Here is a 57671-nt window from a genome sequence, read left to right on the forward strand (position 1 = left end):
GTGGACTGGTTAGTTATATTCAGGTTAGCACCATTTTCAACATTCATACTTGACGCTTGGCCCCAATATCCTATCCACAAACCTAACGCAGAGGCATCGCTGTCGACAATAGCCATATTATTTGCCGGATCATCACCAGTACCATTCCAGGCGCCGTTCATAATGAAAGCATTGTCGCCGTTGGCGGCAGTCGGTACATAACCAAAAGGTGCCCCGGAGCCATTATGGTCCCACCACGCTGTCGTATCATTCCAATTTAGGGAAGCAGGCGTGGTGCCTAATGTACTCTGGGCATCAAAAAACATTGAATTACCTGCAAAAGACATTGACACTAAACTGAATACAATCAAAATCCCTGTTAGAATTGATTTTGACATTCTGATCCCTCCAATTAAAGTTAGCGCGTCTATTATACGCACTATACTACGTAATGTCAATCAGAAATCTTTGAATTTTATCGCCATATTGCTCATTGTTCGCAGTGTCTGCTTTACTCACTCTCTTTTATAGTGACGGACTGGATACCGGTTCCTGGCGGGATTCGTTTTCGGGGAAATGAACTTTTGATGTCGACTTATACAGGATATATCCGGCTACAGCAGCAACCGCAAGAGAAATAAGTAATGATTGCATGTAAATGCATATTGCGTCTCAACACTGTAAAGGTTTTGAATCTATTCGTTGACATCGGTTAGCGGGCGGAAATTTACATTCAATTTCTTCAGCCGCTCTATATGACATTTTAGTCTCGTGCAAAAATCACTGTAGCTCTTTCTATCTGAAGATGTCCAGTCGACTTCAGCTATGGCACAAGCCCGCGGAAATGTCATATACTCAACATGCTGCTGGGTTGGCATATATTCTGTCCAGACCTGTCCTTCAACACCGAGTATGTGCTTCCGTTCTGATGGTGTAAGCACTTTAGGGACCGGTTCATATGAGTACACTTTTTTCAACGATGTAAATCCAGTCGCAATAGGCTCTTTATTGGGATCACCCTGGTATTTGTCCAGGTACACCTCTGTTGACGGGGCCATTACGACATCACAACCTGACTTGATCGCCTTTATCGTAGGTTCTTCACCAAGATATGTTTCCACTATGGCACCCGAGAGATCGTCATTAAGTATTTGTTCCCAGCCTACAAGTGTTCGATTATTTTTTGTCACAAATGAATACATAGTTCTCGTAAACCATGGCTGTATTTCAGATTCGTTTTTCAGTCCAAGTTCTTTCATACGGATCTGAACTTTCTCGCTATTTTTCCATTGCTCCGTGTCCACTTCGTCCCCGCCGATATGAATGTATTGACCTGGAAACAGATCAAATACTTCCGTAAGTATATCCTGGCAGAACTGAATTGTTTCTTCATCGACATTTAAAATATTTTTGCTTACACCCCATGTTGTCCAGACCGGTACAGCCTGGCCAGTATTGCCGAATTGAGGATATGCCGCCAATGCCGCCTGAAAATGACCCGGCATATCGATTTCCGGAACGATTGTAATATATCTCTGTTTGGCATAGGCAACAATTTCACGAATTTCATCCTGAGTGTAATAGCCGCCATGTAATTTCCCGTCATAAACGTGAGGTTCGGTACTCCAATAGCCGACAATAGTTTCTTTGCGCCAAGCACCGACAGACGTAAGCTTCGGATATTTTTTAATTTCTATGCGCCAGCCCTGGTCATCAGTAAGATGCCAGTGGAATATATTCATTTTGTGCATGGCAAGCAGGTCTATGTATTTCTTTATGAACTCTTTGGGCATAAAATGACGGCTGACATCAAGATTCAAACCCCGCCATTTAAATCGCGGCATATCCTCTATTGCGCAGCAAGGCACCTGAAAATTAAGATTCGTCGCGATCCGACCTGCATAAATTTCGGCCGGAAACAATTGTTTCAAAGTCTGCATACCATAAAAAACGCCTTCAATTGCAGACGATTCGATTAAAATATTATTTTCTTTTACCTCTAATCGGTACCCCTCCCGCCCCAAGGCATTCAACCCGGTATTAATTTTGAATTGTATGCAATTTGTTTCTGATTTCGTCGAACCGAGGGCATCTGGGCTAGTTTCAGCCGAAAGAGATAATGCTTTCCCAAAATCATCAGCAATATTTTTAGTTTCCTGATCTGAGAAAATAACAGTACTTGAGCCGACTTGAAAATAACCAGTCTTTTGCTCAATTTTCAAAGGTGCTGGAATGATGGAAATTACATTTTGACAATAACAAACTGATCCCAGCGATAGCAATGAATACAATACAGCCATTCTGATCATTTTTAGCTCCTTTGAAATCAGGCCCGTTTTAGATGCCCAATAAATTATTTGTAAGCCCATAAATTATAGAATTTGAGACGCTTATGCGATTAACTCCTATTTCGGGAAATACATATTTTGTTTTCAAATATTTACCGTACACGCTGTAAATAGCGGCGGACCCCATTGTCTAATGTAAGTAAAACAACCACCGCGAACATGATATTGCAGGAGTTTTGTTTTGTCAATTGATAAATTAGAAAACATAAAAACTGTTAACAACGACACAAACGGCCCAAGAAGGTATATCCCTTCACAGATTTTGTGGTGTGATTGATGGATATAGTGTTCCTCGATAGGTTGCATTCAAATCCCTTCATCCCAAAATCTTCTGGAAATATTTTCCAGTCAGAAGTTTGATATAAATGAACTCTATGTTCGATGACCTTATAAAATTTGTCAGACAACGCTATTAAAGAAAAATTGTGGAAAGTACGTAAAAAAGTTTAAAGCTCCCGCAACATCTTTCCGATAATTCAATGCGAGGTTAATGACCTTTACGGACAATAATACAGATTTGTAAGTAGAAGGTACGGCCAATAAAAATTTTCAGACTTTTTACCGGCTGTATCTTTTTTCACAGACAGAGACAACAATGACTGACATACATAACAATGATACTGGTGAGAATCTTTATACGACAATGTCTATATTTGTCAGCAAAGCGCCCAAATTAATAAGCTCCATCGAGCAGGCGGTTCAGGCAGAAAACATGATAGACCTGGAAGACCACGCAGCACAATTGATTGTGTACAGCAATAACGCCCGGCTGGAAGGATTTACGCAGCGAATCAAAAATCTGATTATCGCCGCAAGAGAAAGTAAAATCCACATCGCAAAAGAGCACACAAACGACATAAAGCAAGCTTTTGAAAAAATGACAACGCCAGCCGAAATCCCCGTTTAAATTTTAATTCTGACTCACTATAAATACTGTACTTTGCCAGAAAAACGGATATAATCTGCTTTTTAACTTATTTTTTTAGGAGCAAAGATGAACACACAGGAAAAGTATAGTAAATTTGCACTCATACGCGAAATGATGCAAACGCCGGATATTTTGCGCAAGTTCAAACTTCAGGGCACAGATGAAGTTGTGAAAGCCATCAAAACAATCGGCAAATTATTTTTTACAGGTGAAGGCTCAAGCAGAATTTTCCCCGCCAAGAACGCTATGTATTGCGCCAGAAGAGCCGGCTCAAAACTTAATCTCGCGACTGACGGTGCATTGCAGTCCTGTTCTTATGATCTTTCAGACTTTGTTATATTTGGCGCATCCAACAGCGGACAAACAAAAGAAGTCATTAGACTTTTCGACCGTTTAAATCAGATTAACCACAAAAATCTTTTCGCTCTCATCGCAAATAAAAACACCAAACTGGAAACACTTGCGAAGCAAACTTTCATTTTAAGCTGCGAAAAAGAACAGGCTGTTGCCGCGACAAAGAGCGTTGCCGAGCAGGCATTATTTTATCAGGCACTGCTTGCCGCAGTTGACGGAAAGAGCTACGACAAAAAACTGCCGCAGCTTGCGGATGCGTTTAATACCGCTTTGACCATGTCCATCGACCCCAAAATTACCGATGCGGTCGCGAACGCCGGCACAATTTATTTCGCAGGCAAAAACGACGGCGTCGCTGAAGAATTGACTTTAAAAACAAACGAAATCACCCGCAAGAAGAGCGATTTCCTTGAAGGCACTTATGCTGTCCACGGCATCGAAGAAGTAATGAACGCAAATGATGTTGTTATTCTTGTTGACCCGTTCAAGAGCGAGTTTGAGAAAATCCAGCAAACGCTGGTCAACGGCGTCGGCTTAAAAGTCTTCGCGATTTGCGATGAAGAAACCCCCTTCCCGACAATTAAAGTGCCTGATATCGGCGAACTTTCAAGTTACATATATCTGGCTGCCGGCTGGAATATACTGGTGGAAACAGGTATAAGCCTGAATATCAATCTCGACAAACCGCAGCGTGCGAGAAAAGTCGGCAACGAATATATGGGCGGTTAATTGACAATAATTTTAAGTCTAAAAAATGATAAATAAAGCACCTGTAACGGGTGCTTTATTTTTTGCTTGTTAGATAAATCGCCTGTTCAGCGAAAATATTCGGAGCGAATTTCACCGGGCTTCTGCGGTTACCGATAAGCGGTATTTTGACTTCAATTTGCGCGCCGATTTCCTCACAGAATTCATCGAAATCCTTCAGCGACATAAAATGTATGTTAGGAGTATCGTACCATCTGAAAGGAAGCTGCTTTGTACGCGGTGCCCTGCCGCTAAAGAACAGTCCCGCTCGGCATTTCCAATACGCAAAATTCGGAAAACTTACAATCACTTTATCAGCGACTCTTAAAAGCTCTTTGAAAACGATGTGCGGATTCTTGAGCGTCTGCAAAGTTTTTGAAAGAATCGCGTAATCAAAACTTTTATCAGGGTAATGTTGAAGGCCGCGTTCGATATCCCTGTGAATTATATTCAAGCCGGTGCCTGCGCATTGATGAATCATCTTTTCGTCAACTTCAATGCCCTCGGCTTCGATATTCTTATCACGCTGAAGACTCAAAAGCAATATTCCATCGCCGCAGCCGACATCGAGAACGCGAGTATCAGACTTTACGAGCGACTCTATCAGCTCATAATCAACACGCACCCTTTTAATCCTTTCGACGCCTTTTATTGCAGATACAGCCGTTCCATCAAATTCAGGTTCTTCAAAAGTTGTCGAAAGAAATCCGCCGATTTGGCAGCCCAGCGATTCAGGCTCAAGCAGAAACGCGTCGTGGCCGTAAGGCGAAAAAATATTGCAGTAGCTGACCGGCTTTCTTTGAGCGACAAGCGCGTTTACCATTTCTTCAGACTGCCCGGGCGTAAAAAGCCAGTCGCTTGTGAAGCTTATAATCAGGAATCTCGATTTGGTTTTCGCAAAGGCGTTTTCAAGTGAATCGTAATCTCTCACAAGGTCGAAATAGTCCATCGCCTTGGTTATATATAGATAACTGTTTGCGTCAAAGCGTTCGACAAAACTCTGTCCCTGATAAGCAAGATATGTTTCAACAGAAAATTCTGAATTAAAATCAAAACTGTATTTATCAGCACTTTTCAGTTCCCTGCCGAACTTTTCTCTCATACTTTCGTTTGAAAGATATGTAATGTGTCCAATCATTCTGGCAGTTGCCAGACCTTTTACCGGAGGCCTGCCTGCATCAATATCCGCAAGAATGGCATTTCTGCCGACCGCGTCAAAAGCGATTGATTGCGGGCTAAGTCGTGAAGTTGATGCGATAACTATCGCCGATTTCACAACATCCGAGTATTCTATCGCCCACTGCAAAACCTGCATTCCGCCCATCGAACCGCCTACAACACTTAACAACTGCTTAATACCGAGTTTGTCCAAAAGCAGTTTCTGAACTTTCACCATATCCGCGATTGTTATCATTGGAAAGTCGAGATTGTATTGTTTGCCGGTTTTAGGATTGATGCTTGACGGCCCGGTGGTGCCGCTGCAGCTTCCGAGGAAATTGGAGCATATAACATAATATTTATTGGTATCGATGGCTTTGCCGGGCCCTATCATTATATCCCACCAGCCGGGCTTTTTATCGTCATCGCTATAGAAACCAGCCGCATGAGCGCTGCCGCTAAGGGCGTGACAAATCAATACCGCATTATCGCCGGCGGAGTTTAAATTCCCATAGGTTTCATAGGCAACGTCAACAGGACTTAACGTTTTGCCGCTAACCAACTCAAGAGAGTCAGACTCTTCGATGACTCTGATTGTATGAGTCTTGACTATGCCAACCGAATTTTTATCAACTTCTGTCATCTTACGCCTTTTCACAACATTAATGTTTATTGTGAAAATTTCACATTAAATAGCAAAACTATAATTATATATTAAGGCTGATAGTATGCAAATTTTCTTTTTTGTCTCAATTAATTTGTTTTTTGATAGACAACAATGAGCAAAAATAATATACTGTCCGCATCGAACATCACGGGGGATAAAAAAAACAGTTGTGAGGTAACAAATGGACAGAAGTCTACAAACAGAAGTGGAACGAATTTGTAAGGCCTGTGGCAGCGACCGCACAAGAATGATGGATATCGTTCGAGCCGTGCAGGAAAAATATAGCCAGGTCAGCGACGATGCCATCAACCTTATCGCCAAATCAGTCAAATGCAATCGTGTCGAGGTGGAAAGCGTGGTAACATTTTACGCATTTCTCTCCAAACAACCCAAAGGCAAAATAGTAATCCGCGTATGCAATGATATCGTGGATAAAATGTCCGGTCTGGACAGAGTCGCGCAGGCGTTCAAACGCGAACTCGGCATTGATTTCGGCCAGACTACGCCAGACGGCATAACGCTCGAATATACGCCCTGCATTGGAATGTGCGACCAGGCACCGGCGGCGATGGTAAACGATGAGGTAATTACATATCTGTCATCGGACAAGGTAAAAGAGCTTATAGACGATTTACGCAAGCATTACGACCCTGCCAAACTAAAACATCGGCTCGGCGACGGTAATAACGCAAATGAACTTGTACATTCCAGCGTTCACAACGGCGTAAGGAAAAAAGGCAGAGTTATATTTGCCGATTACAAACAGGAAGCCGGCTTGAGAAACGCCTTTGCAATAAGCCCTGTTGAGGTAATTAATGAAGTTAAAAACGCAAGACTTCGCGGCCGCGGCGGCGCCGGTTTCCCGACGGGAATGAAATGGCAGTTCACACGAGCAGCCGAAGGCGATAAAAAATACATCCTCTGCAACGCTGACGAAGGCGAACCGGGCACTTTTAAAGACAGGGTTATCCTGACAGAACGGGCGGATATGCTGTTTGAAGGTATGACTATCGGCGGTTACGCCATAGGTGCCGAAACCGGCATTCTATATCTTCGCGGCGAATATGCTTATTTGCAGAAATTACTCGAAAAAATACTGACTGACCGAAGAAGCAAAAATCTGCTTGGCAAAGACATCCTCGGCAAAAAAGGTTTTAATTTCGATATCACAATTAAAATGGGCGCAGGAGCGTATATATGCGGAGAGGAAACATCATTAATAAGTTCCTGTGAAGGCTTGCGAGGCGACCCGAAAACAAGGCCGCCCTTCCCTGCCCAAAAAGGTTACCTTGGACACCCAACTGCGGTTAATAATGTCGAGACGCTTTGCTGCGTAGCGAGAATTATGGAAATGGGTGCCGCGTGGTTTGCCGAGATTGGCTCAAAAGGAAGCCCAAGCACAAAATTGCTTAGTATTTCCGGCGATTGCAGACTGCCGGGCGTTTACGAATTTCCGTTTGGAATAAAGGTAAGCGACCTGCTCAAGGAAGTCGGCGCAGATGATACGCAGGCGGTTCTCGTCGGCGGCCCCAGCGGTCAGATAATCGGCCCGAACGAATTTCACCGCACAATTTGTTATGACGACCTGGCCACAGGCGGAGCGGTGGTTATATTCGGTCAGGAAAGAAATATGGTTGAAATCGCAAGAGACTATATGGAATTTTTCGTCGAGGAAAGCTGCGGCTATTGCACGCCATGTAGAGTAGGAAACGTGCTGCTGAAAAAATATCTCGATAAAATTCTCGACGGCAAGGGCGAACCGCAGGACCTTGATATGCTCAAGAGCTTAGGCGAAAGCATAAAAGTTACAAGCAGATGCGGACTTGGACAGACATCGCCGAATCCTGTTTTGACTACGCTGAAAAATTTCCGCGGCGTTTACGAAAAGAAAGTCAAAAAATACGCTGACGGCCTGCAGCCGACCTTTGACATCAAAAAGGCGCTGGCGGACGCTGAAGCGATTGCGAACAGAAAATCTGAAATCTACGTATAAAGGATTCTGATAATGAGTAACGAGATAACCTTTTCGATTGATGGCACCATAGTAAAAGGCAAACCCGGCCAGACGATTATGCAGGCCGCTGATGAAGCTGGGATTTACATTCCAAGACTTTGTTATCTTCCTGAACTTACGCCGCACGGAAGCTGCCGCGTTTGCACCGTTATCGTCAACGGCAAACCGCAGACCGCCTGCACGCAGCCGATTACCGAGGGTATGATTGTCGAAAACGACACGCCGGAGTTAAAAGAACACAGGCGTAATCTTGTAGATATGATGTTTATCGAAGGTAATCATTTCTGTATGTTCTGCGAAAGAAGCGGAAACTGCGAACTGCAGGCAATGGCGTACAGGCTTGGAATACTCGCTCCTAAATTTCCATTCTTCTTCCCGGACAAGGCTGTGGACTCATCGCACAAGGATATTTTCCTCGACCTTAACAGGTGCATTCTTTGCGGAAGATGCGTCAACGCGTCAAATGACATCGATAAAAAAGGCGCCTTTGGTTTTGTAGGCAGAGGAATCCACAAAAAAATCGCGGTCAATTCGGAAAAGAATCTGAAAGATACGAATATGGCCGTTACTGATAAAGCCGCGAGTGTGTGCCCGGTCGGAACGATAAACAAAAAAGGCACAGCGTTTGCCACGCCTTACGGCCAAAGAATGTATGATGAAAAACCTATCGGTTCAGATATAGAAGCGAAAAATAAATAAAATTTTAGAGTTCATTCGTGTTAATTCGTGGTTAAAGGGAATATAAATGGCAAAACCTAAAATCGCAACAGCATCGCTGGCAGGCTGTTTTGGCTGTCATATGTCGATTCTTGACATTGACGAACGAATCCTTCAGCTTATTGAGATTGTCGATTTCGACAAATCGCCAATCGATGATATAAAGAAATTCACCGGCCAATGCGCCGTTGGTTTAATTGAGGGCGGCTGCGCAAACGAAGAAAACGTCCACGTCCTGCAGGACTTTCGCAGGCATTGTGATATTCTTATTGCAGTTGGTGATTGCGCGATTAACGGCGACATACCCGCATTGAGAAATAATATTCCGCTCAAGGAATGTCTGGACGAAGCATATCTCAACGGCCCAAGCGTTTTTAATCCTGAAAAAATTATACCCAACGACAAGGAATTGCCGTTGTGCCTGGACAGAGTTTATCCGTGCAGTGAAGTTGTGAAAATAGATTATTCTCTGCCGGGCTGTCCGCCCAACGCTGAAATAATCTGGCAGGCGCTTGTGGCGATTTTGAATAACAAACCGCTTGATTTGCCTTATGAAATAATCAAATACGACTAATCAGTTTTGGAGTATAAAAAGTGAGCACAACCAAAAAAGTCATAATAGAACCGGTAACAAGAGTCGAAGGCCACGGTAAGGTTTCCATTCTTCTTGACGAAAACAACAAAGTCTCACAGGCTCGATTCCACATTGTCGAATTTCGCGGTTTTGAGCGGTTCATTCAGGGCAGACCTTACTGGGAGGTTCCAGTTCTCGTGCAGAGGCTCTGCGGTATATGTCCGGTAAGCCATCATTTGGCTGCGGCAAAGGCAATGGACAAAATCGTCGGCGTTGACAAACTCACTCCGACAGCCGAGAAAATGCGAAGACTGATGCACTACGGACAGATGTTCCAGTCGCACGTGCTGCACTTTTTCCACCTTTGTTCGCCGGATTTACTTTTCGGTTTCGACGCTGACCCGATGATTAGAAATATCATAGGCGTAGCGAAAAAATATCCTGAACTTGCCGTTCAGGGCGTTATGATGAGAAAATATGGTCAGGAAATCATCAAAGCCACCGCAGGCAAAAAAATTCACGGTACAGGCGCGATCCCCGGCGGCATAAATAAAAATCTATCGATTGCGGAACGCGATGTCTTCCTCAAAGATCTTAATCAGATGGTGGAATGGTCTCGCGGCGCTCTTAAAATCGCAAAAAACTATACTGTGGAAAACCTCGAAAAAATCAAGCCTTTCGGCTCATTCGACTCGAACCATTTGAGTCTTATCCGACAGGATGGCGCGATGGATTTATATCACGGCAATCTGCGGGCGATTACCGCCACTGGAGAGAAAATTTTCGACCAGGTCGATTACTCTAAATATCTCGATTACATTGTCGAGGGAGTAAAATCGTGGTCGTATATGAAATTTCCGTTTATTAAATCTATCGGCCCTGAAAAAGGCTGGTATCGCGTCGGCCCGCTGGCAAGAATAAACACGTGCGATTTCATAGATACGCCGGAAGCCGAAGCCGCAAGAAAAGAATTTATGGCTGTTACGAACGGCAAGCCGAACAATATTACAATGGCGTATCACTGGGCCAGAATGATTGAATTGCTGCACTCGATTGAGAAAATCAAAGAACTGCTCAACGATAAAGATTTACAGGGAACAGACCTTGTTGTAAAGGGACATCGCAGAGAAGAAGGCGTCGGCCTTATCGAAGCTCCGCGAGGCACACTGTTCCATCATTATAAAGTCAATGAAAACGATCAGGTCGTTATGGCCAATCTGATTGTATCGACAACGCACAATAATGAGCCAATGAACTCGGCGGTGAGGAAAGTCGCGCAGGATCATATCAGCGGCGTGCCGAAGATTACCGAAGGTCTGCTGAATCATATTGAAGTTGCGATTAGAGCTTACGACCCCTGCCTTTCGTGCGCGACTCACGCGATGGGGCAAATGCCTTTGAAGGTTACGCTTTACGACTATCAGGGCGGCGTAATAGATATGAAAATTAAAGAATGACAGCGGAAATAAAAGTCCTGCTGATAGGATATGGCAATCCGGCAAGGGGCGATGACGGCCTCGGCCCGGCTGTTGCGGAAATTATAGAGCAAAAAAAAATACCGGGCGTTACTGTCGATTCCGATTATCAGTTGACCGTAGAAGATTCCGCACAGGTCGCTGAAAATGACGTTGTTATTTTTGTTGACGCCTCGGTGGATTGTGCCGAGCCGTTCAGTTTCGAGCCTTTGATGGCGAAGGAAAGCAGCGGTTTTTCCAGTCATTCGGTCGAACCGGCTGAAGTGGCAGCTCTGGCCGAAAGTCTTTTTAATTCGCCGGCAAAATGTTTTATGCTTGGCATTCGCGGATATATTTTTGAGCAGTTTAAAGAAGATATGACGGAAAAAGCAAAAAACAATCTTCAAAAAGCTGTCGTTTTTCTGGAAAACCTTTTGGAAACGAAAAATTTTGTTGCTTCTGCTTAAAGGAGATACAAATGCAGGGTAGTCAGTATGTTATTATGATAATCGATGATGATCAGGATTTTATCGCGGCAACGAAAACCGTCCTCGAATCTTCCGGCTATATTGTCAAAGAAGCCAAAAGTGCCGAACAGGGCATTCATACATACAAGAGTATAAAACCGGACTTGATTCTCGTTGACCTGATGATGGAGGAAATCGACTCCGGCACTAATTTCGTCAAGGAATTAACATTGCTCGGCAACAACGCCCCTATTTTTCTTTTGAGCGCAGCCGGTGATGAGATGACTGACGTTGTAGATTATTCGCAGCTTGGTTTTTCAGGCGTATTCCAAAAACCGGTTGAGACCAAACGCCTTTTGAACGTCATCCAGGCAAAGTTGAAATAAAATTTGTTTAGCGGTCGCTGGCATTTTAATCCTCGATTCTTCAGGATTTTTCTGCTTTAAAAAGAAAAATCAGAGAGGACGTAGGCCCGACTAATTTCCGACTATTTCAACTCTACATTTTTCCACCGCGGACAGAAATTCTTTGCCGTAGCTTTTCTGGATAATTCTGCTGTCTAAGACAACGATTATTCCCGTATCGTTTTTGCTGCGGATTAGTCTGCCAAATCCCTGCTTGAATTTTATTATCGCCTGCGGAAGCTGATACGAATAAAACGGATTTTGCCCCTGCGATTTTAAATGCTCGATTCGCCCTTCAATAAGCGGATGGCTCGGAACGGCAAAAGGCAGTTTCGTAATAATCACATTACTCAAAGCCTGCCCCGGCACATCAACACCCTGCCAGAAACTGTCCGTGCCAAACAGGATACATTTTTTGTCTAATCTGAATCGCCTTAAAAGTTCTGTTCTGTCGGTTCTGCTGCCGTGAACAAGAAGTTCAAAGCCGTTTTCACTAAACCAATCAGAAAGCATATCCGCGACAGATTCGAGCATTTGAAAACTTGTAAAAAGAACAAACGCCCTGCCCTGCGTCTGCGTAACATATTTTTTAATTTTCTCGGCAGCATCGGACAGAAACGTCGGAGAATCCGGCGGCGGCATTTCCGATTCGATAAACATTGTTACGTGGTTTTCATAATCGAACGGCGAGCCGAGTTTCAACTGTTCGTATTTTTCAAGCCCTACCCTGCTCGCGAAATAGCCAAATCCGCTTTTTGCCGAATCGCCTCCGCAGCACAAAGTCGCGCTTGTAAGAATTACGGACTCGAATTTGTCAAACATACATCTTTTAATATCAACGCCTGGATTTATCGGTGCGCTTCGCAGAGTAACAGGATTTCTCGATTTTTTGTCGGACACCTCGACCCAATAAACATCAGAATCCTTCGAACACGAAAGAAAATTCTGCAAATCGTCCTGTAATGCCTTTAACATTCCCGCGAAACGCAAAAACTCAAACTGCTCATCCTCATCGTCAGTCTTTTTCGCAAGTGCCGCGACAGAAATCCGAAGCTTTTTAAGCGATGGAGACAGGCAATCCTCGGCAAAATTCTTTTTAATTCGTCCGTTGCCCCTGTTGGATTCAAACCATTTGCGCACAATCTCAAAAAACTTTTTCGCGTCCTTCTCGCAGACTTTCACAAGTTCAATTTCGTCCCCGCTTGAAGTTCCGGCAAGCAGGCCTTTTTTCGTTGAGGGATTATAAAGACTGCTCAAAATAAAATTAACCCGCCATTGGCTTATATCAATGCCAAAATGTTCCTGCGCGACGTTTTCGATATTATGCGCCTCGTCGATTATCATATACTTGTAATCAGGCAGAAGCGAAACACCTTCATCACGCAGCGCAAGGTCGCTGAACAAAATCGCGTGATTTGCAACAATAATATCCGACGTCGCCAGTCGCCTGCGGTTTTTCCAATAGAAACACTTATCGAAATACGCACATTTTCTGGCCTTGCAGTTCCCGTGCTCACTTTTGACCGCATTGAGTACTGCCGCTGACGGCACGAAATCAAGCTCGCTAAACAGCCCCTCTTTAGTTTGCGATGCCCAGACGTTCAAACGCAAAAGCTCGTCCATTGACGCGTCAAAAAGCCCCTGCTGTTTTCGTCTTGCGAACTCAAGTCTTCTCAAACACAAAAAATTATTTCGTCCGCGGGCAAGCGATGCGCTAAAACATCCGCCAAGCGCCTTTGCCAGAAATGGAATATCCTTATTAACAAGCTGTTCCTGAAGCGTGATTGTATAAGTGCTGATTAGTACCTTGCATTTTTCTCTGATTACAGCGTCAATTGCGCAAACAAGATACGCAAAACTTTTGCCAATCCCCGTGCCCGCTTCTACCGCAAGATGATGCTTATCGCCCAGCGATTTCTGAATCGCCTGTGCCATCTGCAGCTGCTGCGGCCTTTGCTCATAATCGGAAAAATATTCCGCTAAAAGTCCCTGTGTGCCGAAAATATTTTCTATATCGAAATTTTTACTTTTCAATTCTTTTCAATCTCTTGTTTGAGAGCTATCACCGCCTGATTATCCGGCAGTTCTTCGGCGGCTGCATTAATCATCTCCACGGCCTGCTGCTGCCTGTCGAGCTGCCTGTAAATATACGCAAGCAAAAATTTCAATTCAGGAGATTCGTTTCTTTCAATCCATTTGTTAACATCCGCGATTCTGTTTTCGAGTCTGTCGTTATCAGTAATCATAGCGTGCAAATCAACTCTGACCTTGACGTACTGCGGAAACATCCTAATCGCCCGCATCAGATAATAAGAACTGCTCATATATTCACCGCTGCCGAACAGCGCGTGCGCTCTGCCGGCGTAAGCAAGCGGATCTGAAGGATTATAAATACTTGCCAGTGTATAAGCATCCGCGGCGCGATAATATTCGCCTTTGTGCAAATATTCTTCAGCAGTTCTCATATAAAAATTGAATTTTGTCTTGGCCTTGGTTGCGAATGTTTTATAAATTTCCTTAAGCGAGTCGGCAGTTTCAGTGTCAATTTTAGAAAGTTCGCTATGCCTTGAATCAGAATCAGCTTCAGTTTCTTCATCAGATTCTTTCTTAGACTTGTCAGCTTCTTCCGCCTTGGCCTCACGAACTTTTTGCTCACTCTGTTCAAGCATCAGTTCATACAGACTCTTTTCTTTGTTTTGCGTGTAACTTTCTTCAGGAACCTGTCCTCGTTTAGTCGGTTCGGAAGGTTCAAAGGTACGTTTTGTCGGCTCAGCACGTTCCGCCGCAGTCGCCTGCGCGTCTTCAGGATTTGCCTGTTCTTTTACTTTTGCTTCTTGTACTTCTTTGTCATTTTTTAGTTCCGATTTTTCTTTCGCTTTTTCTTCGGCACTTATTCTATCCAAAGCCTTAAAAAGTTCTTCTTGTTCCTGCTGACTTGCCAGACCGCGGTTCACAATTTTTTCCAAATCCGCGGGATTACTGTAAGACAACGGCCTGGAAACACTATATTGATACTGCTGTACCTGAACAGAAACATCCTTACTGATTGGGGCCGGCTTAATTTGTTTTATACTATCAGCTTCAAAATCGCCGGTTCCTCCGGTCTTTCTGACAGACGAGTATGTAATAAGACCAGACGAAGTGCCGCGCGGCCTTAAAGAAGCAGCCGTGCGAGTAGTTATATAATACGGTTGCGGCAGAAAAGACTGTTGATTTCCCATATTCACAGGCGCTGACTGCCGCATAAATCTATTGAACGAATCTGTGGCAACCGTAGTGCCGATCTCGTTTTCAGCCCTGTATGGAACGAAGCCGCGAAATTCTTTTCCGCCGCCGACATTGCCCGTGATAACATCATTACCGTTCAAATTAATTGGACTGGGGGATCTTCTAAGGCCGCTTTGAACGCTGCTGACAGGAGCCCTTGTGCTCCTGACAGGACTTTCAACCGCATAGCACATTCCGCAGACAGCAAGAATAATTAATAGCTTTTTCATCTTTTAGCCCTTCCGGTTACTTGATTATATTTAGGTTTTTGTGCCCAGTTCAATTTCCCCGCCAGCGTATCCCACTGCGTCTGAAGCGGGTTACTAACAACAAGGAATTTGCCTTTATGTTTTTCTATTGTAATCACATCGTCAAGTTCAAGAGAGCATAATATATGTCCGTCGAGAAGCACTGTTGTACCTTTGTTGATTCGCTGCGGATAGATATTAAGTTTCTTCTCGGCGTCGATCACGATTGGCCTGAAACTCAAGGTATGCGGACATATCGGAGTTATTACCAGCGCCGACAAACGTGCGGATAATATAGGCCCGCCCGCTGATAAATTATACGCTGTCGAGCCGGTAGGCGTTGATACTATAACGCCGTCGCCGATGCAGTCTGCAAGGCTCTGTCCCTGTACCATCATTTTCAGCCCGACCATATTGAATTTCTGTCCGGCCGTAATCACTATTTCATTTATCGCTGTGGAAACAATTTTCTCTTTATTTTTTCTGTTTATAGTACATTTGAGGACCATTCTTTTCTCAACCAGCTTTTTATCTGACACCAGTCTGTAGAAAAGTTTCTTCACCTGTTCGAGACTGAACTCCGCCAGAAAACCGAGCCGGCCGACATTGATGCCGACGACCGGAATATTATTTTCGCTAAGCTCGCGTGCGGCCGAAAGAATAGTTCCGTCGCCGCCGAAAACAAAAGCATAATCCGTGTCTTCCAGCACATCCTGAAAACAATCTCCGCAAAAACAGTTGGCCAGTATTTTAGCTTTTCCTTCTGCGAACTTCGCAAATTTCTGGATTGTCTCCGCAACATTTTCGCGTCTTTTATCGCCAAAAATTATGATTTTAGGTTTTCTCATAGTCTTGTCATTCCCGCACAAGCGGAAACCCATTAATTCGTGGTCAAATCTTTAACTGCTCTTATTATGTTTTCAGCACCGATACCAACGCTTTTAATTTGATTTTCTCTTTTATCTATTCCTACGAACTGGTCGCTGATTCCAAGTGTTTTGATTTTGTCAGTTCTCGCACCGGCACTTGCTGCCGCTTCAAGCACTGCCGCTCCGAATCCACAGGCCGTATAATGATCTTCAACTGTTATAATAGTATTATCGGCATTTAATAGCGAAATAATTTTATCATCTAATGGCTTGGCAAACCTCGCATTTATCACCGTAACATCGATATTATCGGCCTTTAATGCATCCGCCGCTTCCAACGCCTCAAAAACAATACTGCCGTAAGCGACAATTGCGATTTTGCTCTTTCCTTCTTTGAGAACAAGACTCTTGCCAAACTCATAGGGCTCTGAAAAAACTTTCGACAAAATATCGTCCTGCACATCCTCTTTCGGATACCTGACAGCCACGGGTTTGTCGCAATCTTTGGCGAATTTCAACGCAAGCTCCATTTCAATTCCATTTGCCGGAGCAATCAGAACCATATTCGGCATCATCCGCAAAAAACCTATATCCATCAGGCCGTGATGAGTAGGTCCGTCAGTTCCTACAAGCCCCGCCCTGTCGATACAGAAAATCACCGGCAGATTCTGCAATGAAACTTCCTGAAATATCTGGTCGAAACTTCTTTGCAGGAAAGTCGAATAAATGCACACAAACGGCTTCAAACCCATTTTTGCCTGCCCTGCGGCGATATCGACTGCAACAGACTCGGCAATGCCTACATCATAATAACGCGATGCAAATTTTTGCCTGAACTTGACAAGTCCTGTGCCGTCCGGCATCGCGGCTGTGATTGCGATTACTCGTTCGTCGTCTTTCGCAAGTTTTACAATAGCGTCAGAAAAAGCACTCGTAAAATTTTCCCCGCCTGACGAAACAATTTCCACTTCGCCGTTAATTTTGAACGGACCTGTCGAATGGAATTTTGTCGGGTTGTCATCGGCGGGAGTAAACCCCTTTCCCTTTTTCGTATAAACGTGCAGAACTGCGGGCCTGTTCAAATGCGACATCGCTTTAAAAAGCTCTATCAGCGAAGCGATATCGTGCCCGTCAACAGGGCCGAAATACGGAACATTTAAACTTTCAAACAGCCTGCTCGGCGTTATCGCCATACGGAGCGTCTGCTTGAACGACTCCAAAGCGCCTTCCATTTTCTTGCCGACCACCGGAAGATGCTCAAGAATCCGGGCTGTTGTGCTTCGCAAATCTTCATATTTATGGCTCAAACGCACCTTAGACAGAAATCTTGCGATAGCGCCCTGCGAAACATCGATAGCCATTGAATTATCGTTAAGAACTACAAGCAATTGCCTTTTCACAAGGCCGAGATTATTAAGAGCTTCAAAATTAGCGCCATTGACAATGCTCGCATCGCCGACAAAAGCAACTATCTTATCGTTAGTTTTAAGTTTCTCACAAGCCAGAGCCAGGCCGAGTGCGGTTGGTATTGATGTGCCCGCATGCCCGACAGAAAACTGGTCGTATTCGCTTTCCGATGGCGATGGAAATCCGCTGATTCCGTCTTTCTGCCGCAGTTTAGCAAACTGGTCTTTTCTGCCGGTCAGAATTTTATGAGCGTAGCATTGATGCCCGACATCCCAGACGAGTTTATCTTTGGTGAAATCGAAAACGTAGTGCATCGCGATTGTCAATTCGATTGCGCCAAGATTGCTGGCAAGATGTCCGCCGCATTTGCTGACGGAATAGGTAATAAAATGACAAATCTCCGAAGCAAGTTTGTTAAGCTGCGGAATAGTCAGAGTCCTCAAGTCTTGAGGATAATTTATTTTATCGAGAAATTCATATTGCATACACTGCATATTTTATTTTGTCCTGTGAATAATTTCGTAAGCAAGCGATTTTAAAGTTTGTGCTTTCTCGCCAAAAGATGATAAATTCTCAATCGCCTGGTTTATAATATTTTCTGCGTGTTTGCGGGATTCTTCCAAACCGAACAAAGCCGGATAAGTAACCTTGCCCTGCTTTGCGTCTTTTCCCGCTGTCTTACCGAGCGTCTTCGTATCTGAAACAACATCGAGAATGTCGTCGGCCACCTGAAACGCCAGCCCCAGATTCAGTCCGAATTGTGAGAGACATTTTTTTTGTTCTTCATCAGCGCTGCCTGCGATTGCGCCAAGACGAGCCGACGCCTGAAACATTTTCGCGGTTTTATTAATATGAATCAGCGATAATTTATCAGCGTTTGGTTTTGAGTTTTCCGCAATGATGTCGTCCATCTGCCCGGCTATCATTCCCGCCGGCCCCGCAGCCTGTGCCAATATTTTTGCCATCTCAACCGCTTTTTGCGATGTGCTGATATCTTCCGCCAGAACTTCAAACGCCATAGTCAAAAGCGAATCGCCTGCCAGAATCGCCGTCGCTTCATCGAACGCCTTATGACAACTGGCTCTGCCTCTGCGAAAATCGTCATCGTCCATCGCCGGCAAATCGTCATGTACCAGCGAATAGGTATGAATCATTTCGATTGCAGCCGCCGCATTTAAAGCGTCGTCATTACATTTACCGCCGACAAGCTCGCAGCACCAAAGCACAATCGCCGCCCTGACCCGTTTGCCAGGCGCAGCAAGTACATATTTTATCGCTTCAGCAAGTCTTGCCGGAATGCCGTTCCATTGGCCAAGTATTGCTTCAATTCTGCCGTTAGCCAAATCAGCTTTTTCAGAAACCGCCTTTTTAATATCTACCTGTAACATCTTTATTTATCGTAATCGTGTCTAAAATATGGCAACTTTTCGCAAACATGTTATTATACCGTATCTTAAGATTTGGATACAGTCAAAATATATGATTAAAATTAAGATACTAATTTTAGGCGTTACCGCCGGCGGCAAAGGAAAATTAGCCTTTGAACTCGCCAAAAAACTCGATGGCGAAATTATCAGCGTCGATTCGATGAAAGTCTATCGCAGAATGGACATCGGCACTGCCAAGCCTCCAAAAGAAAGAGTAACGGAGGTAAAACATCATTTAATAGATGTCGTCGAACCGAGCGAATCGTTCAGCGTTGATACATTTTTAAACCTCACAGAACAGGCGGTAAAAGATATTCAGTCCAGAAACAAACCGGTCATTGCTGTCGGCGGAACGGCAATGTATATCAAGGCGATGCTGTACGGCATTTTCGAAGGCCCCGGCACGGATGAAAACATTAGAAAAAAGCTGAAAGAGCGAATCGCTGCCGTTGGCCTTGAAGAATTGCACAAAAAACTCACCGTCGTTGACACCGAAGCCGCAGGTCGAATACATCAAAACGATGAGAAGAGAATTATCCGTGCGTTGGAAGTTTACGAACTTACCGGCAAGCCTATTTCTTCATTTCAAAATCAATTTTCAGCCGAGCCGAAAAACGATTGGCTGGTAATAGGCCTGCAAAGAGACAAGGACGACGCCTCGCACAGAATTAATACGAGAATAAAAAAGATGGTTGAAATGGGACTCGTCGATGAAGTCAAGTCATTGTTGGCCGAAGAAAAACCGTTAAGTATGCAGGCCAGATGCGCGATTGGTTACGCGGAGATTATAAATTATCTCGAAGGCAAAGAAACTCTCGAAAATTCGATTGAGCAGATAAAAATCAATACCCGCAGATTCGCCAAAGCGCAAAGAACGTGGTTTAAGACATTTCGATTTGCAAATTGGCTCAACCTCGCCCCGGATGATAAAGTCGAGCAAGTTCTCGACCGAGCATTAACTCTTCTAAAATAAACGGAAGGGAGAGGATTCGAACCCCTGGTACGTTGCCGCACTGTGGTTTTCAAGACCACCACCTTAAGCCGCTCGGTCACCCTTCCAAATAACTGTCTAATAAGCACTTATGCTTAATAAACGCCGTATTATCTTTTCAAACAGTACTTAAAATTTGCCGCGACAAAGGATTTAGAACCGCAAAATCCAAGTGCCGGATAGCTTAGGGTGATTTTACACCCCGCAGGTCAGTTTTGCAAGAAAATTTACGGCAGTCTTTGACAGTTATTGCTCGTTCTGTTATAAATTTACGTAACGCCGACTCGACTTTCTCATCCGTAGTTCACTGGTCGAATCATTTCGGGCGTTTTTTTGTTTTTTAAGGCAATATAAAATTCAATGGAATTACTTTACGATTTTATCTATCTGCTTGCGCTAATCGCGTACAGTCCTAAAATTATCTACCGTGCCATAACACAGAATCGGTACAGAACCGGCTGGGACGAAAGACTCGGCAAAGTCCGTCGAAATTCGCCGCAGAAAAAATGCGTCTGGATTCACGCCGTCAGTGTCGGCGAAGTCAACGCGACTAAAACTCTCGTTGCAGAACTCAAAAAGCAGCTTCCCGATTATGAAATAATAATCAGCGTAACAACCGATACCGGTATCGAGCAGGCACGAAAAATTTACGGCAAAGATTTGAGATTATTTTTCTATCCTTTCGATTTTTCGTTTGTTGTTAAGCGTGCGTTTAAAAAATTGAAACCGAATATTTGCCTGCTGATGGAACTTGAGGTTTGGCCTAATTTCACATCGAGAGCGACAAAGCTGAATATCCCTGTTGTCGTCATCAACGGCAGAATCAGCGACAGAAGTTTCCCACGCTACAAACTCGTCAGGCCGATTGTTGCCAATACATTTAAAAAGGTCGCCCTGTTTCTTTCGCAGGATCAAACTTATGCCAAGCGTTTTATCAAACTTGGCGGCAGAAAAGAATCGACAGTTGTTACCAGCAGTTTGAAGTACGACACTGCACAAGTTGTTGACAAAGTCGAAGGCGCTGACAAAATCGCACAGCAAATAAACTTTGCCAATCAAAAGCTCATTGTCGCCGGCGGAACAGGTATCGATGAGGAAAAAATTATAATCGACATTTTCAAAAAATTAAAACAAAACGTAAATTACAGTGATGTTCGTCTGGTAGTCGTACCGCGAAAACCGGAACGCTTTAATGAGGTCGCCGATTTGATTGTCAAGTCGGGTCTTGAACTTACACGATACAGCAAAATAAAATCCGGCGAACAGGCTGCCGAAATAAACACATCTACCGTAATACTCGGCGATACGATGGGGGATTTGCGAAAATTTTATTCGCTGGCTGAATTGGTTTTCGTCGGCCGTTCGCTTGTGCCGATGGGCGGCTCGGATATGATGGAATCGACCGCTATGGGCAAATGCACAATCTTTGGCCCGCATACGTTTAACTTCAAGGGAACTGTAAAATCCCTGCTTAACGCAAAAGGCGCAATTGAAGTAGCGGACGGAAACGAACTTTATAAAACGCTGTGCAAATGCCTTGATGAGCCGCAGTTCGCCAAACAAATCGCGTCAGCAGGCCAAAACGTGATTAAAGAAAATCAGGGTGCAACTCAAAAAACAGTTGCTGCTATCCTTGGGTTACTCAAAAAATAGGTTTCGAAAATTGACTGCGGAACTCTTTCGGACACATTTTTTTGATTTGCCGAAACCGTCTGTTGAAATTTGCTAAGCTCTGAAATCCGGATTTAAAACATATTTCCAATATACTCATATCAGTCTCAATCAGAAGAGCACAGGCACTGTTTATGCGAAGTTCGTTAAGGTAATTGACATAATTTTTACCGGTTGTCCGTTTAAAAAACCGGCTGAAAGCCGAAACGCTCATATGTACAGAATCCGCAACCTCCGTAAGATTTATTTCTTCACCGTAATTTTTACTAAGATACTCAAGAACCTTATCTATTCTGTTGCTCTGTTCTGAATTGATATTTTTCGTGAATATTTTCAGAGATAACACTTCTACTTTCTTGCATCCGCCGAGTTTGTCCAGTATATCAAGCAAAGACAGCATTTTTTTAAAATCCTGCTGCCCGTCCATTTCAAGCATTTGAGCGATTATCTCATCTCTCATTCCGCCGTTAAAACAAATTCCTGCTGCGCTTTTATTTAGCAGCGTCCTGATGATTTTAAACTCCGGCCTTTCCCATATTACATCGCCAAGAAAATTTTTATCGAATTGAATCACACACGCCTTATTGTCCGCCGTCGTATTTGTTTTTTTCGACTGCCACGTATGCGGCACATTGGGCCCGATTAACACAAGGTCGCTTTCGTTATAATTATTTATGCTGTCCCCTACAAATCTTTGGCCCCTGCCCTTAAAAATAGCCGTAAGTTCATATTCATTGTGATGATGCCAATTGAACGAAAATTCACGTTCTTGTCTTACACAATATCTGAAAGACAAATCCGACGACGGCAGAATTTTTTCAAAATTTGGTTTCATATCCAACAACCCATACTTTATTGACCAATATAATGCATATTTTATCAATAACAAGCAAAAAAGTACTAAAAAACGCCAATATCCGCAAAGCTAAATTATCTTTTATTTGTAAAATGGGATTATCTTTTCAAAAGGATATTTATGAGAACACCGGATTTTAATAATATACTGAAAGTGCTCAACAGGACAAAACCTGACCGTCCGACATTGTTTGAATTTTTTCTAAATAAACCTCTATATGAAAAAATTGCCGGAAAAGAAATTGTCGCCGCCAATCCCGATTGGCAGTGGAACACTGTCTGTCCGGTTCTAATACACGCTTTCAAAAACGCCGGCTATGATTACGTAACTGTTCAGGGCAGCGAGTTTACTTTCCCCAACCCGGAGCCGGAGCATAAAAAGACTATTTCTCTGAATGCGGGAAATGCAATTTACGATAGAGATAGTTTTAATGTTTATCCCTGGCTTGACCCACAAAACTTCGATTATTCGCCGTTAAAAAATGCTGACAGGATGCTTCCAGACGGAATGAAATTAATAGTATGTGGTCCTTGTGGGGTTCTGGAAAATGCAATTGCACTTGTTGGCTATGAGCGTCTTTGTATGCTATCGTTTGATAACCCAACTCTCGTCAGTGATATTTTCGGCGCGATAGGCGAAAGACTGGTTAAATATTATCAAATATGTGCTTCATACGATACTGTTGGAGCGTTAATTTCAAATGATGACTGGGGTTTTAAAACTCAAACAATGCTTTCGCCTGCCGATATGCGGAAATATGTTTTGCCGTGGCACAAAAAAATCGTTGATACAATCCATAAAGCAGGCAAGCCTGTAATTCTTCACAGTTGCGGCAAGCTTGACGATGTTATGGATGATATAATTCAAATGGGTTACGATGCGAAGCATTCGTATGAAGACATTATCGAACCTGTCGAAAGTTTCTACGGAAGAATGAGCGGCAAAATCGCGATTGTAGGCGGAATCGACCTTGACTTTATTATTAATTCATCGCAGACAAAAATAAAACAACGCTGCATTGAAATGCTGAAATTGAGCGAAAGGAAAGGCGGTTATGCGTTGGGGACAGGAAACAGTGTCCCTGATTATGTTCCGGATGAAAACTACTTTGCGATGATTGATACGGTTCGATAGTTTGTCCCGCCATATTCAGTTAAACCTGTAATGCTTTTCTCATTTAGGCAGATTAACTTTTTTCATAACAACTTTGGTTTCATAATTAAACTTCTGACCGCCCAGCGACGCGTCAACCATAGCGCCGACATCAGTCATAATAAAGACCGCCATACCGTCTTTGTAATCCGCTTTTGCCGCCGCTCCCCATTTGATTGCCACACCTGTTACCTGCGCAGCGAAAGCGTACTCGCCGGAAATGAATCGTTCAAAATCCTGCTGCTCTCTGAAGAAGATAATTTCACGGTAAAACTCGCCGCCTAATGAAAGCCCGCCGGATGCCTGTTTCATATCACAGTAGCCGACCATCTCGCCATTCTCATAAACTTCGCCTCTGCCGTAGGCAAAGCCGGCGAGAAATGCACCTTTGAAAATCTTCGGCAGCACAGCATAACCATACGATTTATCAAAGAAAGTCTGCAAAGTAGGGTCTTTTTCTTTCATAATCTCAATAGCTTCAGCAGCTTCAGATTGAAGTTTAATCTTTTGATAAGGCTCTTTCGGAGTAACTTCACATCCGCATACGAACATCGCAAAAACAAAAAAGACCGCCAAAGAAACTTGCATCGCTTTCATACTTTACCTCCATGGTAAACCATAAAAAAACATTATTTTGTCAATAAATTCTGTTATTAGTAAATTTTAACATCAAATTACGTCTCGGAAGAGAATACATAATTGTATCCTTTTCCTTGAAAATTTCAATAGCCTGCATAGTCTATTCTTTTACCTGTTTTTCCCATGCCGATTGTGCCTGTTTTTGCAAAAAAATTACATCTTTTTAAGCTCGCCAGACTGAAGAGAAAATTTTAAATTACTTTTCGACTTGCTCGCAGGATTGTTCGAATCAGCAGGTTCGAAGACAACATTATCTACTTTTTTTTCCACAAATTTTCTTGGGCTATACTCAACCATTGTATAATCTACAAACATTGACAGAACGCCATTTTTTGTCGCCGCATAAAATACAATTGGTTCTCCTTCTATTGTTATATTTGTTTTCTTTAATCCATAAAATCCCTGCTTCGACTGATAAGCGAATATAAATTTCACTCTCTGTTCATCAGGATTTTTTGTACTCTCTACCGAAACAAAATGATTATTAGTTATTATGGCGGGCGTAAAGAAAAACCTGTTTATCGCACCTTTCACAGCGCCTTTTGCAATTATATTAATAAGTAAAAAAGGCAAGACAAATCCAACAAGGAAAAGCACCATATACACTATTTTTCTCTTTACCGACATCCATTCCGCTTTCAAAGAAAAATACAGCTTTAATTATACCTGTTATGTTATCTTTGGCAAATCGTTTTTGAGCGTATCCGAAACAACATCCAGCAGTGTTTTTAATGTACCTAAATCAATCGCAACCGGCGGCATAAGCACAATCACATCCGACAACGGCCTCATCATCACGCCTTTTTGCCGCATAGCGGTACAAAGCTTGGCACCAATGAGCTTTTCATAAGCGAAAGACTCTTTTGTCTTTTTGTCTTGCACTATTTCGATACCGCTCATCAAACCGCATTGCCGAACATCGCCGATGTAATCCAGATTTGAAATTTTATTGAAATATTCTTTCATCAACTTAATTTTCGCAGGCAGCGATTCGATAATTTTATTTTTCTCGAACAGTTCCAGCGAAGCAACCGCCGCCGCACATGCCAGCGAGTTGCCCGTGTACGTATGGCCGTGATAAAAGGTTTTGCAGTCTTCAGGCTGACCTAAAAACGCGTCAAAAATCTCCTGCGTAGCAAGCGTCGCAGCCAGCGGCAGATAACCGCCTGTTATGCCTTTGGCGACACACATAATGTCCGGCTCAACATCTTCATTCTCACAGGCAAACATCTTTCCTGTCCTGCCGAAACCTGTCGCGACTTCATCGGCAATCATCAGCACGTTATATTTTTGGGTAAGTTCTCGAACGCCCTTTAAAAATCCCTGCGGATGAACAATCATTCCCGCCGCGCCTTGCACTAATGGTTCGACAATAATCGCACAGGTCTTGCCGGATTCTTTTTTCAAGATTTCTTCGATTTTATCCAGCGTAAATTGTTTACACTGTTCGCTGCTGCCGTCGAACCTGTACGGAAATGGCGAAGGCACAAAATGTGAATCGAAAAGCATCGGCCGAAAGATGGAATGAAACAATTCGATACCGCCGACACTGACCGAGCCGATTGTATCGCCGTGGTAGGATTGACCAAGTGCGATGAATTTATCGCGTTTCTGCCATGTGTTGCGATAATATTGATATGCGATTTTTAACGCGATTTCAACGGAAGTCGCGCCGCTGTCTGAATAAAAAACTTTGCAAAGATTTTTCGGCGCAATACTGACAAGTTTCTCCGCAAGTTCGATTGATTTTGTCTGCGCAAGGCCGAGCAATGTACTGTGTGAAATTTTTTCGAGTTGACTGCGAATCGCATCGTCTATTTTTTTCACACGATGACCGTGAACATTGCACCACAGACTGCTTACGCCGTCGATATAGCGATTGCCTTCGGTATCGATTAAATAAAAACCGTCGCCGGACTCAATCACTACCGGCTCGGTTTCGAGCCAGCCTTTCATTTGCGTAAACGGATGCCAGAGATACTGCTTATCGACGTTGATTAATCGTTGCGTGTTTTCGTTCATACTATTTTACTTTTTCATAAAATTTATCTTTTGGCGACTGATTATAAACGTTGGGGTCATTGCTGTATTTACCGACAAAACCCTGAAGTTCTTTTGTCGAAGCGGTCAAAACAATTCTGTCGTTTACATTTTCATGTTTCACGGCATTCGGGTCGGCCTTTAATATTTTATCAACACCTTCCGGATTCATCGCCAGCAAACTCAATCCATTGTCGTGCATTTCGACTTTCACGAACGTATGAGCGCCAATGAGATGTGCTTTATAATAATCGTTGCCGGGAATATTCATATCTTTAGGATAAAGGTCGAGAAAAGATTCGCTTCCGACTTTGCCCAGCATAGCCTCAAATTTTGCAATTCCCTTTTCGTCGGTGTAAATTACATCATATTTTTTGCCCGCGACAGAACTGAACTGCCAGAAATTGTTCGAATCGGCCTGATGCCATTTGCCGACAAGATTAGCGTCAAACACGATTTCGTTTTCTGTAAACAGCGGATGTAGCGACGGCACACAACCACCCAAAGCAACAGCGAGTAAATAAAAAGCTATTTTTTTGATTTTGGTTTTCATAAATTAATCTCCTTAAAGAATTAATTTGCAAAATTCAGATTAGTTGGACAATATTATATTATGTGGCAGACAAATGAAAAGGATAAACTTGCCCGGCAGAGGCAGGCGATGATTCAAACTCAGCTCAAGGCTCGCGGAATCAGCAACCCTGCTGTTTTGCAGGTAGTGGGCGAAATCCCGCGGGAAATTTTTATTCCCGCCCAGTTGCGTCCGCAGTCCTACGACGACAATCCGCTGCCAATCGGCCACGGCCAGACAATCAGTCAGCCGTACATTGTCGCCCTGATGACACAGGAACTAAAAATAGATAAGCAATGCGACATCCTCGAAATCGGCACCGGCAGCGGCTATCAGACCGCTATACTGGCAGCACTTGGCAAACGCGTTTATACTATCGAGCGAATCGAACAGCATTCAGCCGATGCGGTGGAGCGTTTGAAGAAATTAAACATAACAAATGTGGATTTTGCAATTGGCGACGGAACTTGCGGCTGGTCAGACGACATAAAATTTGATAGAATCATAATCACTGCCGCTGCGCCGAAAATGCCGGAGCCATTGGCCGAACAATTAAAAATCGGCGGATTGGCGATTGTACCAATCGGCGAAGAAATCGTACAGGAATTTGTGCTGCTCGAAAAAACAGCGACAGGTTTTAAATCGAAAAATATTTGCGGCTGCAGATTTGTAAAACTTATAGGAAAACACGGCTTCGCGGAACAATAATGACGGAAAAAGAATTTAATAATTTAAGCCTCGACACTCCGATACAGTATTTGAAAGGAGTCGGGCCTGCGCGGGCGCAAACACTGGCGAAACTGGAAGTCAAAACCGCGACTGATTTGCTCGAGTATTATCCGCGAGAGTGGTCTTTTGCGCCGGAGCCGATAAAAATTGAACATCTCAATCCCGACCATAATGTTACGCTGATAGGTTACGTCGAAAGCACCGACTGGCAGGCGTGGCGAAGGCCACCTTTTTTTGAAGCGTATATCAACGACGACACGGGATTGTGCAGAATCATCTGGTTTAACGGCAGATACCTCAAAGATAAAATCACGCCCGGAATGAAAATCGCCGTCTGGGGCAAGACAGCTCTTTATAAGCATCAGCTCCAGATTGCCAATCCAAAATTTGAAATTATACCAGAAGATGAAAACATCCCGGATAACTTAAGCGGCCCCGTTTATCCGGCAACAGCGAATCTGTCCAGCGCACAGATAAAAAAGATAATTCACAATTCGCTCCTCGGCCTTACAGAGCTAATCCCGGAATTTTACGACTCGGCGTTTTTGAAAAAGTCAAATCTCATCGACAGAAAAAAGGCGTTTCAGTGGATTCACAATCCCATTGACGAAAACCAAATCGCAAAGGCAAAACGTCGGTTGAAATATGATGAGTTGTTTCTGATGCAGACTGCACTCGCCGTTCGCAGATATAAAGTCAGACATTACGAAAAAGCACAGTCCCTTTTGCGGACGGATACGATCGATTCACGAATCCGGAAAAGATTTCCGTTTCTGCTCACCGAAGACCAGGACAAAACAATTGAGGAAATTGTCGCCGATTTGACCAAACAAATCCCGATGAACCGCCTGCTTCAGGGCGATGTCGGAAGCGGAAAAACCGTCGTAGCTCTTTACGCCGCGCTGGTGGCAGTCGCGAATAAAAAACAGGTGGCGATTATGGCGCCGACCGAAATTCTGGCCGCGCAGCACTTCACGAGTATTGAGCGTTACCTGAAAGACAGCAATGTAAATCGGTGTTTAATCACCGGCGGTCTTACCGGCGATAAGCGAAAAGAAATCCTCGCGGACATAAAATCCGGAAAGACAAACATTGTCGTCGGCACTGTCGCTATTTTGCAGGAGGATATCCAGTTCGCAGACCTTGCACTGGTAATAATCGACGAGCAGCACAAATTCGGCGTTCATCAGCGTGCGGGACTGCGAAAAGACACAACACCCCACTGCCTTGTTATGACGGCAACGCCGATTCCAAGGACGCTGGCGATGACGGTATTCGGCGATTTGGATATTTCTATCATCAGACACTGCCCGCCCGGCCGAGGCGATGTCGTTACAAGATACATTCATCCGGAGGATTTGCCAAAGGCCTATGAATTTATCCGTGAAAGGCTCAAAGCGAGAAAACAGGCGTTTTTCGTATATCCAAGAATCGTTGACAGCGAAAACGGCGACGTCAAAGCCGCGATTGCCGAATATGAAAATCTGCGAAAGAAAATCTTCCCTGAATTTAACATCGGTCTGCTGCACGGCCAGATGAAAGGCGATGACAAACAAAGGATTATGGAAGAATTCAGAAAAGGAAAAGTCAACTGCCTTGTCTCAACGGTTCTCATTGAGGTCGGAATCGATATTCCGAACGCGACGATAATGGTTATCGAGGAAGCTGATATGTTCGGCCTTGCGCAACTGCATCAGCTTCGCGGCAGAATCGCCAGAAGCTCATCAAAATCATATTGCCTGCTCGTCGCGCAGACAGAAAATGAAACCGCCAACAACAGACTTGAAATTATGGAACAAAGCAACGATGGTTTCGAAATCGCCGAGCACGATTTAAAAATTCGCGGCCCCGGAGAATTATTAAGCTCACGCCAGCACGGCCTACCCGATATGAAAATCGCCAACATTATCGACGATATGGATTTGCTGCAAATGGCACGAAAAGATGCGTTTGAACTCGTCGAAAAAGACCCTATGCTGACCTCCGCCAATCACAAAAACATCAGGGCTGAACTCGTCCGCAAATTTTCCGACTCACTGACTCTTGTTGACGTTGCCTAAACAATATTTACCCTTATTTGGTCAAACATTACCCATCATAAGATTTATTAAAAAAAATAAATTGCATAGAAATATAAAAAAGATATAATAACATAAGTCTTTGTTAATTCAGTAGTTGAAGTTTGTTTGAAATTGTAAAAATTTTAAAGACTTTCAACATATAGATTATCAAGTTGAAACGATTCAACAATTATATAGAGGCAAAACGGATTTATGGCAGTAACGCTAAAAGAAGTCGCGAGAATGGCTGGAGTTTCGCCAAGTACGGCTTCACACGCAATAAGAGGAATCCATCCCGGCAAGCGTGCCTTGTCAGCACTGACGATAAAAAGGGTACGCGAAGTAGCGGAGCAATTGGGATACAGACCCAACCTTCTGGCGGCTGGTTTAGCAAACAATAAAACTTTCACAATTGGCGTAATGGTGGCGAATCTGCGGGGAAATTTCCATGAAAGAATTCTGAAAGGCATCACTGAAACTATTTACCCGGAATACACACCCCTGCTTTCGGTACACAATAATCAGCCGGACAGAGAACACAGGGAGATAGAGTTTTTCATTGGTAAGCACGTCGATGGAATTATAGCCGCTTATTCAGGCTACCAGCAGAATATTCATATTTATCGTGAAATTCAAAAGTACAAAATCCCTTTGGTTCTTGTTGATAGGGGTATTGAAGATTTCCAGTGTCATCTGGTGAAGAGCGATTATTATAATTCCGCGTATATAGCCGTCGAGACACTGAATAAATTAGGCCACAGAAATATCGTCTTCGCGTTATCAGGCCGGCAGTCTGAAAACACGAATATGCTTATAGATGGTTTCAAAGCGGCAGTTTCTGAAAAGAATTTAAACGAGTCTGCTGAAATTTACAATGCGGATATGCCGGCGTCATCCGAGGATGACTCGAAGAATCTGGCGGAAAACATAGTTGATTATATTAAATCTAAAAAACCGCAGACGACCGCCCTGCTTGCCGAAAGAGATTGGCTCGCATATGAAATTCTTGCCGTTTGTCAGGAAAGAGGAATCAAAATACCGCAGGAAATCTCATTAATGGGTATCGAGGATTCCGACCCAAGTGCGCTGCGATGCGTGGGATTAAGCTCTGTGCGTATCGAATTACATGAAGTTGGAAGACGCGCAGCCGATTTACTCGTCAAAATCATTAACAGTGCTGAAGTCGGCAATGAACCGCTGGCCGTCAAGCCGACTGTGATGCTTCGTCGGACGACTTCGCCTTTGAAATAATTATCGCTTTTGTTGTCTCAACAAATTGTTTGACCAAAATAATACACAGCACAACAGAGGCAATCGCAGCTAAAATACCAATATAAGGTATCAATGACGCCAGAGACACAATATATGATGCAAGAGCGAGGTCTTCGTTCACGAACGGCGCGTTAATATTACGTTCTCTGCAATAGAGATTCATATCCTTTGCAAGCCCCACCCACGCAACATATATCCAATAAAGATTGAAGATTGGTACAAAACAAAGACCGACAGCTAAACCCGGCGATGTCCGAGCTTTGCCGTCCTGTATGAGTTTCCAGAATCGATACAGCAAGATGTAATTAAGAACAACAGCGGCAACAAGAGCGGGAATACCAATTAAAATAAATGAAAAAACCAACCCGAGAGAAATCAGCCATGTAAACCAAAGCCATAACTTATGAAATGATTCAGGCGTATAATTAGTTTCTGAAGGAACATAAGAAGTCAGACTTATTCCCGGCGGTGTCGGCGGAATAGCAGAAAACTTATCTGCGAACTCACAGGCATCTGCGCGAATCCAGTCAGCCATTCCTTCTTTCCACACCAGCGTTTGCCGCTCAATAGTGCCGTTTTGAATCGAAGATATAATCGTAGCTTCATCGACCGGCCCAATACGCTGATTGTTACGCACATAATACCACATAAGCACCCTTTCAAGTCATTAAAGGCTGAACACTCGTTCTTACGTACAAACCTTAACAGCAACCCCTAAAATTGTTATTGTGAGGAATCCTGCATATCTTTAGCGAAGCAGGATGACGAAGCAATCTCAATTTTTCGAATTATTAGAGGTTGCCTAACGGATTACGGATTAGCGTCGTTTGTCTCGGCAGGATTTGTCGGTTCTTCGCTCGGAGTATTCGGCTCACTCGGCATATTCGGTTCGCTCGGCGTGTTAGAGTCTTTAAGCTCCGCATCTACTGCTGCCGACTGATCTGCTGGCTTATTTTCCGGTTGTTCTTCAGTCTGGTCTTCAGACAGCACTTGAATCTCGGTAAATTTAATCAATGGGAAATTACTCAATGGGTCGGTTGAAATTTCGCCGTTAAGACCGACTTTTTTGCCGTAGTACTCTTTCAAATCGCCCTGCACTGCCGCTGTTGCCGGTTCTGCATAGCTTACAGGTTTGTCTTTATCATCCATTACTATATAACGTTTAAGGTCAGGTCTGCGGCTGTAAACAGCGGAAGGCTTGAACATACCCGTCATGTCAAATCTTGTACCGATACCGGTTTCGGCTTTCTTTTTCTGGCGTTCGTTTTCAATCTCTTCCAGTTGTTTTTGCAATGCGGATTTCTGGCCATCAATCAAACTTGCGGATTGCTTTGCCAGTTCATAGCGGGAAACTGTTTTGAGTGTATATTGTGCATATTCCGCTGCTTTGCCTGCGTCTTTATCAGCCGCAAGCGATTCGAGTCCCGCCCTTATCGCGACATAATTCTGGTCGGCAAGCGGTTTGACTTTTTCGTCTTCAAGCTGTTTGGTATAAGAATAATACTGCTCAAGGTATTTGTTGTTTGGATCAACCTGGTCAACAACTACATTTGGAGTTGAAAAACCTGCCGGTTTTGCTTCCTTTGTCGCTGCCGCTGTCTTTGCAGCAGGCTTGGTTGTTTTCATATCAATCTCATCGGCCTTGCGAAGGAATTTGATATATTGCGTATTCAACCACAGTGTAGCGCCTTCCGGCGGGGTAATTTTATAATAATCGCCGACAGGTTGGCCGAGCAGGCGAACCTTTTGGTCTTTGTTTAATGTTACTTGAACGCTGTCCGAAACCATCGCATCGCGGTCGTCAGCGCCGGCATAAACGCGAACATTATCAGAGTTGACAACACCGATTTCAGGTTTATTTACGTCAACCTGAACATACTGTTTGAAAATCCAGGAAAAGCTGCCCGGCGGAGGCATAATCTGACTCCAGGTAAACTGCTCACCGAGTACAACTATTCTTGCAGGCTGGCCGATTTTGCCGCAACTATAGAAATTCATACCCGGCCCGGAACGAATATTCAGGTCAGCCGCTGTAACTTCGCCGACATAAGGATATTTAAGCTCTGCCGCAGATGCGTTTGCTTCCGCCGACACCGGAGCCGCCGTCGTTTCCTCGACTGGTGCGCCCATCGCCGCCGGCCTTTTACTCTCGGCTGCGAAAGCGGTTACAGACGCCAACACTGATAGTATGATTGCTAACTGGTAAAATCTAATCCGTTTCATAATCTTCCCTTTCCTTAAGAAAGTATGTATATTAATATTGTTAATGAGGTTTTATTATCACAAAGCGTGCGCAATTGTCAAATATTTCTTTAAGATTCCAATCTGCGAATCTCATCTTCGCACATTTTCTTTTGCGCCGGGTCAGACAGTTTGACGACCGATTTTTTCAGATATTCGAGAGCTTTTTTCGTATCTGAAAGGTATCTGCCGTAAATTATACCCAGCATTAACATTACCTGCTCTGAAAATTCGTAATTTCCGTAACAGGCCATGAATTTTTCATAAGCTTGGGCAGCGTTCGCCCAATTGCCTGAAGACATAAGCTGATTAGCGATATCGAGCATTGCCTGCCGCGGCAGAGGCTGCCTGTCGTCCTCTTTGGCCAGTTGCAAATACGAATCCGCCGCCGAAGCGACATTACCTTCGCTTAGCCGTGTCGAAACTTCCCTGCGAAGCGAAGAGATTCTATCTTCCGTCCGCTGCTGCGCTTCGGATTTAACTTCTTTGACTTCGATTTTCTTACTGATTGTGCCGCCGAACGGGTCAACGCCTTCAGCAACAACATCACGATAAACGCGTCTGCGGTTCCATTGCTTAATCATTGACCACAAATCGAAATGGTCTTCAGAAAGCAGCCCCAACACCCGCAACAAAAAAATCGAAAGGATTCCGAACGCGTAACCGCCAAGATGCGCATCGTAGGCGACATTTGCAGCTGAACGTGAAATAACATTATCGATTACAATTAATTTGACAATTATAAGGTACAACGCCGGTATTTCCATTGTCCCGATAATAAAAAACCAATAGACAATCGTGATAAGCGATTGCGGGAACAAAACAAGATATGCGCCGCAAACCGCCGCGATTGCGCCGCTGGCCCCGAGCACAGGCGTTGCCGCCCCGTCGCCGCTGATTGATGCAGCCAGAATATGTCCCAATGCGCTGAACACTCCGCCCGCCAAATAAAACACCAAATAGCCAAGATTGCCGAGCCGGTCGTTTACGTTATTACCGAACATATAAAGGAAGTACATATTTCCCAAAACATGCATAACGCTGCCGTGCAGAAACGCATAAGTTATAAACTGCCACAGGTACGGATAAGCTGGTGTGAGCATATATGCCGACGCCCATTTGTTCGCCGACTGCTGACCGCCGATGTACATCGCGGCAAATATTATAATATTAATGGCAATCAGCGCGTAGTTCATGTATGGCGTCCGCCATGGCTGAATATTAGTCCTAATCGGTAACAACATCCTGTAAAACCTTTTCTAAAAAAATCTCGAAATATATAGGGGAACGTGGTATTTTAATGACTTATGAACAATCATACAAGCAATTTCAAAAACCGTATAAAAAAAGTGCGAGCGAAGCTGGCGGATTTGAAAATCGACGCTTTAATCGTAACAAACCCTTCCAACGTCTCATATTTGAGCGGATTTTGGGGCGGCGATAGCTGGCTAATCGTTACTAAAGATTCAAACACACTAATTACCGACAGCAGATATACACTTCAGGCAAAAAAACAATGTAATTTATGTAAGATATACGAGCGAAAACTGAAAATGCCTGAAACTCTTGCCGAAATTTTCAAAAAAAGTCCAAAACTCAAAACTGCCGCCGTTGAAGCCTCTGTTTCGCTGACGATTTACAACACTTTGAAAAAGCAGTTGCCGACAAAACTCACGAACGTTCAGGGTATTATCGAATCGGTTAGAAAAATAAAAGACGCTTGTGAAATCGAAAAAATAAGACAGGCTGGCACAGTCGCGGAAAATGCACTCAAAAAAGTTTTGCCGAACATCAAAATCGGTATGACAGAAAAGCACATCGCCGCGATGATTGACTTTGAAATGAAAAAAGCGGGAGCCGAACCGTCATTTGAAACGAATGTATCGTTCGGCGCAAATTCAGCGATGGCACATCATCAGCCGTCAATGCAGAAATTGAAAAAAGTCGATACGATTCTGATTGACTACGGCGCGAAACTCAATGGCTATTGTAGCGACATCACAAGATGTTTCGCCGTTGGCAAAGTGAATAAATTTTACGCGAAAGTTTACAAAGCGGTATTGGATGCACAAACCGCAGCGATAAATATGCTCAAGGCGGGAGTGAAAGCCGTTGACGCAGATGCAACTGCAAAGAAAATTATCAAAAAAGAAAACTTGAAACCTTACGGCCATGGCTTGGGCCACGGCTTGGGCATAGACATACACGAATTACCCGCAGTTTCAACTTTTTCTACTTCAAATTTGCAGGCCGGCAATGTTATAACAGTCGAACCCGGCGTTTATCTCGATAATAAATTCGGAATAAGAATTGAAGATGATGTAGTCGTTACAGAAACCGGCTGTGAAATCTTAACAACATTGCTGACAAGCGATGAAGTACCATTAATGAAGATTTAAAAAATATTCTTCGTGCCTTAGAGTCTTGGTGGCTATAATTCATAAAAAACTGAATTTAGGAGAAACAAAAATGAAAAGCAGAATATTTATTTTTGTTATGTGTATTTTTATTTCCGGTTGCGGCGATTTCCCAAATCCCGGAAAGGGTTCAAACTCTGATGAATCAACCCCTGCCCGGTCGAATGTGGATGAATCGAAAATAACAGGCAACCGCATTACTTCCGCACTGGCCACATACAGAGCCGACCATCTGGAATTTCCTGCAAGACTTGATTTATTAGTGCCGAAATATATACCAAAGATAGACCCGCCGCTTTCCGGAAACAAAAGCTGGATATACAAAACTTACGAAGACAACCAGAGATACAAATTAAGCTTTAAGACCAGTACATCAGGTACGTCTGAATGCTACTTCGATTCCAAAGACAATCACTGGATTTCCGAGTAAAGACAAAACCATTACCTGTGATACTATCTCAATTTCAGCGGTTTATATTTTCCGCGGCGGTGAGCTAATCTGTCCGGATTTTCAGCCTGAACCTTTTCTTCATAAGCCGCGAAGTTGCCGACGAACCACTGCGTTTTGCCGCTGCCTTCAAACACAAGCAGATGCGTACAAATTCTATCGAGGAAAAATCTATCGTGGCTAATTACCATCGCGCAGCCCTCGAAGTTTAATATCGACTGTTCGAGAATCCGCATAGTACTAACGTCCAAATCATTGGTCGGCTCGTCAAGCAATAGAAGATTCCCGCCCCTGCGCAGCATTTTTGCAAGATGGATTCTGTTTCGTTCGCCGCCGGAACATTCACATACTTTTTTCTGCTGTTGCGAGCCGGAAAAATTATACTTCGCGACATACGCCCTCGACGAAACCGTCATCCCGCCAACAAGCATCGAATCTTTGCCGTCGGTAATTTCCTCGAAAATCGTTTTATTATCCTCCAGCGCATCGCGGTGCTGGTCAACATATCCAATAGAAACCGTCGAGCCGACATCGATTCCGCCGGCGTCCGGCTTTTCCTGTCCCGTGATTAGTTTCAACAGTGTGGTTTTACCGATACCGTTTGGCCCAATTACGCCGACAATCGCATTCGGCGGCAGTTCGAACGAGCAATTATCAATCAGCGGACTATCGCCGTATTTTTTGCAGACGTTCGTAAAAGTTATAACCTTATCGCCGAGCCTTTGTGGCGATGGTATCTGGATAAGAACTTCGTTTTGCTTGTCATCTTCCGCCTGCGAACTCAAGTCATTATAGGCGTTGATACGCGCCTGATTCTTTACATTACGCGCCTTGACGGAAGTATTAATCCATTCGAGCTCACGCGCAAGAGTTCTCTGACGCTGCGATTGCTGCTTTTCCATCACACGCAGCAATTCCGACTTTTGTTGCAGCCACGAAGAATAATTCCCCTCGAACGGCAGCCCTCTGCCCTTATCGAGTTCGAGAATCCATTTCGTAATATTGTCGAGAAAATACCGGTCGTGCGTTACGATAATAACCGTGCCGTGATATTCCCGCAGCGCAGTTTCAAGCCATTGAACAGTTTCCGCATCAAGATGGTTTGTCGGCTCATCAAGCAGCAGCAAATCAGGTTTTTCCAAAAGCGCCATACAAAGCGCAACACGTCTTCGCTCACCGCCCGACAAAATATTCACCGGCGTATCATCGGCAGGCAGAACCATCGCGTCGGAAACAATGTCAATCAGCCTGTCGGTTTCCCAGCCGTCGCAGGCATCGATTTTATCCTGATAAACCGCCAGCTCTTCCATCAGCTTATTCATTTTCTCATCTGACTGCGGCTCACCAAGCTGATTGGAAATCTCATTGTACCGCTCGACCATATCGAGTATCGGCTTTATCGCCGTCAGAAGATTTCCACGAACGGTCTTATCCATCTCAAGCTGCGGCTCCTGCGCAACATACCGCAGTTTCATTCCCGAAGTCAGCCGCGTTTCACCATGAAATTCCTTATCGATACCCGCCATAATCTTCAGCAGCGTACTTTTGCCGGCTCCGTTTTCGCCGATAACGCCGATTTTCGCGCCGTAGAAAAACGAAAGCGAGATATTTTTTAATACTTCTTTCTGCCCGAAGCTCCGGCAGACATTATTCATTTCAAATATAAATTTTGGAGGCATAATTTAGTCGATAGTTATTAGAAGTTAATAAATAGTTAATTGAATCACGGTGCAGATTATAATCGCTTATATAAAAAAACAAGCGGAAAATTAATTATACCAAAGATTGATTATACACAAAGAAAACCTATAATAGTCGCCTATGCCTAAACAGACGAAAAATATTATCGTTGTTTCAATTTACCTCGCGTTGATTGCGATTACGCTTGCGGTCTTTTGGCAAACGCGTAATTTCGACTTTGTAACGTATGACGACGGCGATTACGTCTATGAAAACGATTATGTGCTCATCGGCCTGACGCCGGACAATGTCGTCTGGGCATTCACAACCGGCGAATCAGCCAACTGGCATCCGCTGACCTGGCTTTCGCTTATGGCGGACGTTGAACTCTTCGGACCCCGCCCCGGCCCAATGCACCTTGTAAATCTATTGTTCCACATCGCAAACACCTTACTGCTTTTTGCGTTAATAAAAAGATTCACAGGCTCGCTATGGCCGAGCGCGTTTGTCGCCGCGGCATTCGCGATTCACCCGATGCACGTCGAGTCCGTTGCGTGGATTTCCGAACGCAAAGATGTGTTGAGCTGCCTGCTGTTCCTGCTCACCCTGACAGCTTACGCAAACTATGTTAATCGCCCGTCCGCACTGCGTTACATCGCAATAATTATAATTTACATACTCGGCCTTATGGCAAAACCTATGCTTGTTACCGTCCCGTTCGTGCTGATGCTTCTGGATTATTGGCCGCTGGATAGAGTTAGATGGCAAAAGTCGGATTTAAAACTAATCCTTGAAAAAATCCCATTTTTTGCTTTCGCATTTGCATCAGGCATTACCACATTTCTCGTCCAGCAAAATGGCGGAGCCGTAGCCGACATCGAGCAGGTCGCGTTGGGCAGCAGAATCGCAAACGCGTTTGTATCATATATAACCTATATCGAAAAAATGTTTTGGCCGACTAATTTAGCGGTATTTTATCCCTTGCAAACCGATATCTCATTTTACCAGACGGCTGTTTGTATCCTGCTTTTTGCGACAATATTTTTCACTGTACTTTGGTTTGGCAGAAAACATAAATATCTCATCACGGGTTGGCTTTGGTTTGTCATAACGCTCATACCCGTCATCGGCATCGTACAGGTCGGTTTGCAGGCCTGCGCCGACAGATATACTTACATACCGTATATCGGCTTGTTTATTATGTTTACATTCTCTGCAAAAGAATATATCGCCCAACGGCCCAAACTAAAAAATGTTGCAGTTGTTTTAGCGGCAGCAGTATTAATCGCACTCGGAACAATCACACACAAACAGACAGGCTATTGGAGTAACGGCATAACGCTTTTCTCACAAACGCTGAATGTAACAAAAGAAAATTACGTGGCGTACAATTGCCTTGGCGTTGCGTATGACAGGGTTGACCGCTTGGACAACGCCATAAACGCCTATCAGCAGGCAATAAAAATTAATCCGGATTATTGTACCGCGTATTATAATCTCGGAATTACATACCGCACGCTTGGTCGTTTCGAAGAAGCTGTCGCAGCAAATGAACTGGCCATAAAAATCAAGCCGAATTATCCGCAGGCGTACAATAATCTTGGAATCAGCTTGGGCAAACTCGGCAGGTTTCAGGAAGCGGCAAACGCCTATCAGCAGTCAATCCGGCTAAAGCCAAATTACGCCGATGCATATTGTAATTTCGGAAACATCTATTTAAAAATCGGTCAATTCCCGCAGGCCATAGAATTTTACAAAAAAGCGTTAAGCATACAGCCCAATTACGCCAAAGCGCATTTTGTCCTCGGCACAATTTATTTAAACACAGGCGATAAAAATTCAGCAATGGGAGAATATACAATTTTGCAAAACCTGAATACAGAACTTGCAAACCAATTATTAAGCCTGATTAACAACATCCATTAAGATGCCTCAAAAATCGTCATTGCGAGGAAGTTTTTGTGGCTTTAGACACAAAAAATGACGAAGCAATCTCAATTTCCTGAATTATTAGAAGTTACGTTAAAATTTTGAATTTGTTTCGTATTTCGGATTTCGTGCTTCGGATTTATTTTTTATATACCTTTGCCAGTTCCTTATTAACTCGCATACTGCACCAGTCTTTTCCGCACATTGTGCAGAAATCATCTTTGTCGCTTGTCTTGCCGCTTTTTGCGCAGGCCTGCTGATGGTATGCACCCGCCGTTTTCGGATCGAGTGACAATCCGATATGATTTTTCCAGTCGAAGGAAGCTCTTGCGATACTCAATTTTTTATCCCTGTCGGCGGAGTTAAGATGACCCCTTGCGACATCGGCCGCGTGCGCCGCGATTTTCGCAGCGACAACGCCCTGCCGTACATCGTCAACATCCGGCAGCCCCAAATGTTCCTTCGGCGTTACATAACATAAATACGAAGCGCCATAAAAACCGGCAGCTGTTCCGCCGATTGCGCTCGTTATATGATCATAGCCCGGCGCGATATCCGTTACCAATGGGCCCAGAACATAGAACGGCGCGTTATGACAATACTTCTGCTGAAGTTTCATATTTCTTTCGATTTGATTGAACGGCACATGTCCCGGCCCTTCAACCATAACCTGACAATTTCTTTCCTGTGCCCGCTGTGTCAGTTCGCCCAGAGTTTTCAATTCTGAAAGCTGTGCTTTATCCGTCGCATCCGCGATGCAGCCCGGCCGAAGTCCGTCACCAAGTGAAAAGCATACATCGTATTGGGCCATTATATCGCAGATGTCATCGAACAATTCATAGAATGGATTTTGTTTATTATGAACGGTCATCCATTTTGCGATTAGCGCCCCGCCTCGACTCACAATGCCGCAAACTCTGTTCACCGCATCCGGAAGATATTGCTTTAAAACGCCCGCGTGAATCGTGAAGAAATCGACGCCCTGTTTTGCCTGTTTTTCGATTGTGTCGAGAATTATCTTCGGAGTTATCTCATCGACGCTTCTGCCGATAATCATTTCATAAACCGGAACCGTACCGAACGGAATCGGACAATGCTCAACGAGTTGTTGGCGTATCTTGTCGAGGTCGCCGCCGGTGCTTAAATCCATAACCGTATCAGCGCCGACTTCCAGCGAGACAGCCAGTTTCTCCATTTCATCTTTAATGGACGAGCTTGCGCTGCTGGTGCCGATATTAGCGTTTACTTTGATACTGACCGCCCTGCCGATACCGATTGGCTTGAGATTCTTTTTCAGATGAACTCTGTTGGCAGGTATCACAAGTCTGCCCGCCGCGATTTCATCGCGTATTGTCGTTACTGGAATGTGTTCGCTTTTGGCTACAAATTTCATTTCTTTGGTTATAACGCCGTTACGTGCCGATTTAATTTGTGTCTTCATAATCTTTCCAATAACCGTTAGCCTCCAGCTTTATGCTGGGGGTTAAAAAACTAACAAAAAAAGGCCGCCTTTGTGAAAGCGACCTTTTAAAAATCATTTTTCCAATTTTTTCAATATCGCTTCCTACGCAGGCATCTCCCATAATGGGATAATCCTGTTCAGGTTCTAAGGGTATTTCTCAGCCCCGCGTCAACCGCAAAGCACCCCTGCTGAAAACGAGAGTATAAAACCGCTCTATCTGAAGGTCAAGGGAAAACAATTATTGTATTTGGTTGTATTTCCCGAAATTTTCGACAAAATACACAGAAATGAAAATCTTCTTTCGCAAAATATTAAAAGACTTGAAAAACTATATCGCTTTGGCCAAACTCCTGAAAGATGACAAAAGAGTGCCCAGAACATCAAAGATTCTATTGGCGTTTGCCATCGGTTATTTTCTGCTTCCGATAGACCTAATTCCAGATTTCATACCGGTAATTGGGCATTTGGACGACCTGATTATAGTTCCGACCCTGATTTTTATCGCGATAAAACTTATTCCCAGAGAAGTTTTCGATGAAAATTATAGACGGGTTTTCGGCAATTAATACAAATTGCAAAGAACAGGTAATATTCCCACTTCGTGAAGCGATTCAACAAGCTCTACCAGTCCCAGCAGCCAGACAAACCATAAAGCCTCAAACGCGGCTTTTCTGAATATTATTGGCCTTACAACATATTCTTTCGGCTCGTTCAATAATTTCAGCAAAGGAAAAAACAACGGCGTTTTTTTACAGTAACTGCTGAAGGCATCTTTGTGGATATACGCCAGTTTCTTCTCTTCAGACAAAATCACAAGCGGATATAACGTTGCGAAGCCCAAAACTATAAAAACCGGAATGGATATAGTTTCAGTTGCCAACCCCACGCCTATCGCCCCCAAAAAGCTAAAAAAATACAATGGATTTCTGCACATTGAATAAGGACCTGTCGTTATTAAAGTATTGCTTTTATAGCCGGAGATGTACAACGCACACCATAATCTGCCTGCCACTGCAATACCCACAAGAACAGACCCTGCCATAAAAAAAATCCCACTCCAGGGAACTTCTGCGTCCCATTTGCTTGCCGACATAAGTATCATAGCAACCACTAATACGACATAGAGTCTGGATATAAAAATACGATATTTTCTCGATAGGTTTTTGAGCACAATATAAGTCCTGCCTATTTAGTTCCAATCATTTCCAGCGGCTTCATCAAAATCGGCAGCGGTTCGACTTGCACCTCTGGCTTGTCTAATGAGCCTCTGACATAAACTTTCAAAAACGCTGCGCCGATACTTGACGTAAGATTATCGAAAAAGTGCGGATTTTCTTTACCCGCCGCGCTGTAAGCCACGAAATCTATATTAAGCGAATCATCTGTCGGCTTATACGTCCCGGTACCTCGAAGCGACGCCGTTGGGCCGTAAATATCCATTCTGCTGATTTGAACAGTCTCGCCTTTTACGAAAGCCTGAAGTTTTACGTTATCGAAGGCAAGATCTTTCTTTATCGCTTCGAGAATAGCGTTTCGGATACTCCAGACAAGGCCTTTACCGCCCAATTGAAGTCCGGTCGCTTCGATATAGACTCTGCCGCGGTTGTCGTCTGGTTTTTGAAGATTGCCCTGCACTCTGATTTCGCCGTTAAGGGTGCCGCCGGATTTTTCAGCCGCGCCCGGCGAAACAAATTTTTCAGAGCTTACGCCGACGATAGCAAGGTCGATATTATATTCCGCAAAACCGCCCTTTGTGTCGGATTTAAAAACCGCATTGCCCGCAATTCGTCCGCCGAAGCATTCCCCGACAAAATCTTTAATAACGATATCGGGATCATTAATATCGTACGGAATTTTCAGTTTCAGATTTTCCAGCGACCTGTTTTTAAACGACAGGCTCTTGACATCAAGCAGAAGTTTGCATTCTTTCATACCCACGCCGATATCATATTGAGTATCGATATTCAGTATAGCATAAACGTTTGTAAACAGTTTCGATTCACCGATTGAGCAATTCTTAAAAAGAGCCGTTCCGTTCATTTTAACGAACTTTTGGCCTGTTTCAGTTTTATCGTAATTAATCCTGTCTAAACTAAGGTCTATTTTCCCATCCGGACTTAGCTTGTTATAATATGCCTCGGCGCTTCCGAGAAGAGCAGTAAATCTGGGGTCAAAATTCAAATCAGTCGCTTTAAGATTCAGACTTGCCCATTCGACATCGCCATTGGCTGTTTTTAAATTTCCATTAAGAGTAATATGGCCGGGAAAGTTCATATCATCAACAACCGGAACTGCCGATAGTGAAACAAACTCTATGTCATCAGGACGAATGACCACTTTGCCCTTGATATCATCTAACGGCAAATCGAATTTGCTTAAATACACACTGTTATCGAGGCATTCGACTCCGATTTCAAGGTCAGGGCATTTAATACGCGAATTTTTGCCGACCTGCGCATCAATATTCACAGGCCCGCTGAATTGAAAATCCCTAAGCATCTTCGCGCTGTTTTTGCCGATAATTGATTCGACGGTATTGCTGTCGAGCGTTAAATCTTTTGCGTTCAGATGCACGCAATAACCAATGTCTTCATTTGCAGCCGCCGTCCAGATTGTGCCCGACGCGACAAGCGGACTGTCATTAAAATCGGCACTGAACTCTTTGATAATCAGAGCCTGCGGAGTAAGGTTGGCGTCAACATGAATATTCTTCAGCGGCTCCGGCAGTTTGGGCGTTTTGATATAATCGCCTTTGATATTCAGCTTCGCAAGATAATCGACAGGCGATTCATTATTGTCAGTCGAATGAATTTCTATGTCGGCATCGCCCGTTGCCTGAATATCGAAATTGCTGAAGAACTTTTTCTGTTCTGCCGGAAAAGCGAAGATTAGTTTATTGTCTATCGCGACATTTTGGGCGATGATATTAAAATCATAACGCGGCACTGCTGTATTGGCGTCGGTAATATTGCCGTTCATTTGAATAGTACCACCGCTTTGTCGGCTAAAAATATTTTTGAGTTCTATTTTGCCGCCGTCAACCGAGATTTGGCCGGTAATGCCGGAAACAGGATACGGAAAATAATTGCATATAATTGAAACATCGAGCAAATTGCCGTTAAGCCGGAATATTCTTTGCCCCGGCGGTTTGGCAGCATAAATAAAATCACCTGCGACCATCCCTGTAGGCGAGAAAAGATACCATAGTTTTTTATGGTTAGGCATAAGAGCCGCGTAAAGGTCTCCATCAAGCAGCATATTATTACTGCTAAGCACGACGTTGCTGTCCATTGTTTCGCCGAACCCGTCACAGTAGCCGTTCATTTCGATATCGACTTTGCCGTGAGCGGCCTTGACATTATTCATAGTCATACTTGTTTCGGTAACGTCGATTTTGCCATGCATATGTTCGACAAGGTATGGAAACAGAAAATATTGAATTGAAATATCGTTGCAGTCAAGAAAGCCTTTGCAGTGCGTTTTGGCGATTTCCTTAACTTTGCCGGTAAGAATCACATCGAGTCCCAAACGTCCCTGCGGCGAGAAATTATCGAAAAACACCTGGAGCAGCGGAATAAACTGTTCAAAAATTCTGCTGCCGTACGCAAAGCAGTTATCAACAGGGTCGCGATAAATATTGAGTTCCCGCATCTTTACCGCGAAAGCAAACGATGGGTCTGTCGTATAATCCCTGACAGTTCCATTCACATCGATAACTGTTTTGGGCCCGATAGCGATGGTTGACTTATCAAACGTAACATTTTCCTTGTCGGCTGTAATTTTTGAACTGAAACTTTTGATATTGCACTTGCTGCCGAACAAATTCAATTCCAGACGAGGCAATTGTCCTTCGAGTAAAACTTCCATATTTTCTTTTTGCAGAAGTTTGACAATTATAAAATTACCGTTTTCTATTCGCGGATCGTTTTCGGTTACAGTGAAAGTAATTTGTTCGGTTCCGACCGTTGTATTCGCATGGCCGCCGTTGGTATTGCAGGAGATTGTTTTGACTTCCTGACCGTTATTGACTTGAGTAAATTTTATTTCGCCTCGTTTGAAACGCAGCTCCGGCAATATCTGTCCCTTTTTCTTTTCCGGAAGTTTCAGTGCCGCGACATTCCATTCTTTTTCATCCGCGTTAAATTGCACATTCAGAACAAAATCAGAAATCCGCAGCCGTTTGAGTTGCGGACTTAATTTTATAAAACTCCACGGCGAAAAATACGCGTCGAGCGTTTTGGCAGTTAATATCGCGTTGTCTGGCTTGTTAATTTTTAGCGGACTTATGCGAATATTTTGCATACTGATTCTGCCGCTTAGATGAAATTTTAAATCATCTATTTGAACGTGCGCACCGGTCATTTGTTTTAGTTGTTTGACAGCAACAGGCTTGAGCAAATTCCCGCCGAGATTATACAAAAAAACGACCGCTACCGCGACGATAACCCAAATAATCGCACGAATAACCTTTTTATTTTTTTTTGCCAAATCCAATCCCTGAATTATATTTTCAACTTTATCGCCTTATCCGCGATATCCGTCCTGTAATATGCTTTTTCAAATTTGATTTTCTCAACTGCACTGTACGCTTTGGCTTTCGCGTCGGCAATCGTATTGCCCAGCCCCGTAACACCAAGAACTCTTCCGCCTGTTGTTACGATATTGCCGCCTTGTTGTGCAGTGCCGGCATGAAATACCATCACGTCTTTGTCGGACTCGGCATCGTCGATTCCCGTAATTACTTTGCCTTTTTCATAATCGTCCGGATACCCGCCCGATGCCATCACAACACAAACCGCAGGCCTGCTGTCCCATTGCAGCGTAATCTTGTCAAGCCTGCATTCGCACGTCGCCAGCATCGCTTCAAGCAAATCGCTTTTGAGTCGCGCAAGTATCGGCTGCGTTTCAGGGTCGCCGAATCTGCAATTAAATTCCAGAACTCTCGGCCCGCCCTGCGTGAGCATAACACCCGCGTAGAGAATCCCTCTATAAGGCGTTCCGTTTCTATTCATACCGTCAACTGTCGGCACAAGAATTTCGCGGATTATCTGCTCCATAACTTTATCGCTCACTATCGGTGCCGGACAATATGCGCCCATACCGCCGGTGTTCGCTCCGGTATCGCCGTCGCCGATTGCCTTGTGGTCTTGAGCGGTTTCAAGAACATAAATATTTCTGCCGTCAACGAAAGCCAGAATTGATGCTTCCTGTCCGAGCAGTTTGTCTTCAACAATAATTTTCTCGCCCGCCTTGCCGAAAAGTTTACCTTCCATAATTTTTTCAGCAGCGTTAATTCCCTCTGCCGGGTCGTCGCAGACAAAAACGCCTTTGCCTTTTGCAAGCCCGACTGCTTTTATCACAACAGGTTCATCCCTGCTGGCGATGTAATTTTTGGCGTCCTGAAAATTATCATAAGTTCGGCTTTCAGCGGTCGGTATCGAATTTACCTTCATAATCTGCTTGGCGAAAGACTTGTCAGCTTCTAACTGCGCCGCCGCCTTGCTCGGCCCAAATGCCTTTATGCCGGCCGCCTCAAACCTGTCCACAAGGCCGTCCGAAAGCGGGTCTTCTGGTCCGATAACCGCAAGGCCGATATTCTTTTCTTTGGCAAATGCCAGCAGTTTGTCATATTCATCTGCGTTTATAGCTACATTTTCCCCGCATTTAGCCGTTCCCGGATTACCCGGTGCGATATAAAGTTTCTTTAACTCTTTGGATTTAGACAACTTCCATGCGATAGCGTGCTCGCGTCCGCCATTTCCAATCAACAATACGTTCATTATTACCTCGCCTATATATAAGTAGTATGAGTCGGTAATTTACCATAGCCGAACCACTTTCACAAGAACACTTTATAACCTTTAACGCACCAATTTGGAGTTGATACGTAAATTAACGTATGTTATACTTTAATGTTCACGATTTTTAACAATTTTATGGAGAATTTACTTATGAACGGCAGAAGTTTCAAATTTTGGGCTATTGCAGTAATTTTTTGTTTAATTTCGAGCGTTTCTTACGCGGGCCTTTTTGGAAATAAGGAAAAATCCAAAAAAGATGCAAAGGATGTTAAGCAAGCCGCGCCGGCAAAAATCGAAGCGAAAAAAGAGATAAAAGAAACAACCGCCGCCATATCGAAAGCAAGAATCCAGTTCGACGTCAATTCACACGATTTCGGCGAACTCGCTCCAGACAGTAAAGTAGAGTGCAAATTCAAATTTAAGAACGTTGGCGAGGATATATTGAAAGTTGACCATCTTCAGGGCACGTGCAAGTGTACGATACCTGATTTGGCGAAGAAGGAATACAACCCCGGCGAATCAGGCGAAATCACCGTCCAGTTCCACGCTCCGAAATATCAGGGACAGACTTCGCAGCACATTATAGTTTTCAGCAACGATAGCGAAAAACCAAGAGCCGAACTGGAAATAAAGGCGTATGTAAAGCTTGCTGTTCAGATCTCGCCTGAAAATCTGAATTTGTCTTTGGTTGACGCAAATCAGGGAACAACACCGATTATCCTTACAGCAGCGGACAACGAAAAATTTGCGATTACAAAAATCGAATCGCTTGGCAACGTTATTACGTTTAATTTCGACCCGAACGATTATACCGAGAAGCACGTTTTGAAGCCTATTATAAACACAACATATCTGCGTAATAATCTCACAGGCGCAGTTACATTTACGATAAATCATCCGAAATGCAAAGATGTGCGTTTGCAGTGGAACTGTTTGAAGGAATTCGAGGCCTCGCCGTCGGTTATTATTCTTCGAAATGCCGAAGTTGGCGACATCCAGAAACGCAGTATTTTCCTGACAAGCAATTACAATCAGCCGATAACTATTGATTCGATTAAATCTGATAAGGGTATTGTAAAAGTTATCAATCAGGTTCAGACCGAAAACAGATTCCAGTTCGATGTTGAGATTGCTCCGCCGGCAAAAGAAGGCCAACTGCGTGTATTTTCTGACACGCTGCATATAAAGATTAAAGGCAAGGACGAGATTAATATTCCCTGCCGCGGCTTTTATAAAATCGGCTAAAAATCTTCGTATCTCGTTATTCGTGAAGCGTGAAGCGAAAAACGTCGAGATACGAGATGCGCTTCACGAGATACGAAATACGAGATACGTTTTCTATGCTTACCTGTCCGCATTGCGGAAAAGAATTCGATGAGAGGAAAAAGCCGAAAGGCAAGTGGTATTTTACCAACAGATGGGTAATTATTGCCCTGCTTTCTATCGGTCCGTTTGCGCTGCCGATGATTTGGGGCAATCCAAATTATAAACCGCTGACGAAATGGATTCTGACGATAATCACACTGATTGTGACAGTTGTTATAGTTGTTTTATCTGTGATTTTGATTGGCGTTTTGATAGAGCAGTATAGAAACCTGATGCAAATGATGTCGGGGTATTAATAAAATGTTCAGTTCCCGGACATGTGCCGGGGGTATAAAACTTTTTTATTCCAATTTTTCCTGCACCAATGGCAGGGGTTAGCAATTCGTCGTTTAGCGGCAGCCGGCACGGCGGCCTGTTTTTAAAACAGTAAATTCCAAAAAATATTAAATCCATCTCTGCCGCCTAATGCTGTGTTATGTCATTGCGAGCGCAGCGTGGCAATCTCAATCTCCATGGCACCCAAACACCTCGCATCTTAACTTTATTATACATAGCTAATGACTATTGACCAACAGCTAATTTGCTTTAAGGCAACGCCTGTATAGGCGAAAAAAAAATAAAAAGACAACCTCGGACAAAGCTTGCTTGGGGAGAGGTTATTTTTATTTTTTTGCAGTGTTCGCAGAACACGCCTTAAAGCAAATCGTCGTGCCTTCGTGGTAAAAAAACAGTGTCAATCCGCGTTAATCCGTGTCTAAAAAAATCGTGGTTGAAAATAATTTAAAATTAAGAATTAAAAACCAAAAATTTCTTTGTGCCTTGGTGTCTTAGTTTTAACCCCCGAATCTTCAAGGTTTTTTTCTACCTTGAAAGAAAAAAACAGAGGGGGTGGCTGCCGTAAGAAACTGCAAGTTTTCAAAGCACCGATTTTTCATTTATATTATTTTTGCCGATTTCACTTCCTTTTACTCCCATTCCAGTTCATTTCACTTCATTTTACTGCGTTTTAGTTTCATTTTGTTGCCATCAAAAATTGCGCCTTGCGCAAATTTAAAGTAAAAACGCGCATTATCTATTGGCTACTGGCTACTGACTACTACATATAGTGGCACTGAAATTTTGCGCACGCGAAAACCTGCGCCAATGTTGCGATTTTTCGAAAATTTCGATTTTTGAGAAGGTTTTTAAGTGTTTTTAAGCGTTTTGTGAATTACTTGCGCACATTAAACGCTGTTTTTTGATAAAAAACGGAAAAATTGAAAAAATGATAATTGCTTTTGTGATATGAAGTTGTGTCAGATTTTTAATAAAACGTGCGCATTTGTATTTTTTAAAAAAAACGCCATAACCCCTTTATTTTCACGCTGGGATTTTATTAAAAAAGCATCCCGATTCATCGGGATTCCCAAATTTTGAATTTTGATGTTTGATGTTTGATTTTAGGACAGTATAATTACACACTTATAAATTTTGGATTGGCAATTATGGGTAAGAAATTATACATCGGAAATTTGGGGCCTAACGCGACGCAGGAGCATTTGCAGTTGTTGTTTTCAGTTTTTGGCAAGGTAAAAAAAGCCTACATCGTCAACGATAAGGACACCGGCAAGAGCAAGGGGTTTGGTTTTGTTGAAATGAGCGATGACGCTGAAGCTAAAGCAGCTATCGAAGCTCTGGACGGCAAAGACTGCGGCGGATACACCGTCAAAGTCAACGAAGCTAAATCTAAATAAGCAATTCACTTATTTATGTTTTAATAAATTACTGTTTGATGCTCTGTAAATTTATACGGCTTTTTCGAGAAAATCTTTACAAGCAGCCGGTACAGGTTTGGCAATCGCAAGCAATCTCTGCTTATCGAGCATATAACCATATCCATGAATCTGCATGTGTCTGAAAAGCAGCAATTCACGGAAACAGCCGAAGTACTCTTCTGCGACAAGATTATTTTTTCTGGCAGCTAAAAGTATCTCCTTGTGCCAGCTTTCCGCTTTAATAATTTTAAGATTTCTGGCCTGTAGTTTACACCGCAAAATTCTTTCTATTCCGGTGTAAATATCCTGCAGGAGTTTCCCCAACGCGATAACCTCCTAATCAGAGAGATTTTCCTTTGACAATAAATCCTCTGTCAGTTTTACAGTATGCAGAATATTTTTCCGCTCCCCTGAAATATAATCAGCTTCTGCGCTCATAGATTCTGATACCTTTTTGTCGCACGATTGCGGCTATCGGTGGGTTTTGTGAAAGGTCAACAAGATCGACAGGCCTTGGCAGTTCAAAAAATAACCTGCCATAAAAATCAAAGAATTTTTTGGAATCCAAACCTTCGACAGCCAGGTCGATATCTTTTGCGTGTTCCTCATCTTCCAATGTCGAACCGAAAAGCCAGACGCTTTTGGCTCCGAATTGCTCGGCACATGACTTTACGATTTGTTTAAGTTCTTCTGAAGACATATCTTAAGTATAAAACAAGACATCGAATATGTCAAAACAAAACGGTAATTAATTGTTTATCAAATCAATCAATTTTTTCTGCACACGTTTATTAGCTGCAAGAACGTTGAACGGTTCGCCATTATAAGCATTCATATCAACCGGCCAAAGCGATTTGCCCTGCCAGTCTGTAACTAATGCGCCCGCGGATTCGACAAGAATCCCGCCTGCCGCAATATCCCATAGTTTGGGGCTGTGCATAATAGCGCCAATAAACGAGCCTTTGGCGACATAAGCAAGATGCATTGCGGTTGTGCCCAAGCTCCGGCATCGCAGCATTGTCTGCAATTTAGTAATCCACGCAGGAACGCCAGCGGCGTATAAACTCTCAATTCCGACCGTCTGGTAAAAATGAAAATCATTATCATTGGCCGCTATGCGTATATTATTATACTGCGGCGGAGCGTCGCCGGCTGCTGTAAACATTGAATCTGTCGCGGGGTCATAAATCACGCCCAGCACAGGCCGGCCTTCATACATCAAACCGATACTCACAGCAAAACTTAAAATCTTTTGTGAATAATTGTTCGTGCCGTCGATTGGGTCGATTACCCACCAAAAATTACTATCGCCTCTTGGCGTTTGCTTGAAGAGTTTATTGTCTTTGCCTTCTTCAGCGATGATGCCGTGCGCTGGGTAGCTTTGCATAATGTTATCGATTATTATTTTTTGGCAGATAGGGTCTGCGTGTGTAACAAGTTCGCTGTCGCTTTTTGCGGATACTTTTACAACATTAATTTCTTCCATCGCGCGTTGCCCGGCGAGTCTTGCCGCGACAACTGCGACTTCCAGCATATTGTGTAAATCTTTGTGGTCGAGAGCCATTTGAACCTCAAATTTAAAATCTATTTTTGTACCTGCTTGACACAACACTTAAAATAAGTAGCCTTATCATAATGACCGAACGTAAAAAGTCAAAATGGTTTACAAAATCAGCTTTGGAAGACAGGCTGATATTCATGGCAATATTTATCGCCATTCTGTCGATTTTCATCGCCTTTTTCCTCTCTGAAGCGGGCATAATCAGCCTTTCTGGAAATGGCATAACCCGCCCGACCACAAGTGGCGGCTGCGCATTTTACCGAAACACCGGCATCCCCTGCCCAACCTGCTTCTGGACACGTGCGATGGAGGATTTTGTGAAATTCAGAACAACAAAAGCCTTTGTAACGCAACCTGCTGCAACAATTTGTTACATTACTTTGCTTTTTGTGGCTTTTTTCTCTTTACTTAGTGCTATTTTGGGGGTAAACTTCGTGTTCCTGCCTTCGGTTAGGCTGTGGCGAGCAGATTATATAGCTATAACAGCGGCAATTATTGGCCTAGCAGGATGGATAATAACAATATTTAGAACTATGGATGGAAAATGAAAATCAGCAAAAAAAATATCGTTTTGGCAATAACTATTGCTGCATTGGCCGCTTTTTGGGCAGGATGCAACATCGCAGGCGGATTAGTGAGCAATGTATCCTCCGAAAGAGAATCTGACAAGATTACAACTGCAGAGTTCAAACTTGCCCCAACGGAAGGCAAAATCGTTGTGCTTGTCAATCAGCCCGGCTGGGTAAAGACACCGGTAGACCTTCGGGCAGAACTTACCAAATATATAAACATCGCCTTTACCGAAAGTGTGCTGATCGATGAGGAACGGATTATACCTTATAAAGATGTTTTGAACGCAAGATTGGAATTGCCCAATGACAGGCGGGATGAGCCGAACGAAATAGCGGCCAAACTCGGAGCGAACTATGTACTGTTTGTACAGGTAATGGATTTCGATTTAAGCACATTCGCAGAAAGAGATTTTTTCAACGGTATGATGAAGTCAACCTGCTGCCTGTTTGATTCGACTGGAAAAATGATTTGGCCTGAAAAAGAAAGTCGCGACATATTTGTTGAAATAGAAGCTGAAAAAGGAACAGTAGAAACTGCTGTGGCAAAATTGACCGCCTCGACAGCCCACTGCGTAACAAGATATTTTTATGATTGTAAAACCATCCGCTTCCGCGTACCTGAAGAGCACAAAGAAATTGAAAATTACGACTTTTAAAGGAGAAAGAAATGATTAAGATTTTGATTACCGACAAGCTGGCAAAAGAAGGCATCGACTTGCTCAAGACAATCCCTGGCGTTGAACCTGTCGTGAAAACCGGTATAAGTCCGGAAGAATTAATTTCAATCATTGGTGAGTACGACGGTCTTATCGTAAGAAGCGAAACAAAGGTCAACGCTAAAATTCTCGAAAACCCCGGCAAGTTTCGTGCAGTCGCAAGAGCCGGAGCCGGCGTTGACAATATTGATGTGCCGACCGCTACCAAAAAAGGCATACTCGTTATGAATACCCCCGGCGGAAATACTTTAAGCGCTGCCGAGCATACAATGGCACTGATGCTTTCTATGTGCAGACACGTCGCACCGGCAGCGGCAAAGATGAAAGCCGGCGAATGGGACAAGAAGAGCTTTATGGGCGTTCAGCTCAACAATAAAGTTCTTGGCGTCATCGGCCTGGGCAGAATCGGTATGGCTGTCGCGAAAATGTCAACCGGCTTCAATATGAAGATTCTCGGTTACGACCCTGTCGCAACGCCGCCTGAAGCTGAAAAGCTCGGCATTGAAATCACAACCGACCTTAACAGAATTTTTAAAGAGGCTGATTTCATTACCGTTCACGTTCCGAAGAACGAAAAGACATTAAATATGATTAACACCGAGCAGTTCAAGATGATGAAACCGACGACAAGAATTGTCAACTGTGCCCGCGGCGGAATCATTAATGAAGACGCTCTTTATGACGCACTCGAAAATAAAATAATCGCAGCGGCTGCACTGGACGTATTCACAGAAGAGCCGCCAGTTAATAACAAACGTTATGAAAAAATTCCGAACTGCCTTGTAACTCCTCACTTGGGCGCAAGCACAGCCGAGGCACAGGTTGAAGTCGCGGTCGAAGCGGCACAAATTCTTGCCGATTACCTGAAAACCGGAGTAATCAAAAACGCGGTGAACGCGCCGTCTTCCGGCGGAACAACTCTGCCGGTCGTCGAAACTTACGCTGCACTTGCGCAGAGAATCGGTACACTCGTCGCTGCTATGGCAGGCGGACAAATCAAGAAAATAGATCTCCAATATCGCGGCTCAATCGCCCAGCACAATGTTGCAATGGTAACAAGCTCCTTTATGATTGGTCTGCTGCAGTCTTCGAGCGAAGACCACGTAAATATGATTAACGCAACAGCACTGGCTAAAGAAAGAGGCATTAGCGTTGACATAATAAAGAGTCAGGAAGCAAAAAATGTCGCGTCAGGATTCGGAGTAAAAGTTACAACAGCAACCGGAACTTGCACCTTTACAGGAACGGTATTCAATGATAGAATAATGCGAATAATCGAAATCAACGGTTTCGATGTCGAAATGACGCCGGCTGATAATGCTATGATTATCTTCAATGACGACAAGCCGGGCGTTATCGGCGCTGTCGGCACTGTACTGGGTAAACACGGCACAAATATCCAGACGATGGGCGTAGGCCAAAAAGCCGCAGAGAAAAAGGCTGTTTTGGCATTTAGTCTTGACGCTATGCCGGACGAGAAAACACTGAAAGACATCAAAGGCCTTGATTTTGTAAATGAAGTTTATTCGTGTAAACTTAGTTAAATTAATACTTAATTGGTAAATAGTTAATAAAACCTTTAAAACCCCCCGTCATTGTACGGGGGGCTTTCGTATTTAAAATTGAATATGGCAGCAACAAAACCACAGAAAGAGATTTCACCGAATCAGATGAGCTTTGATTTTAACGGAAACAGTGCGGCAAGCGAAACCGGTATTCTGGAACAATCGCCCGCAGAAGAACCGGAGACAGAAACGAAGAGTAAGAAGTCAAAGAAAAAAACCGATACTTCGGCTAAAGGTAAAAAGCCGCGTCAAACCAGCGATGAGCAAAGTGAGAAGTCTGCTCACCCCAAAGGCGCCGCTAGCGCTGAATCAATGGCCGCAAAACAGCGAGACATCAGCATCAGCGAATTCTTCGCGAAAAACAGACATCTGCTCGGTTTTGACAATCCAAGAAAAGCATTACTAACAGCAATCAAGGAAGCCGTCGATAACTCACTCGATGCCTGCGAAGATGCCAAGATTTTGCCGGACATTACGGTAACGATAAAGCAGTTGACCGAAAAGAAATTCACAATAGTTGTAAAGGACAACGGCCCCGGAATTGTCAGCAAACAGGTTCCGAACGTTTTTGCCAAACTTTTATACGGCAGCAAGTTTCACAGTTTAAAAATGTCTCGCGGCCAGCAGGGAATAGGTATTTCCGCAGCCGGCATGTACGGCCTTTTGACAACCGGCGAACCAGTCCAGATTATTTCCAGAACGGACAAAAATAAAAAAGCGTATCACTGCCATGTGCAAATCGACACCACGAAAAACAAACCGATGGTAATTCTCGATGAGGATTGTGATTTTGATTTACCGACAGGAACGCAGGTAACAGTTACGCTCGAGGGAAAATATCAGAAAGGCAAACAGTCCGTCGACGATTATATCGCACAGACAGCTATGGCCAATCCGCACGCTACGGTCATTTACAATTCACCTGACAATCAAAGATATGAATATGTCCGGCAGACAAAAGAACTGCCTTTTGCTCCGGTTGAAATTAAGCCGCATCCGTATGGCGTTGAACTCGGTTTGCTTTACAAGATGGCGCGTGAAACTACATCCAAACATTTGAGCCAGTTTTTGCAGAATGATTTTTCGAGAATAAGCCCGAAAGTTGGGGACGAAATATGCAAAAAGGCCGGCATCTCTAAAAACGCAAAATCAGGCGATATGAGCCTCAAAGAAGTGGAAGCCGTTCATAACGCGATTAACGAAACAAAAATTATGGCGCCGCCCGTAAATTGCATCGGCCCGATTGGCGAAAGCGAACTTGAAAAAGGTCTCAAGCGAGTTGTCGAGGCAGACTTCTATGCCGCATGTACGAGGAAGCCGGACGTTTACCGCGGCAATCCGTTTTTAATTGAGGCTGCGATTGCTTATGGCTTCAAAACAGAGCATAACGGAAATAATGACGACCCGGACAAACTTCCGCAGCTCGAATTGAAGAGATTTGCCAATCGTGTCCCCCTGCTCTACCAGCAGAGTGCCTGCGCGATACACAAAGCGGTTGTTGATACAAACTGGAGAAATTACAACTTGTCGCAGTCCAGAGGCGCACTGCCTATGGGTCCGATTGTGCTGATGATTCACATGGCTTCAGTTTGGGTACCGTTTACTTCCGAAAGCAAAGAAGCAATTGCGCACTATCCGGAAATCATAAAAGAAATCAAACTTGCTATCCAGGAATGTGGCAGATTGCTCGGAATGTATCTGCGAAAACAAAAACGCATCAAAATGGAAATGCAAAAGCGGGGTTATATCGAAACATATCTGCCTTTCATCGGAGAAGCACTAAAAGAAATCTTGACTTTGAAAGATGAACAGGTAAAAACTATCGTTTCCCGTTTAAAAGAAGTACTTGAAAAGACAAGACAAATATAATATAAGCAATAGCCAATAATTTTGTTTGGCAATAAAATACAAGCAATAAGGGCGGTTTAATATCGGTTATACACACCAAAAAAAACGTGTTGAAAGTGTTAAAAAGTGTTTTGTGCCTGATTTTTCGGGTACGAAGTTTAGGGAATAATATTTATTTTAGAGAAACAAAATGCAGGACTTAATTATCTCAATTAGCGGTCTCCGCGGTATTGTTGGAGAAAATTTCAATTCACAGACAGCATTGAATTACGCATTGGCATTCGGAACATTCCTCAAAAATTCAAAAGGCAAACCAAAACTCAAAATCGCAATCGGCACAGATTCAAGACCGAGCGGCGATATGATTAAAGCGGCAGTTGCTGCCGGTCTGTGCTCTTTGGGCGCAGATGTTATAGACGTAGGACTTGTAACCACTCCTACAGTTGGAATTATGGTTAGAGAACTGCTATGCGACGGCGGTCTGGTCATTACCGCTTCGCATAACCCTATCGAATATAACGGCATTAAACTGCTGACAAGCAAAGGCATTGCTCCGCCTGCCGGAATGGCCGAAAAAGTAAAAGCTATTTTTGAAAAAGGCGAATTCAGTTTTGTATCATCCGTCGACTGCGGAAAAATTACAGTTGATCACAGCGGCGATTCGAATCATATCAAATACGTTCTGGAATGTGTAAAGAGAAACCAGATAGCTCCATGCAGATTCAGAGTTGTACTCGACAGCGTAAACGGCGCAGGCGGCAGACCGACAAAAAGACTTCTGTCTATCTTCGGCTGTCGAATTACAGCATTGAACGACAAGCCTACTGGTATGTTTGCTCATACACCAGAACCAACAGCGGAAAACCTGACTTCGCTTTGCGATGCAGTTAAAAATCTCGGCGCCGATATGGGATTCGCACAAGACCCTGACGCAGACAGACTGGCGATAGTTGACGAAACCGGAAAATATATTGGCGAAGAATACACGCTGGTACTGGCAGCAAAGCAAATATTAAGTTACAGACAGGGACCCGTTGTTACAAATCTTTCTACTTCGCGAATGATTGACGATGTCGCAAAAGCTGCCGGCTGCGAAGTAATACGCACACCGGTCGGCGAAGCGAACGTCGCACAGGCAATGGTAAAGAACGGCGCGGTTATCGGCGGCGAAGGCAACGGCGGAATTATCGACCTGCGAGTCGGCCCAATCAGAGACAGCCTTGTCGGCATATCCCTGATACTGCAGCTTTGTGCTGACACAAACAAGAGAATCAGTCAGCTTGTAAGCGAAATTCCTGCGTATGAAATGAAGAAGCAGAAATTCACAGCAGACAAAAAACA

At 43.8% G+C, this 57671-nt stretch carries 50 protein-coding genes, 1 tRNA gene and 1 riboswitch (1 of these 52 running past the window's edge); of the genes, 26 read left to right on the forward strand and 25 right to left on the reverse strand.

Annotated elements, in window-relative coordinates; translation table 11 throughout:
* Nucleotides 1-377 (reverse strand): hypothetical protein (locus LLF92_05525; GenBank protein MCE5340572.1); only part of this gene is annotated, 377 nt, incomplete at its 3' end.
* Between the two features lie 297 nt (nt 378-674).
* The gene (locus LLF92_05530) at nt 675-2288 is read right to left on the reverse strand and encodes a beta-N-acetylhexosaminidase (GenBank protein MCE5340573.1); all 1614 of its coding nucleotides are present in this window, start codon (nt 2286-2288) and stop codon (nt 675-677) included.
* A gap of 634 nt (nt 2289-2922) precedes the next feature.
* Between LLF92_05530 and LLF92_05535 the strand changes: the two genes are divergently transcribed.
* Nucleotides 2923-3234, forward strand: coding sequence for a hypothetical protein (locus LLF92_05535; GenBank protein ID MCE5340574.1), 312 nt, complete (start codon nt 2923-2925; stop codon nt 3232-3234).
* An 87-nt stretch (nt 3235-3321) separates the two neighbouring features.
* Nucleotides 3322-4338: a sugar isomerase gene (locus LLF92_05540; GenBank protein MCE5340575.1), complete on the forward strand. Its 1017-nt coding sequence runs from the start codon at nt 3322-3324 to the stop codon at nt 4336-4338.
* Between the two features lie 55 nt (nt 4339-4393).
* Here the strand turns inward: LLF92_05540 and LLF92_05545 are convergent, their stop codons facing one another.
* On the reverse strand, nt 4394-6157 hold the full coding sequence (locus tag LLF92_05545) for a homoserine O-acetyltransferase (GenBank protein MCE5340576.1): 1764 nt from the start codon (nt 6155-6157) through the stop codon (nt 4394-4396).
* Nucleotides 6158-6362: 205 nt separating this feature from the next.
* Between LLF92_05545 and LLF92_05550 the strand changes: the two genes are divergently transcribed.
* The 6 genes from LLF92_05550 to LLF92_05575 are packed head-to-tail and all read left to right on the forward strand — an operon-like array spanning nt 6363 to nt 11793.
* The gene (locus LLF92_05550) at nt 6363-8174 is read left to right on the forward strand and encodes an NAD(P)H-dependent oxidoreductase subunit E (GenBank protein MCE5340577.1); all 1812 of its coding nucleotides are present in this window, start codon (nt 6363-6365) and stop codon (nt 8172-8174) included.
* A gap of 12 nt (nt 8175-8186) precedes the next feature.
* Nucleotides 8187-8894, forward strand: coding sequence for a 2Fe-2S iron-sulfur cluster-binding protein (locus tag LLF92_05555; protein ID MCE5340578.1), 708 nt, complete (start codon nt 8187-8189; stop codon nt 8892-8894).
* Between the two features lie 46 nt (nt 8895-8940).
* Entirely contained in the window at nt 8941-9486 is a 546-nt protein-coding gene (locus tag LLF92_05560; GenBank protein MCE5340579.1) for a hypothetical protein, read from the forward strand.
* Between the two features lie 20 nt (nt 9487-9506).
* On the forward strand, nt 9507-10943 hold the full coding sequence (locus tag LLF92_05565) for a Ni/Fe hydrogenase subunit alpha (protein ID MCE5340580.1): 1437 nt from the start codon (nt 9507-9509) through the stop codon (nt 10941-10943).
* Nucleotides 10940-11407 carry a hydrogenase maturation protease gene (locus LLF92_05570; GenBank protein MCE5340581.1) on the forward strand — a complete coding sequence of 156 codons (468 nt, stop codon included), beginning with the start codon at nt 10940-10942 and terminating at the stop codon, nt 11405-11407. Before LLF92_05565 ends, LLF92_05570 begins: the two co-directional genes overlap by 4 nt.
* A gap of 11 nt (nt 11408-11418) precedes the next feature.
* Entirely contained in the window at nt 11419-11793 is a 375-nt protein-coding gene (locus LLF92_05575; protein ID MCE5340582.1) for a response regulator, read from the forward strand.
* 90 nt (nt 11794-11883) lie between these two features.
* Here the strand turns inward: LLF92_05575 and LLF92_05580 are convergent, their stop codons facing one another.
* The 5 genes from LLF92_05580 to LLF92_05600 are packed head-to-tail and all read right to left on the reverse strand — an operon-like array spanning nt 11884 to nt 18990.
* Complete coding sequence (locus LLF92_05580; GenBank protein ID MCE5340583.1) at nt 11884-13845, reverse strand: helicase; 1962 nt, start codon at nt 13843-13845, stop codon at nt 11884-11886.
* A complete protein-coding gene (locus LLF92_05585; GenBank protein MCE5340584.1) occupies nt 13842-15308 on the reverse strand; it encodes a hypothetical protein in 1467 nt (488 codons plus the stop codon). The genes LLF92_05580 and LLF92_05585 overlap by 4 nt, the downstream gene beginning before the upstream one ends.
* Entirely contained in the window at nt 15305-16174 is an 870-nt protein-coding gene (locus LLF92_05590) for an NAD(+)/NADH kinase (GenBank protein ID MCE5340585.1), read from the reverse strand. The genes LLF92_05585 and LLF92_05590 overlap by 4 nt, the downstream gene beginning before the upstream one ends.
* Before the next feature lie 32 nt (nt 16175-16206).
* The gene (gene dxs, locus LLF92_05595; protein MCE5340586.1) at nt 16207-18087 is read right to left on the reverse strand and encodes a 1-deoxy-D-xylulose-5-phosphate synthase; all 1881 of its coding nucleotides are present in this window, start codon (nt 18085-18087) and stop codon (nt 16207-16209) included.
* A 12-nt stretch (nt 18088-18099) separates the two neighbouring features.
* Nucleotides 18100-18990 carry a polyprenyl synthetase family protein gene (locus LLF92_05600; GenBank protein ID MCE5340587.1) on the reverse strand — a complete coding sequence of 297 codons (891 nt, stop codon included), beginning with the start codon at nt 18988-18990 and terminating at the stop codon, nt 18100-18102.
* 91 nt (nt 18991-19081) lie between these two features.
* Here LLF92_05600 and miaA point away from each other — a divergent pair, with 91 nt between their 5' ends.
* The gene (miaA, locus tag LLF92_05605; GenBank protein ID MCE5340588.1) at nt 19082-20002 is read left to right on the forward strand and encodes a tRNA (adenosine(37)-N6)-dimethylallyltransferase MiaA; all 921 of its coding nucleotides are present in this window, start codon (nt 19082-19084) and stop codon (nt 20000-20002) included.
* A 1-nt stretch (nt 20003) separates the two neighbouring features.
* Here the strand turns inward: miaA and LLF92_05610 are convergent.
* Nucleotides 20004-20088, reverse strand: a tRNA-Ser gene (locus tag LLF92_05610).
* Between the two features lie 292 nt (nt 20089-20380).
* On the opposite strand from LLF92_05610, the gene LLF92_05615 reads away from it, so the two are divergent.
* A complete protein-coding gene (locus tag LLF92_05615) occupies nt 20381-21673 on the forward strand; it encodes a 3-deoxy-D-manno-octulosonic acid transferase (GenBank protein ID MCE5340589.1) in 1293 nt (430 codons plus the stop codon).
* On the opposite strand, the gene LLF92_05620 is transcribed toward LLF92_05615, so the two are convergent.
* Nucleotides 21663-22526: an AraC family transcriptional regulator gene (locus LLF92_05620; protein ID MCE5340590.1), complete on the reverse strand. Its 864-nt coding sequence runs from the start codon at nt 22524-22526 to the stop codon at nt 21663-21665. The genes LLF92_05615 and LLF92_05620 overlap by 11 nt on opposite strands.
* 141 nt (nt 22527-22667) lie before the next feature.
* On the opposite strand from LLF92_05620, the gene LLF92_05625 reads away from it, so the two are divergent.
* Complete coding sequence (locus tag LLF92_05625) at nt 22668-23681, forward strand: hypothetical protein (protein MCE5340591.1); 1014 nt, start codon at nt 22668-22670, stop codon at nt 23679-23681.
* Between the two features lie 39 nt (nt 23682-23720).
* On the opposite strand, the gene LLF92_05630 is transcribed toward LLF92_05625, so the two are convergent.
* The 4 genes from LLF92_05630 to LLF92_05645 all read right to left on the reverse strand — a co-directional run bounded on the left by LLF92_05630 (nt 23721) and on the right by LLF92_05645 (nt 26931).
* Nucleotides 23721-24296: a lipid-binding SYLF domain-containing protein gene (locus LLF92_05630; GenBank protein ID MCE5340592.1), complete on the reverse strand. Its 576-nt coding sequence runs from the start codon at nt 24294-24296 to the stop codon at nt 23721-23723.
* A 195-nt stretch (nt 24297-24491) separates the two neighbouring features.
* Nucleotides 24492-24872: a hypothetical protein gene (locus tag LLF92_05635; GenBank protein ID MCE5340593.1), complete on the reverse strand. Its 381-nt coding sequence runs from the start codon at nt 24870-24872 to the stop codon at nt 24492-24494.
* A 135-nt stretch (nt 24873-25007) separates the two neighbouring features.
* A complete protein-coding gene (gene bioA, locus LLF92_05640) occupies nt 25008-26360 on the reverse strand; it encodes an adenosylmethionine--8-amino-7-oxononanoate transaminase (GenBank protein ID MCE5340594.1) in 1353 nt (450 codons plus the stop codon).
* 1 nt (nt 26361) lies between these two features.
* Nucleotides 26362-26931: a hypothetical protein gene (locus tag LLF92_05645; GenBank protein ID MCE5340595.1), complete on the reverse strand. Its 570-nt coding sequence runs from the start codon at nt 26929-26931 to the stop codon at nt 26362-26364.
* A gap of 60 nt (nt 26932-26991) precedes the next feature.
* Between LLF92_05645 and LLF92_05650 the strand changes: the two genes are divergently transcribed.
* The 3 genes from LLF92_05650 (at nt 26992) to LLF92_05660 (ending at nt 30989) form a co-directional block, all read left to right on the forward strand.
* Entirely contained in the window at nt 26992-27657 is a 666-nt protein-coding gene (locus LLF92_05650; protein MCE5340596.1) for a protein-L-isoaspartate(D-aspartate) O-methyltransferase, read from the forward strand.
* Nucleotides 27657-29738: an ATP-dependent DNA helicase RecG gene (gene recG, locus LLF92_05655; GenBank protein MCE5340597.1), complete on the forward strand. Its 2082-nt coding sequence runs from the start codon at nt 27657-27659 to the stop codon at nt 29736-29738. The genes LLF92_05650 and recG overlap by 1 nt, the downstream gene beginning before the upstream one ends.
* A gap of 213 nt (nt 29739-29951) precedes the next feature.
* Nucleotides 29952-30989 (forward strand): LacI family transcriptional regulator, encoded by a 1038-nt coding sequence (locus LLF92_05660; protein ID MCE5340598.1) that lies wholly within the window; start codon nt 29952-29954, stop codon nt 30987-30989.
* Here the strand turns inward: LLF92_05660 and LLF92_05665 are convergent.
* The 3 genes from LLF92_05665 to LLF92_05675 all read right to left on the reverse strand — a co-directional run bounded on the left by LLF92_05665 (nt 30943) and on the right by LLF92_05675 (nt 34495).
* Complete coding sequence (locus LLF92_05665; GenBank protein MCE5340599.1) at nt 30943-31659, reverse strand: DUF4339 domain-containing protein; 717 nt, start codon at nt 31657-31659, stop codon at nt 30943-30945. The two genes, LLF92_05660 and LLF92_05665, sit on opposite strands and share 47 nt — an antisense overlap.
* Nucleotides 31660-31820: 161 nt before the next feature.
* On the reverse strand, nt 31821-33233 hold the full coding sequence (locus tag LLF92_05670) for a hypothetical protein (protein ID MCE5340600.1): 1413 nt from the start codon (nt 33231-33233) through the stop codon (nt 31821-31823).
* 89 nt (nt 33234-33322) lie between these two features.
* Complete coding sequence (locus LLF92_05675; protein MCE5340601.1) at nt 33323-34495, reverse strand: rhomboid family intramembrane serine protease; 1173 nt, start codon at nt 34493-34495, stop codon at nt 33323-33325.
* 63 nt (nt 34496-34558) lie between these two features.
* Here LLF92_05675 and LLF92_05680 point away from each other — a divergent pair, with 63 nt between their 5' ends.
* Nucleotides 34559-35650 (forward strand): Xaa-Pro peptidase family protein, encoded by a 1092-nt coding sequence (locus tag LLF92_05680; GenBank protein ID MCE5340602.1) that lies wholly within the window; start codon nt 34559-34561, stop codon nt 35648-35650.
* A gap of 70 nt (nt 35651-35720) precedes the next feature.
* A complete protein-coding gene (locus tag LLF92_05685; GenBank protein MCE5340603.1) occupies nt 35721-36098 on the forward strand; it encodes a hypothetical protein in 378 nt (125 codons plus the stop codon).
* Between the two features lie 23 nt (nt 36099-36121).
* Here the strand turns inward: LLF92_05685 and ettA are convergent, their stop codons facing one another.
* Complete coding sequence (gene ettA / locus LLF92_05690) at nt 36122-37795, reverse strand: energy-dependent translational throttle protein EttA (GenBank protein ID MCE5340604.1); 1674 nt, start codon at nt 37793-37795, stop codon at nt 36122-36124.
* Between the two features lie 142 nt (nt 37796-37937).
* Between ettA and LLF92_05695 the strand changes: the two genes are divergently transcribed.
* Nucleotides 37938-39722 carry a tetratricopeptide repeat protein gene (locus tag LLF92_05695; protein ID MCE5340605.1) on the forward strand — a complete coding sequence of 595 codons (1785 nt, stop codon included), beginning with the start codon at nt 37938-37940 and terminating at the stop codon, nt 39720-39722.
* Nucleotides 39723-39864: 142 nt separating this feature from the next.
* On the opposite strand, the gene thiC is transcribed toward LLF92_05695, so the two are convergent.
* Nucleotides 39865-41166: a phosphomethylpyrimidine synthase ThiC gene (thiC, locus tag LLF92_05700; GenBank protein MCE5340606.1), complete on the reverse strand. Its 1302-nt coding sequence runs from the start codon at nt 41164-41166 to the stop codon at nt 39865-39867.
* 103 nt (nt 41167-41269) lie between these two features.
* A riboswitch (TPP riboswitch) is annotated at nt 41270-41384 on the reverse strand.
* Between the two features lie 90 nt (nt 41385-41474).
* Between thiC and LLF92_05705 the strand changes: the two genes are divergently transcribed.
* The gene (locus tag LLF92_05705; protein ID MCE5340607.1) at nt 41475-41753 is read left to right on the forward strand and encodes a DUF1232 domain-containing protein; all 279 of its coding nucleotides are present in this window, start codon (nt 41475-41477) and stop codon (nt 41751-41753) included.
* Here the strand turns inward: LLF92_05705 and LLF92_05710 are convergent.
* The 3 genes from LLF92_05710 to purD all read right to left on the reverse strand — a co-directional run bounded on the left by LLF92_05710 (nt 41750) and on the right by purD (nt 46967).
* Nucleotides 41750-42229: an isoprenylcysteine carboxylmethyltransferase family protein gene (locus LLF92_05710; protein ID MCE5340608.1), complete on the reverse strand. Its 480-nt coding sequence runs from the start codon at nt 42227-42229 to the stop codon at nt 41750-41752. The genes LLF92_05705 and LLF92_05710 overlap by 4 nt on opposite strands.
* A gap of 143 nt (nt 42230-42372) precedes the next feature.
* Nucleotides 42373-45675, reverse strand: a complete 3303-nt coding sequence (locus tag LLF92_05715) for an AsmA-like C-terminal region-containing protein (protein ID MCE5340609.1) — start codon at nt 45673-45675, stop codon at nt 42373-42375.
* Between the two features lie 14 nt (nt 45676-45689).
* Complete coding sequence (purD, locus tag LLF92_05720; protein MCE5340610.1) at nt 45690-46967, reverse strand: phosphoribosylamine--glycine ligase; 1278 nt, start codon at nt 46965-46967, stop codon at nt 45690-45692.
* Between the two features lie 171 nt (nt 46968-47138).
* Here purD and LLF92_05725 point away from each other — a divergent pair, with 171 nt between their 5' ends.
* The 3 genes from LLF92_05725 to LLF92_05735 all read left to right on the forward strand — a co-directional run bounded on the left by LLF92_05725 (nt 47139) and on the right by LLF92_05735 (nt 50047).
* Nucleotides 47139-48233 (forward strand): DUF1573 domain-containing protein, encoded by a 1095-nt coding sequence (locus LLF92_05725; GenBank protein ID MCE5340611.1) that lies wholly within the window; start codon nt 47139-47141, stop codon nt 48231-48233.
* 95 nt (nt 48234-48328) lie between these two features.
* Entirely contained in the window at nt 48329-48610 is a 282-nt protein-coding gene (locus LLF92_05730; GenBank protein MCE5340612.1) for a hypothetical protein, read from the forward strand.
* A gap of 1188 nt (nt 48611-49798) precedes the next feature.
* Nucleotides 49799-50047, forward strand: a complete 249-nt coding sequence (locus LLF92_05735) for an RNA-binding protein (GenBank protein MCE5340613.1) — start codon at nt 49799-49801, stop codon at nt 50045-50047.
* 51 nt (nt 50048-50098) lie between these two features.
* Here the strand turns inward: LLF92_05735 and LLF92_05740 are convergent, their stop codons facing one another.
* From LLF92_05740 to LLF92_05750, 3 genes are all read right to left on the reverse strand, one after another.
* On the reverse strand, nt 50099-50347 hold the full coding sequence (locus LLF92_05740; GenBank protein ID MCE5340614.1) for a hypothetical protein: 249 nt from the start codon (nt 50345-50347) through the stop codon (nt 50099-50101).
* A 142-nt stretch (nt 50348-50489) separates the two neighbouring features.
* Nucleotides 50490-50768, reverse strand: coding sequence for a nucleotidyltransferase domain-containing protein (locus tag LLF92_05745; protein ID MCE5340615.1), 279 nt, complete (start codon nt 50766-50768; stop codon nt 50490-50492).
* A gap of 48 nt (nt 50769-50816) precedes the next feature.
* Nucleotides 50817-51632 carry an inositol monophosphatase gene (locus LLF92_05750; protein ID MCE5340616.1) on the reverse strand — a complete coding sequence of 272 codons (816 nt, stop codon included), beginning with the start codon at nt 51630-51632 and terminating at the stop codon, nt 50817-50819.
* 71 nt (nt 51633-51703) lie between these two features.
* Between LLF92_05750 and LLF92_05755 the strand changes: the two genes are divergently transcribed.
* The 5 genes from LLF92_05755 to glmM all read left to right on the forward strand — a co-directional run.
* Nucleotides 51704-52177, forward strand: a complete 474-nt coding sequence (locus LLF92_05755) for a DUF2752 domain-containing protein (protein ID MCE5340617.1) — start codon at nt 51704-51706, stop codon at nt 52175-52177.
* Nucleotides 52174-52857, forward strand: a complete 684-nt coding sequence (locus tag LLF92_05760; protein MCE5340618.1) for a hypothetical protein — start codon at nt 52174-52176, stop codon at nt 52855-52857. The genes LLF92_05755 and LLF92_05760 overlap by 4 nt, the downstream gene beginning before the upstream one ends.
* Before the next feature lie 11 nt (nt 52858-52868).
* Nucleotides 52869-54461 (forward strand): phosphoglycerate dehydrogenase, encoded by a 1593-nt coding sequence (gene serA / locus LLF92_05765; GenBank protein MCE5340619.1) that lies wholly within the window; start codon nt 52869-52871, stop codon nt 54459-54461.
* Between the two features lie 84 nt (nt 54462-54545).
* Nucleotides 54546-56351 carry a DNA topoisomerase VI subunit B gene (locus LLF92_05770; GenBank protein ID MCE5340620.1) on the forward strand — a complete coding sequence of 602 codons (1806 nt, stop codon included), beginning with the start codon at nt 54546-54548 and terminating at the stop codon, nt 56349-56351.
* A 169-nt stretch (nt 56352-56520) separates the two neighbouring features.
* Nucleotides 56521-57671, forward strand: the 5' portion of a protein-coding gene (gene glmM, locus LLF92_05775) for a phosphoglucosamine mutase (GenBank protein ID MCE5340621.1). 223 nt of this gene lie beyond the right edge of the window; the window shows 1151 of its 1374 coding nt (coding positions 1-1151); the start codon lies at nt 56521-56523; its stop codon lies off the right edge, out of view.

This window comes from Planctomycetaceae bacterium (assembly GCA_021371795.1).
Taxonomy (GTDB): Bacteria; Planctomycetota; Phycisphaerae; order Sedimentisphaerales; family UBA12454; genus UBA12454.

Coding starts and splice junctions, on each gene's coding strand:
- LLF92_05530 (MCE5340573.1), bottom strand. CDS start 2,288: ATGATCAGAATGGCTGTATTGTATTCATTGCTATCGCTGGGATCAGTT.
- LLF92_05535 (MCE5340574.1), top strand. CDS start 2,923: ATGACTGACATACATAACAATGATACTGGTGAGAATCTTTATACGACA.
- LLF92_05540 (MCE5340575.1), top strand. CDS start 3,322: ATGAACACACAGGAAAAGTATAGTAAATTTGCACTCATACGCGAAATG.
- LLF92_05545 (MCE5340576.1), bottom strand. CDS start 6,157: ATGACAGAAGTTGATAAAAATTCGGTTGGCATAGTCAAGACTCATACA.
- LLF92_05550 (MCE5340577.1), top strand. CDS start 6,363: ATGGACAGAAGTCTACAAACAGAAGTGGAACGAATTTGTAAGGCCTGT.
- LLF92_05555 (MCE5340578.1), top strand. CDS start 8,187: ATGAGTAACGAGATAACCTTTTCGATTGATGGCACCATAGTAAAAGGC.
- LLF92_05560 (MCE5340579.1), top strand. CDS start 8,941: ATGGCAAAACCTAAAATCGCAACAGCATCGCTGGCAGGCTGTTTTGGC.
- LLF92_05570 (MCE5340581.1), top strand. CDS start 10,940: ATGACAGCGGAAATAAAAGTCCTGCTGATAGGATATGGCAATCCGGCA.
- LLF92_05575 (MCE5340582.1), top strand. CDS start 11,419: ATGCAGGGTAGTCAGTATGTTATTATGATAATCGATGATGATCAGGAT.
- LLF92_05585 (MCE5340584.1), bottom strand. CDS start 15,308: ATGAAAAAGCTATTAATTATTCTTGCTGTCTGCGGAATGTGCTATGCG.
- LLF92_05590 (MCE5340585.1), bottom strand. CDS start 16,174: ATGAGAAAACCTAAAATCATAATTTTTGGCGATAAAAGACGCGAAAAT.
- dxs (MCE5340586.1), bottom strand. CDS start 18,087: ATGCAATATGAATTTCTCGATAAAATAAATTATCCTCAAGACTTGAGG.
- LLF92_05600 (MCE5340587.1), bottom strand. CDS start 18,990: ATGTTACAGGTAGATATTAAAAAGGCGGTTTCTGAAAAAGCTGATTTG.
- miaA (MCE5340588.1), top strand. CDS start 19,082: ATGATTAAAATTAAGATACTAATTTTAGGCGTTACCGCCGGCGGCAAA.
- LLF92_05615 (MCE5340589.1), top strand. CDS start 20,381: ATGGAATTACTTTACGATTTTATCTATCTGCTTGCGCTAATCGCGTAC.
- LLF92_05620 (MCE5340590.1), bottom strand. CDS start 22,526: ATGAAACCAAATTTTGAAAAAATTCTGCCGTCGTCGGATTTGTCTTTC.
- LLF92_05625 (MCE5340591.1), top strand. CDS start 22,668: ATGAGAACACCGGATTTTAATAATATACTGAAAGTGCTCAACAGGACA.
- LLF92_05630 (MCE5340592.1), bottom strand. CDS start 24,296: ATGAAAGCGATGCAAGTTTCTTTGGCGGTCTTTTTTGTTTTTGCGATG.
- bioA (MCE5340594.1), bottom strand. CDS start 26,360: ATGAACGAAAACACGCAACGATTAATCAACGTCGATAAGCAGTATCTC.
- LLF92_05645 (MCE5340595.1), bottom strand. CDS start 26,931: ATGAAAACCAAAATCAAAAAAATAGCTTTTTATTTACTCGCTGTTGCT.
- LLF92_05650 (MCE5340596.1), top strand. CDS start 26,992: ATGTGGCAGACAAATGAAAAGGATAAACTTGCCCGGCAGAGGCAGGCG.
- recG (MCE5340597.1), top strand. CDS start 27,657: ATGACGGAAAAAGAATTTAATAATTTAAGCCTCGACACTCCGATACAG.
- LLF92_05660 (MCE5340598.1), top strand. CDS start 29,952: ATGGCAGTAACGCTAAAAGAAGTCGCGAGAATGGCTGGAGTTTCGCCA.
- LLF92_05665 (MCE5340599.1), bottom strand. CDS start 31,659: ATGTGGTATTATGTGCGTAACAATCAGCGTATTGGGCCGGTCGATGAA.
- LLF92_05670 (MCE5340600.1), bottom strand. CDS start 33,233: ATGAAACGGATTAGATTTTACCAGTTAGCAATCATACTATCAGTGTTG.
- LLF92_05675 (MCE5340601.1), bottom strand. CDS start 34,495: ATGTTGTTACCGATTAGGACTAATATTCAGCCATGGCGGACGCCATAC.
- LLF92_05680 (MCE5340602.1), top strand. CDS start 34,559: ATGAACAATCATACAAGCAATTTCAAAAACCGTATAAAAAAAGTGCGA.
- LLF92_05685 (MCE5340603.1), top strand. CDS start 35,721: ATGAAAAGCAGAATATTTATTTTTGTTATGTGTATTTTTATTTCCGGT.
- ettA (MCE5340604.1), bottom strand. CDS start 37,795: ATGCCTCCAAAATTTATATTTGAAATGAATAATGTCTGCCGGAGCTTC.
- LLF92_05695 (MCE5340605.1), top strand. CDS start 37,938: ATGCCTAAACAGACGAAAAATATTATCGTTGTTTCAATTTACCTCGCG.
- thiC (MCE5340606.1), bottom strand. CDS start 41,166: ATGAAGACACAAATTAAATCGGCACGTAACGGCGTTATAACCAAAGAA.
- LLF92_05705 (MCE5340607.1), top strand. CDS start 41,475: ATGAAAATCTTCTTTCGCAAAATATTAAAAGACTTGAAAAACTATATC.
- LLF92_05710 (MCE5340608.1), bottom strand. CDS start 42,229: ATGGCAGGGTCTGTTCTTGTGGGTATTGCAGTGGCAGGCAGATTATGG.
- purD (MCE5340610.1), bottom strand. CDS start 46,967: ATGAACGTATTGTTGATTGGAAATGGCGGACGCGAGCACGCTATCGCA.
- LLF92_05725 (MCE5340611.1), top strand. CDS start 47,139: ATGAACGGCAGAAGTTTCAAATTTTGGGCTATTGCAGTAATTTTTTGT.
- LLF92_05730 (MCE5340612.1), top strand. CDS start 48,329: ATGCTTACCTGTCCGCATTGCGGAAAAGAATTCGATGAGAGGAAAAAG.
- LLF92_05735 (MCE5340613.1), top strand. CDS start 49,799: ATGGGTAAGAAATTATACATCGGAAATTTGGGGCCTAACGCGACGCAG.
- LLF92_05745 (MCE5340615.1), bottom strand. CDS start 50,768: ATGTCTTCAGAAGAACTTAAACAAATCGTAAAGTCATGTGCCGAGCAA.
- LLF92_05750 (MCE5340616.1), bottom strand. CDS start 51,632: ATGGCTCTCGACCACAAAGATTTACACAATATGCTGGAAGTCGCAGTT.
- LLF92_05755 (MCE5340617.1), top strand. CDS start 51,704: ATGACCGAACGTAAAAAGTCAAAATGGTTTACAAAATCAGCTTTGGAA.
- LLF92_05760 (MCE5340618.1), top strand. CDS start 52,174: ATGAAAATCAGCAAAAAAAATATCGTTTTGGCAATAACTATTGCTGCA.
- serA (MCE5340619.1), top strand. CDS start 52,869: ATGATTAAGATTTTGATTACCGACAAGCTGGCAAAAGAAGGCATCGAC.
- LLF92_05770 (MCE5340620.1), top strand. CDS start 54,546: ATGGCAGCAACAAAACCACAGAAAGAGATTTCACCGAATCAGATGAGC.